We start from the raw sequence: 57,671 nt of genomic DNA, 5'->3' as shown, positions 1-57,671 counted from the left end.
CCCACGCCGCCCGACGGAGGAGGAACGGCGCGATGGCCTCACCCGCACTTCATACACGGGCGATGACGTTTTCCTGGCGATTTCACGCCCAGCGGAAAGTCCACCGAACCGGCCGCTGAAGCGCGTCGACATCGTGGCGCTCTGCACCAACCGCGATCTGCCGATCCTTGACGACAACCCTACCTTGACGCTGGAAGCCGGCGATCCGGTCGAAACGATCCGGCTTCTCGGCGCATTGCGCCCGCCTCGCCCAGCCATCCCCGCAGCGCTGCCGGCGGGCGCGGCGGGTGAATCGCGAGCCGACAATCTCGCCTGGCGGCTTGTAGCGCAGCTAGCGCTCAACTTTCTAAGCCTTGCAAAGGAAGGTCGCGGCGTCGAGCCGCTGCATGCGCTGCTTGAGCTTTACGCCGACAGGGGAGACCCGAGCCTCGCCCGCAATGTGCACTCGATCGTACGCATCGACTCCCGGTCGGTCATCGAGCGGCTGCAGATCGATGGGCCGATGTGCTTCGGACGAGGCACGGAGGTGACATTGCATGTCGATCAATCGGTCCTGGCGGGGCAAAGCACCTTGCTGCTTTCGGCCCTGCTGGCACGGCTCTTTGCCCGTCATGCCGGGATAAACGGCTTTGTGCGAACCCGCACATGGCTGCTGCAGAAGCAGGAGGATGTGCCATGGCCGATGACGCCCGGCAATCGCTACCTGATCTAGACAAGCCTGGCCGGTCCGAAGAGCTGTCGGATGCGTTCGACTTCTTCGAGCTGTTGCGGCGACTCGAACGGAGAGGCGGGCTGTTCGGCTATTCCGGCCCGCCGGAGCGCGAACCCTCGCGGCTCGGGCAGCATGTCCGTCTCAGCTTTTCCGCCAAGGACTTGGCAGAATTCCGCGAAGCGACTGACAAAGCGCCCGCCCGGGTTACGGTCGCAAACATTGGTCTGATGGGACCTGAAGGTCCGATGCCCCTGCATTTGACGCGCTGGGTGCTAGATCGCCTGTCGCAACGCTGGTTCACAGGCGCCGATGCGCAGCAGACCAGCGACACAACCTTCATGGACTTCGTCAACATTCTTCAGAACCGGATGATCGCGCTGTATTACAGGGCTTGGGCGGATGCGCATCCGGCGGTTCAGGTCGAGCGCGCGGCAGGCGGGCGCGTTCGCGCCATGCTCGAAGCCATGGCGGGGATAGGGCTTCCCGGCACCCACAATCCCGAACTGGACGCCGTGAAGCTGCGCCAGGCAGCTTCGCTTGCCAATCAGGTCGACGGCCCCGAGCGGCTGACGCTGTTCCTGGCGGAGGCGTTCAAGGTGCCGGTCCAGATCAGGGAGTTCATCGCTGCCTGGATGACCATACCAGCCGCGCTCCAGACACGCCTAGGCAAAGCCTACGTAGCGCTCGGCCGGGGAGCAACGATCGGTCCGCGTGTCTTCAACCGTCAAAGCAGGATCGAGCTCCGTGTCGGCCCACTGGGCTACGAGGAGTTCAAGGCGTTCCTGCCGGGCGGTCAGCGCCTCAAATTGTTCAAGCAGGCCGTTAGCGACATGGTCGGCGAATCGCTCGACGTCGATCTGCGCATCGTGCTGGCGCGCGATGCCGTTCCGCCGCCGCGTATTGGAACCGTCCAACTCGCCCGGACCGCGTGGCTTGCGCGGCCCGCTGAAAGGGGCGATGCTGACGACATGCGGCTGCGGACATTAGTCGGCTGGCGGCAGGAAGGGGCGGAGGTCGCGGCATGAGTCTGCTGCTGACGCTGGAGCAAGGGCCACGCACCCAGGCGGTACGGCAGACCCGGCTTGACGAGGGGGAACTGGTGATCGGCCGCAGCGCGGACGCCGGCTGGCAGATCGACGATCCCGACATGTTCGTTTCGCGCGCCCATTGCAGGATCACTGGTGGGCGCGACGGATATTTCGTCACTGATACGTCAAGCAGCGGATTGTTCATAGACGACTCGGACAGCCCGCTCGGTGCCGGCAAGTCGACGCGTCTTCGCAATGGCATGCGGCTGAGACTGGGCGATTACGTCGTATATGTCGATCTGCAGACGCCGAGTGCCCAAGCCACAGCAGCAGCAGCCGCAGGGCCAGTTCCGGAGCGCTCCCCGCCGGCGTCTCGGGCGCCGGTCAGCATCGGCCGTGACGATTTCTTTTCAGCCACCGTGGAAGAAGAGCCGCAGCGGCCACGTCCAGCCGGGCTGCCGAACCCGTTCGAGCAGCCGATCCCGGGTGCGTTCGAACGGGCCAATTCCAGACAGCGCAGCTCGCCTGCTTTCGATGACCCGTTCAGCCTCGATCCGATCGCAACACCCGTATCCAAAGGCACCGCAGGACCAGCCCGCGCGCCCAACCAGACAGACCCATCCGGCCTCGACTCGGGATCGTTCCCCAACGGCTCAACGGAGCCCCCGACGGCAAAGCTGCCGGAATTCAATGACGACTTCGGTTTTGGGCCAGCCGCGGCCCCCAGCCCGGGACGCGATGCGGGCTCGACCGGTCAGCGCGAGCGCGACGCCCAACCACTGCAAGCGGCCAATCCCTGGGACGTGCCCGTGCGAGCGGCAGATGCCCCTCCCCCAATGCGAGCAGGCCCAGCCGCCAGCCCCGCCCGCCAGCCGCCTGCGAGGCAGCACGCCGAAATGGCGCTTCGCACCGCATTCCTGCGCGGCATGGGCATCGCGGAAGCCGATTTTCCCGGACGCGATGCCGTCGCCGAGATGGAGAAGTTCGGCCGCGAATATCGGCTTATGATGGAAGGATTGATGCAGCTGCTACGCAAGCGTGCCGAAGAAAAGGGAAATGCTCGCGTTGCGCAGACAATGGTCGGAGCCTCCGAGGTCAATCCACTCAAGTTTCTGCCGACGGTCGACGACGCTATCGTGACGCTTATCGCCGAACGCAGCCCCGGATTTCTGGCCGGCGAAGCGGCTATCGCGGATGCGGTTCGCGACCTCGCACAACATCACGTACGCGCCTGGCGCGGCGTGCAGGCCGCCTTGCGGCGGATGGTCGACCGTTTTGAGCCGGCAGCCATCGAAGAAGAGCTGAAATCGAGTTCCGCGATCGGCACGCTGTTGTCGGGCGGGCGCGGCGCCAAGCTGTGGGAGCTTTATCAGAAACGCCATCGTGAAATCGCCGAGAGCGCGGAAAAGAGCTTTCTCGGCGAAATCGGCGACGATTTTCGGGATGCATATGAGGAGGAGTAACACATGATCGATCGACGCGAATTTATCGTTGCCTTGGGTGCGACCGGGCTGCTTACGGCCTGTCAAAGCGCCGGGCCGCCAAAACCGTCGGTCATCACGGTCAAGCTGACAGGGGCGGCCGGTATGAACCCTGGACCAGGCGGCGGCGACCGGCCAGTGACGGTGCTGGTCATGCGGCTGCGCAGCACCGGTAAGTTCAATTCCGCCGACTACTTTGCCTTGCAGGGGGATGCCGGCTCGGCACTGGCAGGTGATCTCATCGGATCCGACCAGATTGCCGTCGCGCCTGGAAAAACCGCGACCAAGACCATTACGGTTGAACCGGATGCGACGGCCCTGGGCTTCGTTGCACTTATCCGTGAGCCTGGCGGGCGAAACTGGCGGACGACCAAATCGGTTTCGCCCGGATCAAACTTTACGATCAATGTCACACTCGGCAGCGGCGGCATTTCCGCCTGACGGCCAAGGCAAGGGGAGCTCGATGCAGAGAGTAGCCGGATGAGCGATGCAAACAGGGTGCTGTGGTCCGAGGGCCTTTTTCTGCGGACCCAGCATTTCCAGCAGCAGGACCGTTTCTTCGAGGCGACTGTGCGCGACGCGTTGCAGGCCGGCCAGCTGCACACGTTCGGCTTTCAGCAATTGACCCTGGATAAGGCATTGCTCGATGCCGGCCAGATCTCGATCCTGTCTGCACGAGGCATTTTCCCTGACGGAACCCCCTTCTCCATTCCGGATCTGATGGACGCGCCGCGTCCGCTGCCGGTCACCCCGGATACAGGCGCCGGCCCAGTGCTGGTCGCCCTGCCGCTCGAGCCGGCCGGCGGCGTTGGCTTCGATCCCGCGCATGCGCCACCCAGCGGCGCGCGCTATCATGGACGGATCGTTTCGGTGCGCGATGCCGTCCAGGGCGGTTCAGACCCCGAAGAAATCGAAATCGCCCGACCGCAATCGCTGTTGCTTGCACCCGGCAAATCGGTCGGCGGCTATACCGCCCTGCCGATAGCCGACATCAAGGGGGTTCGCGCCGATGGCGGCGTTTCGCTGGACGAGACATTCCTGCCACCGGCCCTGGTTACTGGTGCAGTGGCCTGGTACCGGCAATTGCTTCTGGAAGTCGTCACAGGCCTTGACCAGATCGCCGAGGCGCATGGCAAGATGGTCATGGGCGGGCCAGGGCGCAGCGTCGAAGACCTGTTGATGCTCAACCTCGCCAACGCGGCGCGTCCGCGCCTGGCCCATATGCTGGCGCAGGATGTTTTCCATCCGGCCGAACTCTATCTGGAACTGGCCGGGCTTGCCGGTTCGATGGCGACCTACGGCTCGAGCGCGCGGCGACTGGGCGAGCTGCCGGCTTACGATCACATGGCGCCCGGCCCACCGTTTTCGGCGCTGGCGGATGCATTGCGCTCACTGATCCTGAGCCTGCGTTACATCGAGCCGAAATCGCGCGCGCTGCCCGTCATGCGCCATTCGACCAATGTTTGGAAAATCCGCATCGACAATCCGAAGCTGCTGGTAGCCAGCCGGATCGTCATCCGGGTCGGTTCGGAACTGTCGGAGGACGCGCTACGCAAGATATTCGTCAACCAGGCGACCGTGGGCTCGGCGGATGAGTTCGAGGGCCTGTGGAAGTCCCGCCTGCCCGGCATCCCGCTGAAACCGCTTCATTCGCAACCGCGCGAGATTCCTTACGACGGCGATCGGCTGTGCCTTGAGCTCGACCAGAAAAGCGAGCACTGGGCATCGCTGCTCGGTGCCCCAGGCTTCGTCATTGGCGTTTCGGGTGTACTGCCGAGCGAACCGCAGGTGGACTGCTATTCGGTGAACAGGTGAAACCATGAGCCGGGATGATCCTTTCGGACTGTCGGAGGATCGCGAACGCACTCGCATCAGGCTGACCGGCACGCCGATGCCGCGGCCGATGGCGGCATCCTTGCCGGGCGGGCCGGTAAAACGCTCGCGCACCCACCCGAACGGCCTTGTCAACGCCTTCGCGCCCCTGCTCGAGTTTGCGCCGGAGCTTGAGAGCGCGCTGCCACCGGAGAATCCGGAAGTGTTACGCACCCGGCTGCTCGAAGAACTGGTTCGGGCACGCGACACGGCAATGGCGGGGGGGTCGTCGATGGAACGGGCCGATCAGGCAGCCTGGGTTGTGGCGGCTTTGCTCGACGATCTGGCACTGAACACGCCCTGGGGCGGGGCCAGCGCGTGGCCCCGTCAGCCGCTTGTGGTCATGTTGCGGGGCGATGTCGACGCCGGCACGCAGTTCTTTACACGGCTCGACGAACTGGAACGTCATCCGAACCGAGATCGCGAATTGCTCGAACTCCAGTATGACTGCCTGGCACTCGGTTTTCGCGGCAAGTATCGCGTGCCCGGCCGGTCGGGCGATCGCTCGCTCAATGCCGTTCGTGTGGCCGCGGCACGTTTCCTGCGCGATTCCGACGCCGAGAATGCCCCGCTGTCACCAAACTGGAAGGGCGTCATCGCATCCGACGAGCCGCAGCGCTTCATCGTTCCGATCTGGGTAATGGCCCTGGCCGTGGCGGTCATCGCTACCGCGACCTATGTCGGGCTCTCGATGGGCCTAAGCAGCCAGGCGGTGGAGCTTTCAGCACTGGTCCGAGCCCTGCCGCCGCCGACCCGTGGCGACATCAGGCGCATATCGCCAACAGTCGATGCCCCGCCGCCGGAGACTGTGGATTTTGCACTGCTGCCCGAATTTGAGGCCGAGGCGCCGGGCAATCTCAGATCGGCTCTCAGCGGCACGGAGAGCGTTTCGCTGGCCAAGCTGGTCATCCAGGCATCCAACCCCGAACTGTTCCAGTCGTCGCGGCCAACACTGACGGAAGGATTCGAGCCGCTGATCGGCTCGATCGCCAAGGTGATCCTCGCCAATCGTGACCTGATCGGCAACATCACTGTGGTCGGACATACGGACGGGGTTCCTCTGCAAAGAACCAATCCGCTGTCGACCAACCAGCGACTGTCTGAGGCTCGCGCCCAGACCATTGCCGACATGCTGGTACAAAACGGAGTGCCGCAGGAACGCGTCCATTCCGAGGGCCGGGCAGCCACGGATCCAGTGGCCGACGACGGCACGCGCGAGGGCCGGGCCCTGAACCGGCGCGTTGAGGTGCTGGTCGAAAAGAGGCTGTGAGATGTTCATCCTGCGCTTCCTCTGGGCGGTCCTGACATCGCGCTGGCTGTGGACACTGATTGGCATCACGCTGCTTTCGTTGGTGATCTGGGTATTCGGGCCGATCGTCAGGGTCGGACCCTACGACCCTTTCGCCTCGGACAATGTGCGCATCGTCATCATCGCGCTGCTGGTCATCTTCTGGCTGATCTGGTTGATCGTTGCCCAGCGTCGGGCGATCCGTGCCAACCGGATGTTCGTCGCCGAAATCGCCGCGCCGGCGGTGGAGAAGCCACTCAGCCCCGGCGAAGAGAATGTCGCTGCCGTCGGTGCCAAGTTCGCCGAGGTCATGGCCGAGTTGAAGCGCCGCAAACTGGGCGGTCGCAAGTTCCTGCGCGAGATGCCGTGGTACGTTATCGTCGGGCCGCCGGCCACCGGCAAGACCACAGCCTTGCGGCAGTCGGGGTTGAACTTTCCGATCGACCTGACCGACGACCTGCAAGGGGTCGGCGGCACGCGCAATTGCGACTGGTTCTTTTCGGAGAGCGCGGTTCTGATCGACACTGCAGGCCGCTATGTCCAACAGGAGAGCCAACCCGACGTCGACGCGGTGGAGTGGCTGGGCTTCCTCGACCTTTTGAAGAAGCACCGGGGCCGTCGCGCGCTCAACGGTGTGATCGTCGCGCTTTCGATCGATGTGCTTTCGGAGGGCGACGACGCCATCAAGGCGCATGGCCGCAAGATCCGCCGTCGGCTGGCCGAGCTCAACGATCGCCTCGAGATCCGCCTTCCGGTCTATCTGATGCTGACCAAAGCCGACCTGATCAAGGGATTTGAGGCTTTCTTCGGCGGTTTGTCGACGGCTGCGCGCGAGCAGGTCTGGGGGACCACGTTTGCACTCGACGCGCATGTCGATGCAAGGACCATCGAGCGGGAAATCGCGACGTTAGCAACCGAGCTCGAGCGGCGGCTGGTGCCCCGGCTGGAGGATGAGGACAAGCTTGCCGCCCGCGCCGAAATCTTCAGGTTTCCCGCCCAACTCGCCAGCCTGTCCGAGCCGATCCAGGTACTGGTCGAGGCGATGTTCGGGGAAAGCCGGTATGAGGAGGCCCCCTGGCTGCGTGGCCTTTATCTGACATCGGCGACCCAGGAAGGGGCGCCGATCGACCGGTTGACCGCAGCGCTATCTGCCTCCTTCGGCCTTCCGCCGCGCCGGGCGTTGGCCGCGCTGCGTGTCGAAAAACGCAGCTTCTTCCTAAAGAATCTGCTTACCGAAGTCATCTTCAAGGAAGCCGGCCTCGGCACCTTCGATCCGCTGGCGCAACGCCGCCGCGCCTGGGTCTGGCGTGGCGCGGCTGCCGCATGTGCCGCAGCCGCCCTGCTGGTCAGCGGGCTGTTCACCTGGTCCTATTACGACAACCGCAACGCGATCACGGCCCAGGCAAGCCAGTTCGAGGCGCTGCAAACGCCATTGACCTCGGCCGCGGCAAACCCGGCATCGGTAGAACAGCCTGCGATCGATATCGCCCTCGGTGCAATGGAAGAGGTCGCAAATGCCCGCACCCCGCCTCCTGGCGCAGCACAGGATTTGCTGGGGCCATCAGCCTCGGCGGAACTGGTGCGGGCACAGACCGACACTTACGACCATGCTTTGCGTAACGTTCTCGAGCCGCACATGGTGGCGCTGCTCGAGGCGACGATGTGGCGGCAGATCCGCGATCCGGACTTCATGCTTGGCGCGCTGAAGACCTATCGCATGATGACCGGCCTCTCCCAGATGGATCCGGATTTCGCCCAGAACTGGTGGGTAAATAGTCTGCCCGAATTCGCGGCAGCGGCCCCCTTCCCGACAGCTGACGCGGAAGAGCACCAGCTTGCCGCGATCCGTCGCATGGCGGTTGACGCCAGTTATATCACCCCGGACCAGGCACTGGTTGCAGAGGCACTGAAAACCGTCTGCACGATTTCCTTGCCGGCGCGTGCCTACAAGCAGTTGCTGGCCGACCCGGCGGTGGCTGCGCTCAAGGAATGGATCCCTGCAAACTTCGCCGGCCCAAACGGCGCCAAGGTCTTTGCGCGGCGTTCGGACAAGACGCTGCGGGTCGGCATTTCGGGAGCGTTCACCTATGCCGGCTTCCATGACGCCATTCTCGACCGGGTCGAGGATGTCGCCGCCCAGGCAGCACTCGACCGGGCGGTGTTCGCCGGCGGTTGCTCGGAGAATTCCGAAACCTCGGTGTCGGCGCTGTCAGAGGATATTCTGAAACTTTATTACGACGACTATATCGCGCAATGGGACAGCTTCCTGCGCGACATGAGGCTTGCGCCACTGACCGACCTAAACGTCGCCAGTGAAAACCTCAAGGATCTTTCAAGCGCCGACTCCGCGCTGAAGCGCCTGGTCACCGCGGTGGTCCAGGAGACCGAGCTTACGCGATCCGATGAAGCGCCGGCAAACGACAAGGCGGCGGCAGGTGGCTCGAAACTGCTTGGCAAGCTGGGCAAGCTTGGCAAGATCGTAAAAACCGGAGCAAAGCTTTTGCCGCGTGCGGGCTCCGCCGACGAAGTGGATCTTACCGGCAGTCTGGTGGCCGAGCATTTCAAGCCGCTCAAGGGTGCCATCGCCGAGGTCGAGGGCCAGCCGCCGGCGCTCGACGCCGCCATTGTCGCGCTCACCGCACTGTCCAACGTGCTGCAGACGGTAACGGCCAATCCCGATCCTCAGGACGCCATCAAGAAGCAGGGCGGCCTCGCAGAACTGACTGGAGCGGTTGCCAGGCAGTCGCAGATCCTGCCCGACCCGATCGACGATTGGTTGGGCGGCATTGCCGGCGATACCAGCGGTCTGACGCAGAAGGCGGTCACCTCGGAGCTCAACGCCATCTGGCGAGCCGACATCCTGCCGTTCTGCCAGGCAGCACTCAACAACCGCTATCCTTTCAGCCCTGACAGCGCCGTAGACGTCAATGTTCGCGACTTCGCCCGCCTGTTCGGACCGGCAGGGCTGATCGACAACTTCATAAACGACCACCTGATCAGCTATGTCGACACGTCGGCGCAGCCATGGAAATGGCGCGCCGATTTCGGCCTCGATCCTTCGGCACTGGCCGCGTTCGAACAGGCAAGACGGATCCGCGATGATCTCTTTCCCGGCGGTACAGGCCCGCTGATGAGCTTCACGCTCGAACCGAAGGACCTGTCGCCCAATGTTGCGCGCGTGACGCTCAACCTCGATGGCCAGAACCTCGTCTACTATAACAATGCAACGAGGCCGCAGCCGATGACATGGCCCGGCAAGGATGGCACAGGGGTCATCTCGCTTGCCTTCCAGCCGATCGATGGCTCGCCCGAAATCTTGCTCAACGAGACCGGCAGCTGGGCATGGCTGAGAATGTTGCGTAGCGGTCGCTTCACCGGCACGTCGCTGTCGGACGTCTACAGCCTGCGCCTGGGCACCAAAGGCATGTACGCCGATTTCCAACTCAAGGCTGCCAGCGTCGAAAATCCCTACAACCTGCAGATGTTCAAGAAATTTTCATGTCCGCCGCAGATCTGATCCTGCCCGGCTTTTACGGCAAAATGCCGGCAACTGGCGATTTTGTCGCGCGGCGGCTGCCGGGAGATTTTGTTCGCGCCTGGGACCGCTGGCTGGCGCAGCATGTCGTCCCGCTCATTGGCTGGGAACCCTGGCCGCACAGCACGCCGCTGCGGTTCCTGACCGGTGCGGGCTTTGTCGGCGCGTCGGCAGGCATCATCTTGCAGAGCGCCGACAGGGTCGGCAGGCAGTTCCCGTTGAGCGTCGTCGTGCAGCTTTCGGAGGCTCCCGTCGAGCTTGCCTATGCCAATGCGTGGTTTGGCGAGATCGAAAAGGTGGCGATCGCCGCCCAAGGCGGCGAGCTGACGCCGGACGAACTAGACGCCGCGCTGGCCGGACTGCCCGTGCCGCCTGTCGAGCCGGGCGACGAGCTCATCAGCGATATGGTGATGTGGACAGCCGGTTCGGACATTTTCGACATTGATCCACTGTCACCGCAAGCGACTCTGGAGCAAATCTTTGCCGCTAATTGGGAGACCAGGTGATGCAGATCTGGAACCAGATGGGCTACCCGCACCAGTTCACGGCAGCAACGGATGTTGGAGGGCACGATTGGCTCGTCGTCGTGGTGAAGGGGACCTTCGATTTTCCGGAGACACCTGGCGGAGACGTGCGCAAATCGGCGGAACAAGTTCCTCTGGTTTTCGCCGACACCCAAACTGGCAAACCGGGTTATTCCGCCACACTCTGGGAAACCGATTTTGCGTTCCGCAAACCTCGCTGCGACGTGATTGCCAATGGCTGTGCCTACGCGCCTGGCGGCCGGCCGGCCGAGCGTGTGCCTGTCGGCATCAAGATCGGCAACTGGTCGAAACTCTTCGAGGTGCTGGGCAATCGCGAATGGCGCGCGATTGGTCCGGTCTTCACCGCGACCTCACCGCAGCCGTTCCTGAAACTGCCGATCAGCTATGACAATGCCTGGGGCGGCGTCGACAAGCTCGACCCCGATGACAAATTGCCGGGGGTCTATTCCACCAACCCGGTCGGCACCGGCTGGTCACGCACAAAGAACCAGCGCTTCATTCCGGGTTTGCGGCTACCCAACACACAAAAAGTCGGCGAGGAAATCCGTTCGCCTTTCGGCGACTACACGCCCATGAGCTTTGGACCGATGGGGCGCGGCTGGCCCGGGCGCATCGAGTATGGCGGCACCTACGACGACAACTGGACCAAGAACATCTTTCCGTTCCTGCCGCCGGACTTCGACGAGCGCTACTTCCAGATGGCGCCACCAGACCAGCAAATAGACCGCCCGCGCGGCGGCGAAGAGGTGCAACTGGTGAACCTGACGCCGGAGGGGCGCATGAGTTTCCGCTTGCCGAACACGGCACTGCCCATGGCGCTGTTCAAGGACGGAGCTAAGGTGGTCGACACGCTGGTTCTGGCCGACACAATCCTGTTTGATCCGGAGCGCCGGAAGTTCTCGCTGGTCTGGCGTCTGTCCCAGCGGCTGCAGCGCACGATCCTTGATTTTTCCGAATGCTGGATAGGGTTGCCTACGCCCGGCATGTTGTTGGCTCGAGCGACCGGCAAACGCTACATCCGCAAGTTCGATACTCCGTTGCACGAAGACGACGGCGCGGAGGCGGCATGAGTGCCAGCCTCGATATCGTTTCAATAGGCATGGTGACGGCCGTTGGCCTCGACGGGCCGTCAAGTTGTGCCGCGATGCGGGCGCGGTTGAATGGTTTTCAGGAGACGCATTTTCACCAGTCGCCAGAGGCTCGTTTGACCGGCGCGCCGGTGCCGCTTCCGCGCAACTGGATTGGCGAGAAACGTATGGCTCATCTTGCTGCCGGTGCGATCTCCGAGGCCTTCGAAGCAGTGCCACAGGCACGTGGCCAAACCGCGCTCATTCTTTGCCTGCCGGAAGAAGACCGGCCCGGCCGACCGGTGCGCGACAATTCGGCCTTGTTGCGGCGGATCGGCGACATCATCCAACTCGCCCCCAACGACCACTCCCGTATCGTGGCGCATGGACGTCCGTCTGGACACGCCGCCTTCGACCATGCCCGGCGGCTGCTGGCTTCCGGTGAGGTGTCCTATGTGATGATCGCCGGCGTGGACAGCTACCTGACCGCGCCGACGATCTCCCATTATCTCATGGGAGGCCGCCTGCTGACGGCCGACAATTCCGACGGTTTTATCCCAGGAGAGGCAGCCGGGGCCGTGTTGTGCACACGCTCGGACGGCGGGGCCTTTCAGCTTTTCGGACTTGGCCTCGCGCGCGAAGCGGCATCGATCTACAACAAGGAGGATCTGCCCCTGCGCGCGTACGGCATGACATCAGCCTATGACGCGGCCTTTCGTGAAACGGGCATCGAGATGAGCCGGCTCGGCTATCGCATCTCCGATCTCGTCGGCGAGCAATACTGGTTCAAGCAGGCCGCGCTCGTGACGCTACGCCTACTGCGTGGCCGGCACGAATTTCAGGATCTTTGGTCACCAGCTGAATCTCTTGGCAACATTGGAGCTGCCGTTGTGCCGTTGATGGTTGGTATGGCCTGGACCGCCGCTCGAAAAGGCTACGCTGCCGGCAATCCAGTCCTCATTGAAGCTTCTTCGGACGCTGGAGCTTGCGGCGCCGCCCTGTTCGGCTCGAGGAACGCAGCATGACTGTCTTCGCCAACGGGCTGGAGATTGCCTGCAAAGCACAGGCAAACCAGGTCATAGCGGCGTTCCCCTATGTCTGTTTCACGCCGCCACAGACACCAGCGACACCACCGGGCGTGCCGGTGCCCTACCCGACCTTCGGCTCCGATAGCGACACCGATAACGGCACCAGCACCGTCAAGATCGGCGGCAAGACGGTTACCCAGAAGAACAAGTCCTACTACACCAAATGCACCGGCAACGAAGCGGGTTGCGCGCCGAAGAAGAACGTCATTACGTCTGTGAACACGGGCAAGGAGTACGCCCACGCCTGGTCCGGCAACGTGTTCATGGATGGCGAGCCGATCAGCCGTTTCTCCGACATTTCGTCGAACGACCACGCGTCGCCCATTGCCGGTGGCCCTCCCTTGCCCAAGGTCGGCATCCTCGACGAATCCGATCCCAGATGCGCGTTCCTCGGCATCAAGCCATACAACAAGCTGAAATGCGATCCGGGCGAGCAGAAGGAACACACGGTCGAGGTTCAGTTCTTTACAGCGGGCGGCGTGCGCGACCTCGTGCTGAAATGCTGCGAGAAATACGACGACAGGGAGGCACCATGCATCTGCATGAAGGCGAAATGGGTCGCTGGCGAAGGCGCAACAGCGCGTTCGGCAGGCGTTGAGGGACGTTCCGTTCTAGGCAGGACGACCAACACGCCCCACTACTACAAATCGGCTGAGGCAAGAAACTGGATCGCCAACAACCCGGAGGGAAAGCTGGGCGACTTCGTGAACACTTGCGTTGCCGCAACCGTCGACAACCTAGACATCCCGCCAGCGCAGGTCGCACTCGCGACAGAATGCCTTGAAGTCGCAAATATGAACTATTTGAAGAAGAGCATGAACAAGAGTGAGCAAGACGTAAAGGACAAGCAGGTGTGCCACACGACTTGCACGCGCGCCTACGCGGAAGAAGAGCGAGTGGCTGGAGCAAAGAAAAAGCTCAAAAAACTAACCGTATCTGCACGACAGGTTGAGAAGGCGATGAAGCAACGCCCGACGGTCGGGTGCAAGCGACGCGCCGGCACTTGAAGGGGTTCAAAGATGAGAATGGACCGTGAACTGCTGGACATTTTTGCACAGGATAGCGACACGGCATACCAATGCATACAGGTCGCGCCGATGCGCGACGGCCGCGCCGCAATCCTCTTCCTGGTCAGTGATCCCGACTTTGTGAATACCGTGTCGGTCGTCTTCGTTGTCGATGATTTTAACCCGGCTACCGCCAAGCGAATACTTCTGTCGGATGCGTGGCTGATGTCTCTTTCCGCGACGCCGTCGGACGAACTCCTTGCTCTCGAGGCAACCACCCGGGTTTGGCGTTTTGCAGGCGCGAACTGGTCGAGCGAAAAGATCTCGGAGATCAGCCTCCGGCGTATCTGGGCGAAGGACCCGGATGGGCCCATTGCCGTCGGAAGCAAAGGGATGGCTCTCAGGTTCCAAGGGGCTGCGTGGCGTCCCATACCACCCATTGTCCCGACACAATATTTCGACGTTCACGGCTCACCTCAGCACGGCCGGTTCGCCTGCGGCAACCAGGGCAGCCTTCACCGGTTGGCGGATTCGGGCTGGCTAGCGGTGGAACTTCATCGCCACGACCAGTTCCGCGGCATCGACGTCGCTCCCGATGGCACGATCCGGCTTGCCGGAGACGGCGGCGCCTGCCTCCGAGTGGCCAACGAGGAAGCGACGGAGCTTCAGGCGCCCGAACATGCCTTTTTTGCCGTGCGTAGTTTCAAGGGCCGCGCCTATTGGGGCGACGAGGTGGGCGTAAGCGTGGAAGCGGGGGACGCGCTACAGCCCTTCGAGGATACCGGCATCGGCTCGGACCTGCGCAGCGATGGCGACTATCTCTATGTCGCCGGCATCGACGCTGCCTGGCGCTTCGATGGCAAAACGTGGAAGAAGCTGACGCTTGTCTATGACAATGGATTCCGACTGGAGTGACGGCCTGAACGTCGTGTTCGTCTACTTCTGGCCGCCATTGCTCGACAGATACGCCCTCACCTTGGGCAGGTCGAGTTCCGCGATCCTCGATGGTGCGCCCTTGATTAGCATGCGCAAAACAAACAACTCGCCCGCTTCGGGATACTCGGCATAGAGCGTTTCAGCAATCTCCTGCCCGACCTCTCCTGCGATACGCAGACCGTCTAGATGCGAGTCAAGCCGTTCCACAAGACGCGCCAGCCGCTCCTCGTCCATGTCAGGATTCTCGTCCGGATACAGCAGATGATGGTCGTAGACCGTCCATAGAAACGCTGCCATTTCGGCATGCTGGCGAACGATCTCGCGCAAGACGATCTTTGGCATCAGTTCAGATTCACTGACCCGCCACGGACCCTGTTCGTGGCGCTGGCATGGCTCGTCACATAGGTGCCGCGGATGGTGATGTGGCCATCCTTTTCCATGATAATCGTCGCCTTGCCACAGCGAAGCTCGATCCGCTCGTCGCCGACTATGGTCACCAGCTCACCATCGCGAATGACCTGCGGCGTCGGAGATTTGCGGGCAGGTTCGACGATTCGACCCACGATCAAGGGCCGCGCCGGGTCACCCTCTTGGAAGAGCAATGCGACTTCCGCCCCGATCATCGCCGAGGTGAGTTCAGTCAGGCTGCGTGCGGGAACTGCCGCATCACCTGGATTGCCGGGAAACACGACCAATGGCGAATCAGAATTGAAGCCGAGAAACAGGCCGATCACCACACCTTCTATGCGTTCTTGAACCTCGGTCATGCCGGAATCCCTAGTTCTGATTTATCTTGCTGCCCTTCATGGTGATGTCGCTAGACGCCTTCACATTGATCGTGCCGGACCCCTTTATCATGATGTCCTTGCCTTCTATGGTGATGGTGCCGTCCTTCTTCATCGTAATGGACGATGAACCGCATTTCAGGGCGATAGCGTCGCCTGCTTCGATCAGGAATGTCTTGGCGACGGTGATTTTGCCGTCCTCGCCGATCTGTACCATGCTGGCCTTGGCTATCTCCAACTGGAAGGCGCCACCGACCTTGGTGCCGTCGTCCTTGGCAATTTCCGTGCGCCTCCCCGCGCCAATCTGGCTATTCTGATCTTTGGCGATACTAAACTTCTGGGTGCCGCCGATCGTCACGTCCTGATTTGACGCGATGTTCCAGCTGTCGTCGGCACCTATCTGATGGCTCTGAGCGGCACCTACGGTGACAGAGCGTTTTGACCCGATCGTGTTGGTCTGCGCGGACCCTACCGTGCGAGTCTCGGTCGCGCCGACGCTGTCCACGCGCGCTGCCCCCACGGTGATCGCCTGGGCTATGGCCACGGTCTGCGCGTGATTGGCGCCGATGGTCTCGGTCGAGTTTGAGCCGATGCTGATGGTCTCGTTGGACCCTACCTTCAACGAGCGGTTTGACCCCACCGTTTCCGTATCGTTGGAGCCGATATTCGTCGTCTGGTCGACGCCGATCTTGACCGTCTTGTTGTTGCCGACGTCCTCATCAAGGTTGTGGCCGACGGAGTGCTTGGCGTCGTGGTCGATGCGGTCGGACTGGTCGTGCTGCACCAGCTTGGTGCGGTCATTCTTGATCAGAAGGTTATGGTCCTTCTGAGCCTGGAAATTGACCAGCTCGGAGCCGGCCTTGTCCTCGAACATCAGCTCGTTGTAGCCACCGCCGCCTTTCGAGGAGTCCGACTTCCAGCCCGATTGCGTAGCGCTGCCCGGCAGTCCGTAGGGCGGCATTTGGGAGGCATTGTAGACGCGGCCGGTGATGATCGGCAGATCCGGGTCGCCTTCGATGAAATCGACGATCACCTCCTGACCGATACGCGGTATTTGGATGAACCCCCAGCCGCTGCCGGCCCATGTCTGCGAGACCCGCACGAAGCAGGAGCTGTTCTGGTCCTTCTTGCCCAGACGGTCCCAGTGAAACTGGACCTTCACCCGTGCATATTTGTCGGTGAATATTTCCTCGCCGGAAGGTCCGACCACGGTCGCCGTCTGCGGCCCGCGCATGATCGGTCGTGTCGTGACCCGCGGCGGACGATAGGGCAAAGCCGTAGGTGCCACACCAAGGATCACCTTGAAGTTCTCGCTGTCGACATCCGCATGGGCTCTGTAGCCCGGGTCGAACAGCCTGTATTCAGCGCTGACCACCAGATACTCCTGGTTCTGGTCCTCGCGCGGAAAGCCATCCAGCTTGAACGTGCAGCCGGAATAGAGGCCGCGCAGGGTTCCGACCGCGGCGATGCGCTGGTGCACCGCCTGGATTTCCTCGCGCCGGATCGCCGCCAGGCTATCGCCGCGGCCCACTTCCAGATGGGCGCCGGGCTGACGGTAATTCTCGCCCGCAGCCAGCTTGTGACTGAACGGCTGGGCCGATTTGGCCATCAGGTCGGCACCCGGTTTCTTGAAATCATAGTCGGTATGGACATAGGCGCCCGGCCGCACCGAGCTGCCCGGGATCCATTCGGTGATGTATTCGACATCGCGCCGGGAGCCCTGCCCCTCGAAGTGGTAAGGCACTTTTTCATAGCCCGGCGCCGGCTTCAGCTTGCTCATCGCATCGGCGAGCACAAGCGTGTGCTTGCCCTCGCCATGCTCGAAGAAATACAAAATGCCCTCGTGCTCGAGCAGCCGCTGCACGAAGTCCAGATCGGTCTCATCATATTGCACGCAATATTCGCGCGGCGGATAGGAACCTTGCAGGCGTTTCTCGAATTTTGCCGTGCTGTATATCGAGAAAACCTCCTCGACGATTTCGATGACGCTCATGTTCTGGAAAATGCGGCAGTCGGTCGTATTGCCGAGAAACCAGAGCCATGGTCTGACGACCGTTTCGTAGTAGGCCAGCTGGTCCTCGATCCGGGTAAGTCTAAACTCGGACACCAGGCCGCTGAACCAACGTTTTGGATCGGATTCACCTTCGATCGAGACGGCCCCACCCAGCATCTTCAGCGGATCGATGTCGTGGTCGGTACTTACGAACCCAACCGTGTAGCCAAAACAACGGCTTATCTCATCGCGCCCGACAAGGTGCGTGAAGGTCAACAGCTCGGCGCCAATCGGCGTCTCCACAACCGTGGCACGTTCATTTGGCATTGGTCGTGCCCCTCCTGGACCGGGCCGCCAGTGGATTCAAGGTCCTGCTATACTGTCCTGCTATACTAACGACGACAGGTTCAGGAACTGAAAGCTCACAACAATTCTCTTTGCTGGTCCGTGTTGAGCGTACCACATGTTGTTGCGCGGGCCAAAGAGGCATGCCAGCAGAGCTGGGCGAATCAGCAAGATCCAGAGTTCGCCCGCTGCCTTGCGCCAATGTGATGCGAAATTGGATTAGCCACGTTAAAAACATGGAGTATCGTGCCGACAAGGCCGCCAGCGATCACACAGGCGATTGTGCATGTTAATCAGTCTGCAGATCAGCAATGTCGATGCCCTGCCCGCTGGCGTATCCCCCGGCTACAGATCGCGTGATCGCACCTTCAAAATCGGTCGCGAAAATTGCGACTGGATCTTACCCGACCCGGACAAGTTCATTTCCGGCCGGCATTGCCAGATTCGATACGAGGCAGGCGCGTTTTGGCTGCATGACATCTCGCGCAATGGCACTTTCATCAACGGGTCGAGCCAACGCATCACCGGTCCGCACCGGCTGGCGCACGGCGACAGGCTCCTGGTCGGCCGCTACGTCATCTTTGTATCGATTGACGAGCGCGCCTCGCCGACCCATCCGCAAGGCGACGAAGGTTCGACACAACGACACATGCCCGTCGCGGCCGATCGCCTGCTTGACTCTGGAGGCGCGCCTTTCTTGAATTCGGCACAGCCATGGCCCGAGCAACAAGCACCGTCGCTGCCCGCCTCGGTCCTTTCGACGAGAGACGAGGTGCTGCGGGAAATCGCGATTGGAGCGGGTATTTCCCCGGAACTGCTGCAGTCGCGGGACCCGCATGAAGTCGCGGCCGAAATTGGCTCGGTCCTGCGGGTGGTGGTCGAGCAACTGGCCATGCTGCTGAAGGCACGTGCGGCCGCCAAAACGCTGGCCAAGAGCACGCACCGGACAATGATAAGCTCCGCCGACAACAACCCGCTTAAGTTCGTGCCGGGAATCGACGACATCCTCGAAATCATGTTCGCACGGCGTAGGGCCGGCTATCTCGATGCCAGGCACAGCGTTGAAGACGCATTCCGCGATCTCAAGGCGCACGAATTTGCCACCTATGCCGCCATGCAAGCTGCGCTGTCGCGACTGCTTGACGACCTTTCGCCGGAAGCGATCGGCAAAAAGCTCCCGCCGACATCTTTTTCCTCGAAGAAGGCCCAAGCATGGGACGCTTTTGTCGGGACGTGGAGGAGCATGGAGGAAGCACACGAAAACGGCATGCTGGATATATTCTTGGCCTATTTTAGCGAGGCGTATGCAAAAGCTGAGCAAAAATAGACCGGCGCAACAGACTGTGGCGCTTTAGCTGACAAAGAAAAACGCATCGGCGCGCCGCATCATGTTCCAATCGAGAACATCTGCGATTACGATCACATACGACAAGTTCGCCAAGCGGGTAAGCCTGATTGACCTGGGGTCTGCGGCAGATGTCATATTGCGGCGCCATAGTTTCTTGTAGCTCCGGACCGCGACCGTGCCGGTATGATACTTGCCTGCGCTATCCGGCCAGGAAAGATCTGGCGCCTCTCGCACGCGAACGCGGGCACCGCATGGCAGCGGCACATCGGCGATGAGCTCGAAGGACGATCCTTTCGGCCCGGTGGGCAAGACCGTCATCCCCCTACGGCGCGGGCAGAATGCAAAACCAGCCGCAAACGAACCGATTGCGAAGACTGCCGGACCCTCGGACGTCAAGGAATCGACAGTTTTCGAACCTGACATAGGTCGGCATATGCCGCCGGACTGGACATCCGGAACCATTCTTTATCAGGGAGCATCGTCAGGTGCAGCGGCCAAAGCCGGGGCAGCCGAGTCAAGGCCGATCATTCAGCAGGAGGTGCTGCTCGAAGCCGCAGACACGGTCAAATATTCGACGGCAAATCCGATCCTCGCTGCGTCAGCACCATTGCTCGTCCTGTTCGGGCATCTCAGGCTCGTGCCGGTTGAAAGACAGGCGGCGCCATTGGCCGAGCATATCGCCGAAGCGATCGAGAGGTTCGACCGGACGCTGGAGAAGTCGGGCGTGGCCGAAGAGGATGCGCGGATCGCGAAGTTCGCCCTTTGCGAAACCGCCGACGATCTTGTTGGCAACCTGCCCTGGACCGGCAAGGACACCTGGGCACAGCACAGTATGTTGTCGCGGTTCTTTCACGTTGAAGCCACGGGCGCCGGCTTTTTCGAAGCTCTGAACAAGGTGCTGGCCAATCCGGAGCCACACTTAGACCTGCTGGAGCTGATGCACGTCTGCCTGTCCGTGGGATTTGAGGGCCAGTATCGGGATCTGGCGCGCGACGATACCAGTCTGGAACGTGTGCGGCGCGACGTCTACGAGACGCTTCGCTACTTCAGGGCCCGCGCCGGAGAGGACATCTCCCCCCGCTGGCAAAGCATGGCGGCGACGATGGTGCCGTCTTCGACCCGCCTGCCGCTCTGGGGTGTTGGCGCCGCGGCATCAGCCCTGCTGACGGCCGCGTTCTTCACGTTGCGGGCGTTCGTGACCGATGAAGGCGATGCTGCAGCCAGACAGTTGCTGGCGCTCAATCCCTCGACGCCTGTGACGATCGAGCGCGCCAGTGTGGTACCCCCACTTGCCGAACCGGTGACAGTTGCCTCGCCTGCCGCAACCGAGCAGATCGACCGCATCCGCTCGGCACTATCCACGCAAGTCGAGCGCGGCGGGATGACCATCGGCACAAAAGGCGACTTCATCGTAGTGGAGATCAACAATCAATTGTTGTTTCAGCCTGGCAAGACCGAAATGAAGCCTGAGTCTCAGTCACTGGCCGCACAGATTGCCGCAGCCCTTGAGCACGAGCCGGGGCCAATCAGGATCGTTGGCCACACGGACAATGCGAAACCACGGAAATCGAGCGCGTTCAAATCCAACTTTGACCTTTCGGTCGCCCGGGCGAAGGCTGTTGAAACAATGATCGCCGCGAAACTTAGCGATCCCTCGCGAGTGACCGCCGATGGCAAGGGCGCAGATGAGCCAATTGCCGACAATGCGACGTCCGAGGGCCGCGCCAAGAACCGCCGTGTCGACGTGATGATCCCCAAGGAGGAAACGCTGTGAAGACCGCCGGTGGGAAGCGCCAATGATGCGTTGGCTGCCGCGGATATTCAGCACGGCCGCGTTGGCCGGTTTTGCGGCAGCGATCTGGTTTGCTGGACCTTTGATCCGCTTCGCCGATATCCGGCCGCTGGGACCGGTCTGGTTGCGCGCGACAATCATCGGCACGATCGTAGCGACCGCGGCCCTCGGTTACGGAGTGCGCGTCTGGAAGGTGAGAAAGGCGCAAAAAGCGCTCGAGACCGTCGTTGCCCGCAACGACGGGAGCAATGACGACTCACCGGTGCTCGAGGCGCGCATGAGTGAGGCCATCGCAGCACTCAAGCGCTCGAGCCGCAAGCGCAATTTCCTCTACGAGGTTCCCTGGTACATCGTCATTGGCCCGCCGGGCGCCGGCAAGACGACCGCACTGGTCAATTCGGGTCTGAACTTTCCGCTTGCCGGTTCAGGAGACGCCCAGCCGGTGGCCGGGGTTGGCGGCACCCGCTCCTGCGAGTGGTGGTTTACCGAAGAGGCCGTGCTGATTGACACGGCGGGACGCTACACCACCCAGGATTCTAATGCAGGAAGAGACAGCAAGAGCTGGCTTGCGTTTTTAGCGCTGCTCAAGAAATACCGCACCAGACAACCGATCAACGGGGTTATCCTGGCCATCAGCCTTGCCGATCTTATCAGCTTCGATGACCAGCAGCTCGACGCCCATGTCGTTGAAATACGCGGTCGCCTGAGGGAGATCCACGAGACGCTGAAAATCCAGTTTCCGGTGTACCTGCTTTTTACCAAGGCCGATCTTGTTGCCGGCTTCATGGATTATTTCGGCAGTTTCGAGGAGCCGCGCAGGCGCAAGGTCTGGGGCGCGACATTCCAGACCACAGACCGCAACAAGAACATGGCCGGTGAGACTCCGGCCGAATTCGATGCACTGGCGAACCGCTTGGCGGACGAGATGCCTGACCGCCTGCAGGAAGAGCCTGATCCGGCCTTGCGCATATCGATGTTTGGCTTTCCGGCCCAGTTTTACGCGCTCAAGGGCCGAATTGCCGGTTTCGTGACCAGCCTGTTCGATCCGGTCCGCAGCCAGGTGAACGTCAGCTTGCGTGGGCTCTACTTCTCGTCGGGGACCCAAGAGGGAACGCCGATCGATCAGGTGTTGGGCGCAATCGGTCGCAGTTTCGGCAACAATTCCCGCCCCCATCTGTCCGGGACCGGCAAGAGCTTCTTTTTGCACGACCTCCTGACCGATGTCATTTTCGCCGAATCCGGATGGGTTTCCTATGACCGGGCCACTGAAAGGCGGGCAGCGGCCCTCAGATATGGCGGCTTTGGCATCATAGCCTTGATCACTGCAGCGGCCCTTGGCGCGCTCGGGATGAGCTTCATGGCCAACCGCTCGCTGATCGCCTCCACGACGCAGGCGATGAGCCAATATCGCGAGACAGCGGACGCCCTGCTCAAAAGCACGACGGTCACCGATGTCGACCTTGAAAACGCCATCGGGCCGCTCGACCAGTTGCGCAACATGCCGGCCGGTTTCGAAACCAGTGACTTACCCGCACCGATCGACGAAACGGTCGGCCTTAGCCAGCGGGAAAGGCTTCTTTCGGCATCGACAACGGCCTACCGGCAAGCACTGGAACGAATGTTGCGCTCGCGTCTGCTTATTCAGGCTGAGCGGAAAGTTCAGGCGACGATGGCTGAACCCGCCGCGCTTTACGAACCGCTCAAGATCTACCTGATGCTTGGCGGCAAGGCACCCAAGGTCGATGACGCGTTGATCATCTCCTGGATGAAGCAGGATTGGGAACAGAACCGGTATCCCGGCGAGAGCAACCGGTCAGGACGCGCGCAGCTCGAAAAGCACTTACGCGCCATGCTTGCGCTGGACGATGCCTATGATCCGGTTTTCGAACTCAACCAGCCGCTTGTGGAAGCCGCCCAGCGTTCGCTCGGGCGTATGAGCCTTGCCGATCGTGCGTCCGCATTGATCAAGTCGGCGGTGTACGCGGCTGCGCTGGACGATTTTTCTGTTTCGCAAAAAGGCGGCCCGGAAGCGCAGCTTGTGTTCGAGCGCGTCGATGGCGGCGATTTGTCGAAGCTCCGTGTTCCCGGTCTCTACACCCATGCCGGATTCAACAACTTTTATCTCGGACAGCTTTCGCGCATTGCGCAGACACTCGTCGAGGACCAGTGGGTACTGGGCGGTGGCGGCGAGCAAGGCGGCATCGATCAGGAGTTGCTCAAGCTCGGCCCCGAACTTCTCGATCGCTACGGCAAGGAGTTCGCAGCCGCGTGGAACAGCGTTCTCGATGCTTTGAAATTCAAAGCCATGCTGAACGACAAGCCGCACTATGTCGCGCTTTCCGCCGTTGCCTCACCAAGCTCGCCGATCGAACAGCTTTTTACCGCGATTGCCGACGAAACAGCCCTAGCGCGCGACCCTGTCTCCGGCGAAGACTCGGGCACTCGGATGCAAGCCGGCACCGTTATGCGCCAGTCCCAAGACGCCGCAGACATGGCCAAGGGCCTGGCTCGCATCGGCATTCAAATTAGCTCCTCAAAATCGCAAAGCCGTGCCGGTACGGGGTCTGCAAAATTTCAAAGCCAAAACCCCGGGGCAAGTATCGAAGCGCAGTTCAGGTCCTTCCAAGCTCTGGTAAGCGGTCCTTTTGGACACCGACCGATCGATGCGCTGACCCAGAATTTTCGCGACATCCATCAGAGCCTGCAACTGGCAACCGAGGTCGCTTCGCAGACGGAACGTGTCAACGCCAACCTGCAGCTGCAGGTAGCCACCCTTCGCGCCAATGCATCGCGCCTGCCCAAGCAACTCGGCAGAATGGTCAACGCAACTGCAGACGAATTTGAGGGCAACGCGGCTGAAATTTCGTTGACGAATTTGAACGAGATGCTCGACCAGGCCGTCACGCAGCCGTGCGAGGAGGCGGTCAACAGCCGCTACCCCTTCGCCCGCGATGGTACCCAGGATATTGCGATGGCGGACTTCGCCAAGTTGTTCTCTCCGGGCGGCCTGATGGACCGGTTCTTCGCACAAAACCTTGCTTCCTTGATCGACATGAGCGGCAAGGACTGGAGCTGGAAACAGAATGCGCGCTTTGGGCGCGACCTGTCGAAGTCGACACTGAAAAACTTTCAGCTGGCTGCGGAAATCCGCAACGCCTTTTTCCCCTCAGGCGGATCAATGCCCTCGGTCAACCTGACCTTTACCCCCTTCTCGCTGAATGGCGATGCAGACGCTGCGGTGCTCGACGTCGACGGCCAGATCGTCCAGAGCAACCAGGCGGGTAACACGCCAAGCACGATGTCCTGGCCGAGCGGCGCGGCCTCGGCGTCCGCCAGTCTGAGACTGATGCCGGAAATGCCGGGCCGCAAATCCGTTATCAGCTTCGAAGGGCCGTGGTCGCTGAAGCGGTTGTTGGACAAGGCGACGATCACCAGCAAGGACGGCACTGTTGAGGCGCGCTTCGTAGTCGGCGGACGCGACGTGGCCTATACGATCCAGACCGGTTCCGGTCCCAGCCCTTTCTTCCTACCGGCACTTTCCGCATTCAGCTGTCCGAAGGCGTTTTGAGGTGGATTGAGCCTCGCCGAGGGCAAGTAAGATCGCCAAATCTAGTCGATCAGAGGTTTGTCTTGCATCAACGAGCGGCATCAGCGGACGCTTGGTTGGTTCGCATATCCAAACCGTCGCCTTGTCAAACGATGCCTTCCCGATCCGGGGCAAGCAACCGCCGCGGCCGGAGCCGACGAGCAGCGTTCGTCCAAGGAACAGTATTGAGAACGGGCGTGTCGCTGCCGGCGCTGGCTGATGTCCTGTTTGGCGGGCAGCGAAACGGATCTCCCATAAATCTCGAGCACTGCTGCAACTTCGTCGAACATCCGGACGTCACGGGTGACGATCGATATTTGGCTAATACCGACCCTCCTGTTTCAACGGCGGCGTCGGCAATGCGCGCTGGGTCGGCACGCCGCTCACTCGGATCCTGAAAGAAGCCGGGGTACTCGGCAGTGGCATCCAGGTGGCCTTCTGGGGCACCGATGATGGCGAGATTACACGACATCATTCCGCACATTCCGGAGTACCTGACCGGCTGCCTGGTTGTTTGTGAGATGAGCTGGAACACCTAGGCACCGGCATGTTGTGAGACAGACGAGGAGATCGCAGCATGCGCAGTTGACCAGGCAAGGGAGCGCTGTCGCGCCCTCAAATCATCACTTGAGCTCTTTCTAGTGGTGACCTCCCCATAAGGGTCACGCGCTCAACGCTAGATTTCGATATTTTAATATTCGAGCCTGTGGCAAAGTGGCGCCAGCGAGCGCCTGAGAGTGCGCTGTAGAGGATGCTTCGAGAAGCGCTGGTGGCAAGTTGAGCGATGTCGCCCTTTCCTTTGAGAGTTTCGGCGTGAGCCACAATGGCTGTGTCCGCGAGCACAATGAAGACAACTATTTGGTCGAGCCGCGAACCGGCCTGTGGGTGGTGGCCGACGGAATGGGTGGGCATGAAGCAGGAGAGGTTGCTTCAGCCAGCATCGTCGACCATCTGGCCACGATCGGCATTGCCAGTTCCGCCCCGGACCTTCGTGCGCGCTTCGAGGATAGGCTGAGCCGCGCCAACGCCGAGATCCGCAGGATCTCCGAATCCCGCGGCATAACCATCGGCTCCACCGTTGCCGCCTTGTTGGCGATGGATGGGCGATTTGCATGCCTGTGGGCGGGCGACAGCCGGGTCTATCTGATCCGCAACGGCTCGATCTCGCAGATCTCGAAGGACCACACCGAAGTTCAGGAACTTCTCGACCGCGGCATGATCAGCGCAGCCGAGGCGCTCACCTGGCCGCGTCGCAATGTCATCACGCATGCGGTAGGCGTCAGCGACGAAATCGTCATCGATTTCCAGCAAGGGGAAATCATGCCGGGAGACATCTTTGTGTTGTGCACCGATGGGCTGACCGCGCATTTGACCGACGCCGAAATCGGCGCCGCGGTCGTGTCTGCGACACCTCAGGCGGCCTGTGAGGCTCTGCTGAGAACGGTGCTGGAGCGAGGCGGCACAGACAATGTTACGATTGTGCTGGTAAAATTCGCAAACAGAAGCAATGGACACCCCCCCTACCCTGATCTGTCCAGAGCGGAGGGTTGAGCTGATGAGCGCCGACGACAAGACGCGAATATCGCCGCAGCTGGCCAACACCGCCGTCGGCACGCAGCTCAGCGGCATCTACGAACTTGACGAGCGGATCGCATTCGGCGGCATGGGCGAAGTCTACCGCGGCCACAACATCCAGACTGGCGACCATGTCGCGATCAAGATCGTCCTGCCCGAATTTGCCCGCGACCCGACGATCTTGTCCTTGTTCCGCAAGGAAGCGTCGATCCTCAATCACCTCTCGCATGATGCGGTCGTGAGATATCACGTCTTCACGATCGATCCAGGGATCGGTCGTCCCTACCTTGCGATGGAATTCGTCGACGGCGAGTCGCTACACGACATCATGCGACGTGGCCCAATGCCGACTGAGGAGGTGCGCAGGCTCTGCCATCGGCTCACGTCGGGTCTCAGCGCCGTGCATCAGGCGGGAGCAATTCACCGCGACCTCTCCCCGGACAACATCATCTTGCCAGGAGGTCGGGTCGATCGGGCCAAGATCATCGATTTCGGAATCGCGCGATCGGCGACCGTCGGCGGTGAGACCCTGATCGGCGGAAAATTCGCGGGAAAGTACAACTACGTTTCCCCCGAACAGCTTGGGCTATACAGCGGCGATGTCAGCGAGCAGTCGGACATCTACAGCCTGGGGCTGGTGCTGGTTGCCGCCCTGCGCGGCAAGCCGATCGACATGAGCGGGTCCCAATTCGAGATCATCGAAAAGCGTCGGACCGTGCCCGACCTGTCCGACATCGACGACGGCTTTCGTGACATTGTTGAAGCCATGCTGCAGCCGGATCCGCGAGACCGCCCGGTGAGCATGGCGGAAATCGCCAGGATGACGCGCGACGAGGACGAAGGGACAACGCCGCCGACGTTCGTCCCAAACCGCGGCAGGCCGGGTTTGCCACGAGCGGGGCAAACCCTTGCGCCCGATCCGAAGGCCTCGTCCCCGCCATCCAATGTCTTGGGCCATGACGCGCCTTTGGCAGGCTCGGGCGGGCAGCGCTTTGTCCAGCATGTCCGGCCAGCGCTGTTGTCCGAACCGCGGGCCTCACCGGTCGCCGCGCCGCCACGTGCGCTCGTTGGCGCTGTTCGCGGAAAATCTACAAAGCGCCGAGCCATCGCCATCTCTGCCTTCGCGACATTGGCTCTCGCCTCACTTGCCGGCCTTTATTTCAGCGGCTTTACGACACCCACCGCGCCAACCGCCGGCAAACCCTCGCTTTCCGCGCCAGAGCCACCACAACCTGCACCACAAGCAACAAGGCCTGTCCCCGAAGCATCAATTCCTGAGGCAGAGGCGTCAAAGCCGCTGGCGACGGACCAGGATACGGACTCCCCTGAGCCGCCACAGGCGGTTCCAGCCCCAAAGCCGCAAACAGAGGCTACATTAGCACCAGCTGAAAGTCAGGCGGAGGCCCCCGCGGCTCGAACGCCGCCGCCGGCAGCGTCGCCAAAGATGCTCCCGCAAATACAGGAAACGTCGAATCTGTCGGCAAGTGGGGCGCAACCGCCGGCCGAAAACGCAGCGCCGTCAATTCAGCCCGATACGCCCTCGCCGCCTGCCAAGCTTGCTCCAGCCCTCCCGCCGGTCGAAAAGGCTCCCACGCCGCCCGCGGCGCAGCCAGACGCCGCGGCGAGCCAAAAGCCTGAACAGCAGGCAAGCCAGGCGGAGGCGAAACCGGCCGCCCCAGCTCCCAAGCCGGCTGCAGGCCAGGCGGATGCGACGAGCGCAAAGGAGCAGCAGGCCGACCTGCCGCCGCCCAAACACCAGGCGAGCCGGCCGGCGAAGGCCATACCAGCAGCGCCCGTTCCAGAGCCGGCTGAACGCCAGGCGGATGCGACGAGGGCAAAGGAGCAGCAGGCCGACCTGCCGGCGGCCAGAGAACCAGACCAGGCCATGGTTGCCCTGAACCTGCCTAAGCCGGAAGTTGCCCCTGTGATCGACGATATAGCGCAGCGTGTTTCGTGGGTTCGCGACTTCAGCGGTGGCGACTGTTTCTACGCCGCCGTGACCTCCATAACCGATAACACCGCTGCCATCGAAGGATTTGGAACCGCGGTCCAGCCATTCGAGCAGATGCTGGCTGATTTCCAGGCAAAGTTCCACGTTGAGCCCGACATCAACGTGCGCCTCATTGAGCCGAGCCAGTGCGAAGTCACCAACTTCCTGCGTTTTCTGGGGCAGGCTGCTGGCGAAAAGCCGCAGCTCGTTCTCGATCGAACATCGGTGCCGAACGGCACACCGATCAGCGGTACGTTGGTGACGCGTGGCGGGCTCATTTCCAGCGTGCTGCTGATCGACCACAAAGGCATGATGTTCAACCTCGATGACCGCATGGTCGTACAATCGGACAAGGCTACCTTCAGCATCCCGATCGGTCTCGGCGCCGCCGACAGGGCTGCAGGCAAGGCCGTGCCGCAGATCATCATGGTGATCACCGGCCCCCAGGATATCCAGGCGGCTGCGTTCTCCACGCCAATGCCAGCCTCGCAGCTGTTGCCCAAAATTCTCGAGGAAATCGAGGCCAACGGATCCAAGTTCTCGGCCAGCGCCAAGTATTTCCGGCTCGGCGGGTAGCATGGGCGTCCGATGGAACTCCGTAGCTCGCGTTTGCCCCGCTCGTCTTCCGACCTGCCCTTAAAGCAGCGTGGTCGGCTTCTAACCTTGCTTGCCTCGAGGGGCCGGATGAGGCTCGCGGTCGTTTCGGCCGCCGCGTTGCTGGGCGTGCTCTCATGCAACGAAGCGCGCGCCGAATTCACGGTGTGCAATCAGACGCTCGACGTCGTCAACCTCGCCGTCGGCCAGGAGGTCGACAATGCCGATCAGACCGATGGGTGGTGGACCATCGGCGCAAATCAGTGCGTGAACGTCATCCGCGAGGAACTGACGAACCGCTACATCTACCTCTACGCCACTGACGTTTTCGGCCACGCCATCCTGACGGGATCGACCGAAATGTGCATTGAGCGGCGACGTTTCTCGATACGCGGCATCGACGAATGCTGGCAGCTTGGCCATATTGCTGCGCGATTCGTTGAAGTCGATACGCTTGAACAGGTGCGGTGGACGTTTTTCCTGACCGGAAGCAGTCCGTGACGCACGCTATCGACACCAGCTTCAAGGAGAAAAAGCAAGCACGCGCTGCCCTCCGCCGGCGCACCTTTTGGCGCAGGCTTCTTGCCGGCTTCGCCACAGTTTTCCTGTGTTCGATTGCCGCCGGCTTCTACCTCACCGCGGACTATTGGTCGTTTGGCGACGAAGACGAGGATCTGCATGCGGTCGAAGGAGCCGACGATGTGCCGGCCGATGCCTCTGTTTATGTGCCTGCCATTATCGGCCTGGCGGGGGATCCGATGTGGATCACGCTCGCCCCCGATTCCGACGCCGCAACGAAAGGCCGCGTTGTTCCGCGTCCGGCCGAACTCGACCAGGCCGGGGTTTCGCCACAGATCGAGATCTTGTCCGACGTCATGCTTAGCGCCAGCGAGAAATTCATGACGACCATACCGTCGACGCAGGAGGATTTTGCATTCTTCCAGGCGCAACGAAAGACGGCCCCCGCAGCCTCCAGCGATCTGCAGAACGATCTTGAGCCATCTCCTGCCGCGGATGAACCCGCCCCTGCCGCCGATCAACTGGCCGAAGCCGATGACCCGGGGGCCGGCTGGGGTGAAACAATCGAAGCAGGCGATGCAGCTCTTCCCGCGTTCCACAAGACCCAGATCGAAAACAACACCAGCGTCGCAACTGTCACGAACGAATTTCAGCGGTTCGAGGCTACGGAAGACACGTTCGTGAAGATCCTCAACGATCGCAGTCTGGATAGCGTTGCGCTCGATGCACATTTCTCCGCCGACGACGCCAAGCAGGCAGGCGAGGCGCTGAAGGCGCTCTTCGGCCGGGACGGCCTGGAACCGGGCTATGTCGTGGCCATGCGTGGATACCGACCCAACCGCGAGACGACAACGATGTCCCTCATGCAGGTGTCGATCTACGCCAAGAACGTCTTTGTCGGTACGCTGACGCGCAATGCCGCGGGCGTGTTCGTTTCGGGCGTTGATCCTTGGGTACGGGAAGATCTTTTCAACTACTCGGGCGCGCCGGCGGAAGGCGCCCACAAACGGCAGTATCGTCTGCTCGACGCGATCTACTCGACAGCGGCACGCAACAGCGTTCCGACCGGCGTGATCGGCGAAGCCATCATGTATCTGTCGAGAGGACAGGATCTGGACGCCTTCGCAAGCGAGGACCAGCGTCTTGTGCTGATCTATTCGCAGACGCCGCGCGGCAAGGACGAAGGCGCTGGGCGGGTGCTGTATGTGGGTGTCCAGGGCACGACAAAAACTCTCGACTGTTTCGTTTTCCAGCAGAGCGATGGCCAGTTTGCATGCGTGACAGGCGACGATCAGGTCCGCTCGCTGACGGTCACCAACGGCATGGTCACACCGGTCAACGGGGTGTTGACCTCGACCTTCGGGCCCCGCAAGCACCCAATTCTGGGCACCGTTCGCATCCACAAGGGCGTCGATTGGGCGGCGCCGGTCGGCACGCCGATCGCAGCCGCCTTCGATGGCGAAATCAGCTTCCAGGGCGATGGGGGCGGCTATGGCAATCTGGTCAAGATTTCGCACGGAAACGGGCGCGAGACGCGCTATGCGCATATGCAGAAATTCGCAATCGTGGGCGGCGTCGGCACCAAGGTCAAGGCAGGTGACATCATCGGCTACATCGGCACCACCGGACTGTCGACCGGACCGCACCTGCATTTCGAACTCTACCAGAATGGCGCGGCGATCGACCCGCTGGGCACAGTTACTGCGGTCGCTTCGGACTTTTCCGCCGTGGAAACGCTCACCGACCGCATCGTCCATGTCGAAAGTGGCGGCAGTGCCCGTGCCAAGAACCCGAATTCTTCAGCGACCGGTGCCGGCCAATTCATCACCAAGACCTGGATCCGTATGATGAATACATACCGCCCTGAACTTGCACGCACGCTCTCGACCGCCGACCTGCTTGCCCTGCGTTACGACGCCACGATCTCGCGCGAGATGGTTCGCAATCTGGCGCGAGAGGGCGAAGCCTATCTTCGGGCGCGCGGCCACCAGATCACAGCCGGCCGGCTCTATCTGTGCCATTTCCTCGGCATGGAGGGCGCGCATCAGGTGCTGTCGGCGTCGGGTTCGGCGCAACTGAGCGCCGTGCTCGGATCAGCCGTCATCCAGGCCAATCCCTTTCTCACCGGCAAGACCGCCAGCTATGTCGTGGACTGGGCCGAAAGGAAGATGGGTCGAAAGCTCAGCCCAGCCACGACCGCGGCGAGCCAGCAGACGACGACCACGACTGAGGTCCGGCAGACATCGCCCGAGTTCGCAAAGTACAAACAGGTCATCACGGCGATGCTGAGCACCGTTCAGAATGCGCTTTGAGCCAGGGCATGGCGTCGCAAGTCGCAGCCGCTTCGCAGGCGCAGACGGATTGGTCCGCGGGGTCAGCGATTTCCCGACCAAGGCTCTGTAATTCGGCGCCAGTGTGGTGATGGGCGGCGTGCTGAAGGACTGACGGCAGCATTCAAACGGCTGCCTGCTCGCGGCAAAGCAGTTGTGGCTCGAAACTGCCGCACAGTTTTCCGGCAGCATGGGCCAGAGTTTCGCTACTCGGTCTTTATGCGCATTTCCACCCGGCGATTGACAGCATCGTACGGGTTGGGGCTGCGCGGATGCGCTTCGCCCAGGCCGATCGGGTTGATGCGGGCAGCCTCAATGCCGCTTGATGTCAGGAAGGACGTCACAGATTGCGCCCGTCGCTGTGAGAGCCGCTCATTGTAGTGTGCCGGTCCGGAAGCGTCGGTATAGCCTTCGACGACGAAGTGGAAACTGCTCAGCCGATTGTCCTTCAGGGCCTTGGCAAACTCCGCGAGCTCGGCGCGCGCGGTTGCGTCGAGTTCGGCCGAATCGAGCCCGAAATTGATCAGCATGTCGAGACTGGGTTTCTCGGCGAGTCCGTCTTTTGCTTTGGTCCTGCTCTTGCACTGCTCCTCGGTGCCGACACAAATTCCACGCGACTTGCCGAGATCGGCCGCGCCGGCAAAAAACTTGACGATGTCTTCTGATTTCTGGACAGGGTCGGCGCAAACATGGGTCGAGAAAACCACGACCGCCAACACCAAAGGTGAACTGGCCCACCGCATAGCGGTTACTCCTGTTGAGCATCCGATATTACCAACCGTGAACATACCAAATTCCGAAGCAATTGTCTGCGGGAAATACCGAGCCGCGGCTGTGTCGCCGGTCATCACCCCGCCGCAAGTTGAGACTTGACCCGCGCCGCGCTGCGGGCTTGAGTGCCGACAGGCTCTCGATGAAAGCGTGGCGTCATGGGCAACGGGCTCCGATTCAAAACGGCACGAGATCTTTTCATGGCTTGTCCCGCCGCTGCCCGAGACATGCAAACCCTGCCAACCGACCAGCGTTCGATCGATTTTTGCCGCGATCTCCTCGCCGGGCGCGTTCCCGAAGAGGCAATCACCTTTTGTGCCTACCTGCTGCCGGATCGGGCTGCGGTCTGGTGGGCTCATGAATGCCTTGGGCATTTGAGCGAGTTGCTGGATGAAACCGATCAAAAACTGCTCGCACTCGTCAGCAACTGGGTCAGCGAACCGAGCAGCGCCCACCATCGTGCGGCGCTGGGCCAGGCAGCGGCAGTGCCACCTACAACCCCGGGCGCCTGGATTGCCTTGGCTGCGCGATGGCGTGACAATGGCCTAGGTACTGGCGGATCCGTCGGCCGCACAAACTTGCCACCGGCCTTACAGCCGCTTCCTGCCGCCCATGCCGTCAATGCCGGAGTTCTGGCAGGGCTCGCGCGTGTTGCACTGGCGGACCGTTTTGCCGTTCTATCTGCCTTTGTCGAAATGGGCTTACAGATGGCCGAGATCGAGGCGCTGCGCCAATCAGCGGACGCATACTAGCCTCGCATCTTTTCTGTCTGGGCTGTAGGCGAGAGGGAACAACTGCTTGGCGCGAATGTCCAAAGGGGTCGGATAGGCTGGAACTGCACAGGGCCGAGAGTGGAACTCAGAGATGACGGTTGATCAGATTCTCATCCGCGGGTTGGCTACCGTCTTCCGTCTCTTCGTCTCGGTGCTTTCCTCGGTCTAGAGGGCGGGCATCGGGTGGATTGTGCGGGCCACCAGCCTCAGCCCTCGAAGATGAGGTCTCGCAATATGCTGCTGCCCCTGGTCGCCGCGATCTTGGTGTGGCGTTGCCACAACGGGCCACATTGAAATCAATTCGATGTACGCAGGCTCGCCGAAGGCTCGTCAGCCAGTTCCTGCTCTCGCTGGGTCAAGCGCGGCTAGCAATACGGCAAAGTGCTCCGGCATTTCTTGATCGACTTCCAACCTAGCCGCTTGCGCAACACCTGACGATTGCCTTCTGAACTGATCAATCGTCGGAAGGCTGTCCGTGCTCTTCGTGATGGCGGCATCAGCTAGAGCGGAGTTGGTCACGTCAGCCCCCGTCCTGATCGAATGAGCGCAGAGCCCTCTCCTTCTTGCCATCTGCCATTAATGACGCAAAGGCGCACCACGAGGTCCCACTGACGGCCCACGTTTGGTCCACTTCATCAGTGGTTGCTGCTGCCTATGCGTTGCAGAGGTGGTACGCTAGACGGCTTACTTCCGCCCCGACGAGGACCGAAGAAACCCAATCATGCGGTCACTCTTTGTCGGCTCGATCAATTTCATCAGCAAAGACTTGTGCTCACCCGGAAGCCCCTGTTCTACCGGAAGATTTAGCGCCTTGCGAAGGTAGTCGCGGACGGCTTCTGACGTGATCCACCGTCGTATGAGGTCGGCGATAACCTTCTGCTTCCTCTCGTCGGCCTGAGCCATGGCCGGCCCTACATGCGAATAGGTCCGAACCTCCGGGCGAACCGATTTGTTCCTTAGCTATTCTTTGGTGTCGAGCAGGACGGCCCTTCCATCATGTGTCGCCAGATCGATCAGAATTTCACACAGTTCGAGGTCCGTCTCGTCTGCGTGTGGGCACAGGGCCCGGAGGGCCGCTACGGCCGTTCTAAGGGACACCACGTTGCCGTCCGACGCGGCCTTAACGGCTCTGGCAATAGCTTCAGGCGTAATGCCTCCCGGCGCTGTATCCATGGTACCCGACCCCTCGGTGCCCTAGGGTCATCTTGCCGGGAACTTAGGAGAGGTCAACAAACGATTTCGTGTGGAATGGGAGGTCGGAAATATGTGGCAGAAATGCTCGCGCGGTGACCAGCTTGTACCCTCACCATCACTGGCGAAGACGGACGCCGCCCCGCTCACCTTAACGTTGACCGTAAAGGTTCTTCGGGGCGCCTTCTCAAATTCTCCTTTCCTGTAGATTTGGAAACGAATGGACGGTGTTAAGGCTTTGACGTGCCGGGTGGCGCAGTGTCTATGTCAATAGTCACCTCGCCCGCCACGTCAGCCCTGGCCGCCTCCAGCCCTGCAATCACGACGTGGTCTAACCAAGCCTTTGCTTGCTCGCTGAAGTCCGCCATGGGGGCATCTCGTTTTGTCACCTCCAACCTAGACGACAGGCTCCTCCTGCTGGCGGCGAGCTTCCTTCCCGCGCTCAAGGGCTTCTTTAAACTTTGCCATCCCTGTTGCTCCGATTTGTCATCAGGCCACCCCCAGATCGGCTATGGCGCCCTTTCACTAGAACGCGCGTAGTCGGGTACGTTGCGTTGGTGGAGCCTTTGAGTTCGCTGCTATTCTCATCTGGCTCGCTCAGAAGTCTTACAACGGAATGGCAATTCTTGCCGGCGCGGCGCCGTAACCGGCATCGTTAAGGGCGTTTGACTTGCCGACCGTCGAGCGTAGCGCGCCGTTCAACATCTGCCGCATATAAGCCTCCTTAGAAGGCTTCGTGCAGAAAGGAATCTTGTTCATCTCCATCATCATGGTGCACGCCGACACGCTGTTGTGGAGCTCATCCGTGGCACTCGAGCGCGCCATTTCCTGATTTCCGCACACGACGAATGTCTAGATGGGGATTGGTCCTCGCCTATTTGACCAGGAATTTTCGAACCGAAGGTCCAGATCTTACTTGCAGCCGCCTTGCGCCCACTTCGCCAGCGCCACCTTGAAGCGCGTCCCGAGCGGATGTTGCAGGCGCAGCACGGAGACATCGTTGGCGGCGAAATTCTTCGCCTGTTCGCACAGCCGAACCTCATCCCACTCATGGCAGCCATTGCAGTGCTTGCGCTGCCAAACCGCTTTGTCGAGCGCTTCCACGGGAGTGAAGAGCGGCTTGCCCGTGATCAGCTCGGCGATACTCTTGCCGTCGATCTTTGGATCTCCAAAATCGACAGGTCGGTCGAAAAAGATCGGATCGTCCGAAGCCAGTCTCGGGATTTTCTGCCGCAGGACATTAAGTGCAAGCTGTGCCTCATCCTCGCCTGACGAATTTGCGGTGGCGTTTCGCCCATCCGAGCTGTCTTCCGCTTGTTGCGGAGCGGTCGCTTCGCCGACGATCAGCGGCGCGTTGAGATCGACCCTGTGCAAAACGACCTCGGTGGTCAGCGAAACATTGATCCACGGGCGCTGCTTGCCGGCGGTTGCTTTGAAGACATCGGCGGTGACCATGTTCATCGCGTCGGTGATGGAGACGTTCGAAGCCCCAATATGGGCAAGCAACGCGGACGTGAACGGCGAATGTTCGCTCGATCCGTCATAGGCGACCTGATTGGGACTCGTGGAAAACGCGACCAGCGTGCCCGCGCCACCATTCTCGATCGGGATTTCGGCAAGCCCGCTTCTCGCTCCCTTGACGCCGGCGGCCTTTGCCAGCACTTCGGCCAGAGGATTGTCTCGACAGGCGTCGAGGAAAATCAGTCTTATGCTGGTCTCGCGCGACATTTGCCGCAAAACGAACTCGACAGGCACCGCCTCGAAATCAAGCGAGGTCTCGTCTTCCAATGCAGCATCGACCGGAAGCAGGTAGTTGCTGCCTGAGACCTGCAAACCGTGGCCGGCGTAAAAGAAAAGGGCAATGTCGGCGCCGCGCACCTGCTTTGCGAACTGCGCAATCGTGGTCTGGGTCTGCAATTTGGTCAGATCGAAACCGGAGACGACTTCAAAGTCCAACTTGGCAAGGCGGTCGGCAACAGCCTGCGCGTCGCGGACTGGGTTGGTCAGCGCCGGCGCATGCTGGTACTGGGAGTTGCCAAGGACCAGAGCAACACGGCGTTCGGCATCGGCTGCCGTCAATGTCAATAGCAGCGAGAGTGTCACCAGCCCAATCGCGCGCAGGGCACTGCCAAAACAGGCAATCAGATCGAAGCCCCACCGGAACAAGAGGTCCTTCCTCAGTTGACGAGCTTGGTGGCGGAAAACTCGATCCGCCGGTTGAGCGCCTTGTTCTTCGGCGTATCGTTGGCCGCAACGGGCCGCTCCTCGCCATAACCGGTTGCCGTAATCTGCGTTCGTGCAATACCCGCGGCAACGATGGCATCGGCAACGGCCTGGGCCCTGCGCTCCGACAGCAGCTTGTTGGTGGCAGGCGAACCATCGGAATCGGTGTGGCCGGAAACCTCTACCTTCAGGCCGGGGCACTTGCCCACCACGCCAACCACCTCCGCCAGCAGCGGACGGCTTTGGTTGTCGAGCCGCGCGCTCGCCGACCGAAAGTAGATGGCCCCGGTGCGGGAGAGCACCGCGAACCGGTTGAGGCACTCCTCGTCGCTGAAGTTCGCTTTCGCGGCATCGGTGGGGACGGGTCCGACGTCGGCGGTACTTGCCGCGACTGTCTGCACGGCAGCGGGCTTGCTGCCGTCGGCGTTGAACACGAAATCGAATGATACCGAAGCGGTCGGAACAATGTTGGTCACATTGGCGGCCTGCTGCAGTTTGTCGACATTCGGCAGCAGTCCGAAGTCCTCGACATGCACGGCAACAGGTGTCTCCGAAGCGACGGAGACCATGCTGTCGCTGATCATGGTCACGACGATATTGGCCTCGAGATCCTTGTCGACCCCGTGCAGGTTGAGGCGGAACGGCAGCACTGCCTTCACCCTCCGCTTGGTCCCAAGGTCGGCCAATGCGGCAGGGTCCACTTTTGCGGTCAGTTCGGCGGACGGATACTTGAATGTCTCAAAGAAAAGGAACCGCATGCGGACATTGCGAAGGTCGACACCCGTGTCGACGGAGTTGAGGTCAAAGGTGATCTTGGCCTCACCCGTCGAAGAAAGAGTGCCGGCTATGTTCCTGATCTTGTTGGTTTCGACGATCGTGTTCTTCTTGACCGACTGGTAGGTGAGCACGGAGGCCGTCGGGTCGAGTGTCCAATTCGTCTGTGCATTCGCGCTTTCCAGCCCAGGCAACAACAGCACCGATATCGCGACGATCAAGCCAAGGGTGTTTAGGGCGAACCAGCTTCTCGAGCCCGTTTTCCAGTCTCCGACGACTTCGAACATGAACCCCCCCACAGGACAACAGCCTTCCGTGTCGCAATCACGACCATGCCGTGCCAAGGAGAGCATAGAGCAATTGTCGAGGCTTGGCGAGCATCGGCCAATCGACCGCATGGGTGTAAATTCCGCTCAGGTCCCGGGCTGCTGAAGTCCGGCAAAATGGCGTTGCGCGAACACAGGCTACGCAGCAGTCTTGTTGGCGGACAATGGAGCTGATTGGAGAATATTCGCTGCGCCACCTGCCGCTGTCTTGAAGCCGGTCACGCTGGACCAGCCCAAGCGAGGGAAACGCCCCGCTTACTCCATCCTGCTTCTCCCGCGGAATGCAGCTGCCCGCTCTTCGACGGAATTTCGACCATGTGAAGCAGGCCGTGAAGGGCGCCTAGCCTATTTGCAGGCACCTGCTCAAAGCCGCGACATGAAGCCAGCCGCCAGCCTGCTATGTTCGACAGCAATCGTTCAGCTTGCTGCCGCCGACCGTTTGAAAACGATGGTCACCTTCGTCCCTTTGTTGGCGCTGGACTCGACAGCTAGCTGCGCCTTGGCGTTCTCGGTCAGCGATCGCGCGATCAGCGCTCCAAGCTTGCCTGGCTTGGGCCACATCTCGCCTTCCGGCAGGCCGATTCCGTCGTCCGCCACTATAACCCGGCAGCCGTCGCCATCGACGATGCTGTGCAGCATTATCGTGCCGCCGTCGCGCCCCCGGAAGGCATGTTTTAGTGAATTGGTCAGCAATTCGTTCACGACCAGTCCCGCCGGCATCGCGACGTTTATTGACACCGGATATGTATCCACCTTCAAATCCAGCCGGATTCCCTCGACTGCATGCGAGCTCATCACCGCGGACGCGATCTGGCTGAGATACACACCAAGGTCGACCTCTTCCTTCGGCTCGTCGGCCGTTAGCGTCTGGTAGAGGATCGCCAAAGCGTCGACGCGACCGGCGAGGCGCTCAAACCGTCTCCGGTCGGCCTCGGTAGCGTTGCGGCTTTCCAGCCGGATCAGTGCGGTGATCATCTGCAGGTTGTTCTTCACCCTGTGCTGCAGTTCGCGAAGCAGTGTGTCTTTCTCGCTGACCCGCTCCTCGGCCGAGCGCTGATCTCCCGCCTCGCCGTGAGCCGATACGTCGACCAGGGCCACCAGTCGGAAGCAAACCTTGCCGTTATCGTCCTCTATCTCGTTGGAATAAACGTCGACGATCGCGGCTTTGTCCTCGCCGCGCTCCAGCCTGAAGCTGCCGACCAAATCGGTTCCCTTGACCACTGCCTCGGCTAGCGGCCTGTCCTTTTGCTGATGGAGGCCCGTGCCTAAAAGGGCCGCCCAGTTTTCTTGGGTGAGCCTGGCGACTGTCAGGCCTGACAGTTTCTCGAATTCCGGATTGGCGTAAACCACGCGCTCTTCACCGGCAAGGTCCGAAACGGCTATGGCGATCGGCACCTGGTCGAGGAATTTCTTGAACTGTTCGCTTTCGAGTGCTGTTGCAAGTTCAGGTGTATCAAGCAACTGCTCGACCGCCTCCGCCTTCTCTGAATTCGATGTCATTTGCGCGCCTGTTCTGTGCGGATGATATACACAATGCGGCGCGCCTGCCATCGCCAAAACTGGAGCTGCATCTCACGTTTCGCATCACGCATCTGACAACCAGCCCTGCATCGCGTAACGGCCGCACGTCTAACATTGCGATCGGCCGAAGGAGAGCGGACCGGCTGCAATCCAGGTGCCTGGAACGTTGAGGCGGCCCGGTCAAGTGGTTCGCTGCGGCAGATGAAATAGAGGGGGCATTTAGGAAGCAATGACTTCGTTGCCGGCCTCGGCCATACACTGTCGGCCGCATGACCGCATGCGGGGCTGAAAGAGCAACGCATCGCTCCAGCGGGAGTTCGGGCCGATAGTTGCCAAGCTGCGGCAGCCCATCGATCGTGCATGTTGAGACACTATCGCCGATGCCCAAATGTCGACCGGAAGGGCTCGCTTATGGGCTGTGCTGGAATAAGCATGAAGTATGCGCCTGCGCGCCGCTTCGTTGATGTCTCGGCCTTCGAGGAAGTCGTCAATCTGATCGTATGTGAGACCATATGCATCTTCTTCAGGCCGAAGGAGGACGAGGGTCTCCAGGTCGGCGGTCGGGATCTTGTCAACAAGATCAGACGGAGCGCCCACATGCGCTGCCAAGGCGCGAACTCTGCGCTTGTTCAACCCGGAAAGAGGAAGCATGTCTGCGGCACCGTCGCCGAACTTAGTGATGAAGCCCATCAAGGCCGCCAGGCTCGTGCAATCCTCCTTCAGTCTGACCTGATCAACCTCCCCAGCCACCTCCCCCGCTTCCACCGCCGCTTCCGCCACCGCCACCAGAAGGAATGACAGGCGCGGGAACAGGCTCGTCATCAACCGGTATAATCACCTTCTTCGCGGTTTTTTGTTTGCGTACGGGCTTGACGACCTTCGGCGGAGGAACCCGCCGAAAGATCTTCGGCTGGGGCGTTTCGACCAGCGGCGTCGGCTCAACTTTCGGAACCAGGGAAGTGCAGCCCATGAGACCCGCCACGACACCTGATAACATCATTCCAAGTATTGCTTGTTTCAATACTCCGCCCGCCATTGTCTCCTCCTTGGTCAAAACAAGTCCCGACGCGGATTGGCTTCTTCCCATACTCGTCTGGCCGCGTTAACCAGTTGAGTGTCTTGTGAACCGGAGCCGGGAAGCTTCGATTTCAGTTCCTGTCGCAGCTGCCTCAACGCCGCTGTTTTTGGCTTCGGTCCGAACTTTGCCAGCGTCCTCAGCGCGTCGGGCAGTTCCTTGCGCACGTCTAGTGCGGCCGCAAGTGCAAGGAACCGCGCGGCAAGGGCCTGATCGGCCTTGTCGCCTTTTTGCATTTCGAGGGCCGCGCGATCGTAAGCTGCGAACGGATCACCCCGCGCGATCCCAATTTCAAACAATCTTTGCGCTTCTGCGAGGCTCTGTTCCACACCGACACCGTCCCGATACATGCGTGCGAGGCTGCCAGGCGCATAGGGCTGGCCGAGATCGATTGCCTGCTGAAACAGCGTTAGCGCCGTTTTGGGATCCCTCTCCACGCCCTGCCCGGACAAGTAATTGCGCCCGAGCAGGTTCATCGAATACATGTCCTGCCGCTGAACACCAGCTTGCAGGAAGGCAACAGCGCGGGCTGGGTCAGCGGTTACGCCGTTGCGGCCCTCGGTGAAGATCGCGGCCAGATCGTTCATTGCATAGGTGTGCCCCATCGCTGCCGCCTTGAGCAGCAGGTCCAAACCCTTGCCGGTGTCGGGCTTGACGCCATAGCCATTGAACAAGGCGCGACCCCACGACGTCATTCCGTAGGGATCGCCTTTTTCGGCGGCGGCCGCGTAGAGGGCATTGGCCTGGGTGCGGTCCAGGGCCACGCCGGTTCCGGTCGCATACATGTAGCCGAGTTCGAACACGGCGCGTACATGTCCCTTCCTGGCCGCCTCCTCGACGGCTGCCTTGGCTTCTTCGACCTTGCCTACGGCAAGCAGCGCCCGCCCCAGTTCATAGCGGAAGCGCGGGACTTCCGGATAAGCCTTTACCGCGTCCTCGCAAACCTCCACCGCGCTAGCGCCAATTTCATTCGGCAGGAGGCCGGTGGTGACCCCTTGCAGATCGAGAGGTTCGCCGGCAGCCGTGTCGCACGGATCGATCGTCGGCGACAGTTTCATCGTCGCGGGCTTTGATGAGCTGCTGTCCGCTCGGATTTCGAAGCCGACCTCGACCTTCGCTTCCGCCCCGATCTGCGGTTCATAGCGCAGCCCATCGATCTCTCCGGCCATCAGGCTCGACTCGGGCGACAGGGTTCGATCGGCCAGCGAGAGCGTTCCCGTTGCCGGATAACTCGATACTTTTAGGCTGACGGCGGGATCATCGGTCGGGAAATCCAGATTCAGCGCAACTGGACCCACGCCCACGGGAACATCGATGTCGCGGTTTTCGATCGCCTCGGCCGCACCGGCGATATGAATGCCACGCTCCAGCACCTGCTGCTTCTGCTCGGCCTCGAGGGAAGCCATGATCTGTTCGCCTTGCGCGCCTTCGCCGCTCTTGACCCGAAACACGACGATGCCTTGGGTCTGGCCGCCCCAGTTGTCATGTGTCGCATAGGCCAGCATGTCGACTTCTTCCTGCGGGGCGACTCCCTTGGGTACATCCATCTGCAGACGCGGCAGATCCGTGCCCTGGATCGGCACGCCCAACTTGACAGGCTTGCCGTCCAGCATCAAACGCCCCAGGGCGGGTGGTCTTTCGATGCTCAGTGTAATCGTGCCACCATCGACATCGACCGGTTCAGGCAAGCCCAAGTCGACGGGTCCGACTCCTGACAGTACGACCTTCTCCAGCACGGGCGGCAGCGATGGTCGATTGCTGCGGCGCATCAGGACGACTTCGTCGATCAGCGATGAGTTCTCCCAGGGAACCTGGAGGCCGTTTGTGGCCTCGACCACATCGCGGCGCACCGCCGCCATCACGGTGCGGATCTCCTGGTTCGGGGCCAGCGCGCGACGGGAAAAGGCCGCCGAAAACGGGCTGAGTTCGCCGGAGCCGTCATAAGCCGCCGCCCCGGGTTCGGTGGCAAAGGCAATCAAGGTGTTCAGCGAGCTTCTCACCTGTGCGAGGCCCGTATTGCCGGCAGTGATGAGCTGGTCTCTCAGCCAGTAATCCTTGCGTGGGAACGGATTGTTGCGGCAGGCATCGAGTATGATCACCTGAATCTTTGATTTCGAGCGTAACTGTTCCAGCACATCGTTGAGCTTGATGGCCTGGACTTCAATGTCCGCCGCCTGCTTCAAGGAGGCATCGACCGGGATCAGAAAATTTTCGCCGCCGATCTGGAAACCGTGGCCGGAGTAATAGACGACGGCCAGTTCTGCGCCGTCTGCAGCGGCAAGATAGTTGCGGAACTGCTCCTCGAATTGCAGCTTCGTCAGATCGCTTGCGACGAAGACCTCGAACCCTGCGAGTCGAAACGTTTTGGACACGTCCTCGGCATCCTTGGCCGGGTTCTTGAGCGGGGGGAATTGTCGGTACTCCGAGTTGCCGATGACAAAGGCGACCCTTCGGTCGGCGCAAGCGTCAAAGGTCGTGAAGCTCGCGAAGAGGAAGGCTGCGATGATTCCGCAAAGTCGGAGCATGGCAATTCCCTTGAACGCTATTGCCTCGCCCACAAGAACACGGCATGTGCTAGCAAGGTCCGTCAGAGAGCATGCAATCTGCCGAAACAAAGAGAGAAAGGCCGTCGCGACAGCGGGCATATTCCTCACTTGATCGATTGCTAAATTACATCAGTGACTGAGTGTCTGCAACGTCTGTCACACCTCAGGCGTGCTCTTCCGATCCACAGGTTCCTTAGCTGCGGCAGGCGGGCCCAAATCACGCCAGGCTGTGGTTTCGCGTGCCAGCAAGGATACGCGTGGAATAATGGCTTCTCTAGAAAACACCGCCAATCCCAATTCCGCCACTGATATCGGGAGGAGCAGCTGCGGGAGGCGAGGATTGCGGCTGCGGGTTTCTGGCATTATTTCGGCTGGGAGCACCCTTTTTCCGCATGGGGGCGACATCTGAGGCCACACTTGCTCGCCTGGGCCTCTGCAGTACGGTCACAGGCTCTTTGCAGACGCGGCCGGAGTGCAAAAAGAGCTCCCCCAGAAGTTCAACGGTCGGCTCGGTGGCCGACGTTATTCGCTTGGTGTTCTTGTAATACGTGCTGAGAGCATGGAGCGAGCCCTTGCCCCAATCTCCGTCGACGGTCATGCGATAACAACCTAGGCGGCGCAATTCTGTCTGGACACTGCGTACGAGCTCGGCTTTTTTTTCAGGCTTCGTTGCACCTGTCTGCGTGCCAACGATCAATGTTTCAAGACCGGAGATCACACTTTTCCGGGCTCCTTCGAGGCTGGCAATCTCCGTACCGACGGCATCGGCTGAAGCGCCGGATGGCGCCGAAGCGTCCAGCGATCGTAAAGTCTGTCCCACGATAATCACCGCAGTCTGCAAGTCGTTGGAAGCAAGTTCGACCTGCAGTCTTTGCTTCGCGACGGGATCCGACAGGATGCGTGACAAGCTGGCGCTCAACTGAGCCGGGTCGAGCACTTGCTGCTCGGTGAAGTAAAACTGCTCGCGAAGGTTGGACTGGTCCCACGGGACCTGACGACCGACAGTGAGTGCTTCAGTCTCGTTGCGCACGCGGATCATCATGTCGGAAATGCTGAGCCCTGGGATCTCGACATTCTTCAACAGGGCTGTAGTGAACGGGCTGTTGTCGCCCGAGCCGTCCGCCGTGATGTTACCTGGCTGGGTTGCAAAGGCAACAAACGTGTTTTCGCCCACTTCGACCTGCGCAAGCCCGTCCATTACGCTTGGGCCTTTGCCCATCGGGTTGTTTCGGCACGCGTCGAGGAAAATGAAGGTCTGCCGTTCCCGACTTGAGAATCGTGCGATCAGGTCGTTGAGCTTGATTGCCGTCGCAGTAAGTTCCCCGATGGTTTTAGGATCGGGCGTGTCGACCGGTAGCAGGTAATTCTCGCCCTGAAGCTGCACGCCATGGCCGGCGTAGAAGATCAGTACCGCGCTGGCGGCCACAACCTTGTCATCGGCCTGGCGAAAGAGCTCGCCGAAACCGGCAAGGGAGAGATCCACTCCCGTCAGCACATCAAAATTCAGCCTTCTCAGGCTTTCGGAAAGCCTTGTGGCGTCGCTTACTGCATTGGGCAAGTGCGGGAGACGAGCACTTTGGTAGTCGGAGTTGCCGACGACAATGGCGAGCCGCTTGCTTGACTGTGGCGTTGGTTCATCTTCGACCGCCGCTTGAGCGCGTACCGATCCAACCAGTGCCACCAGCAGAACCATCATGATGCGTAGGAAGGGACTGTAGGTCATGTAACGGGCTCGTTTCAGCATGCGACAATCTCAGAGTCGTCGAAGTGTCGAACCGGCTCACGCTAGTCTGCGCGTGAAACTTATGTCTCGGAGTGCAACGGCGTTTTTTACACCAGAAATCACCTCAAAGAAAGCGCAAGGGTGGTGCTAGCTCGCTTTCATGACGCAGTGTTCATCCGAGAGAGTAGCGCTGGCGCGCGCGCGATCGACAGATCCGGTCGGCAAGCTCGCCGCAGTTTCTCGCAAGCAGAAATCGAGCAATGTACGAAATCCATATCCTGAGCGGCGAGAACCTGCTACACTCTTGCCAGCGCCGGTGCAATATGTTGCACCCACGCTGCCACAGCCAGATATTGCATTGAGAATCTTCTGCGTATCGCATCCCTTATTACATTAGCTTTGTAGTTAAGAGGGGAAAGGACAATGAAGGAAAGCTTCGCTCGGCGCTTGTGCGCAGCGGGCATGTTGTCGTTTGGCGCTGCATTGATTTTACTGCCTTCGAAGGCAAACGCCTGCATTGTCGACAGTGAGGGCACCTTTCTGGACACGAACTGCTATCTTGGAGGTGCGACCAACAGCGTAATTGTCGACACATCTCTGGGGGCGCTTGGTGATGTAGTTCACAGCGTAGTCGAGGCGGAGGTCGGCCTCGCGAACGGGATTCCGCTCGCTCAGTCGACGCCGTTCGGTGTTTTCGCTTCCGGTCAGTTGGCACGTACGGAACATGACGGCTTCTCGATTTCGAATAGCTTGGGCGTCGTTGATGGACCGAGCTTCAGCGTAGATGAATTCTCCGCTGCCATCAGCGTCGACTTCAATGCCGCAAAGCATTTTGGATTCGGCAGCGAGCATGGACTGAACCTCGGCCTGTTCGCCGGGTATGCCTCGGCCAAAGTCGATTCCGATGCATTCGGGTTCATGGGAGAGGGTGAAGCAACCAACAGAAGTGCGATGTTCGGCGGCTACGGACTCATTCGACGCGGCACGAGTTATGCGCTCGTGGCAGCATCTACGTTTCTTGGGAACACCGACATCAAAAGGGCCGGACGCGCTTTCGGCAGCTACGACACACAGGGCTATGCGCTGACAGGCTCAATTGGTCGCATCTTCAACCTGACCGATCGGGTGCGATTCGACATCCGCGGCGGATTGTTGGGCGTCATCTTTACCGGCGACGAATACACAGACAGCTTTGACACTGTCTATGGAAAGAGCCGGTTGTCGTTTGGCGCAGTCAAATTCGAACCTGGAGTTTACGCTGATTTTCTGCTCGGCAATGGCATGGTGATCAGCCCCTATGCGCGATTGGATATCCAGGAGCGCTTCGGCTATTCCAACACGGCAAGCGCCGACGGTAGAAAGAGTGACTTTGACGACGCAGACTTTTCGGCTGCGCTGTCGTCCGGCTTCAACCTGAAAGTGTCTCAATCGACAATGCTCAGCAGTGAAATCCGCGGCAAGTGGTCTCAAGACAGTTCAACCGTCAGCGGCAAGCTGGGTGTGAAGATCGCCTTTTGAATGCGGTGTGGGGGATCCCGGTAATTGGGCTGGCCAGCAAAAGAGCTTTTGGCGAGCCGACCAACCGGAGGACAGCACGCAGCCGCCGGTATGACCTAGACCGACGTCTGAGCGCATCGGTGCTCAAGCATTGTTGTTGCCCCAGCCCCTCCTTGATGATGTCCTAAGCCCGGTTCATCGCCCCTCAGCTTCTGCTGCGATCAGCTTGCTATCCTCGGCCTTGGGACCGGAGTGCATGACAGATTCGAGGTCGCGACCGATGCAACTGGTCCGCCACACATCGTTGGCCATCGTATCTCCCGCGTCGAGGCAAAGATCAAGAACTGGAATCTTCGCCAAAGGACGTGCGGTCCACCTAAGATCTGAGGGCCGAGCCTGAGTTTATGCAAGTTTCCTAAAATGGCCGGAACCGACGCTAGTCCTGCGGCTGGAGTCGATTTCTGGAGTCGCAGATTCATGAGTAGCGCAAAGGACCGGCTTTCCTTCATTGAGTTTCAATCACCCACCCTGGTTACCAAAGCTCCCGAAGACGGCGAATGGCTTCACGAAATAAAGTACGATGGCTACCGGACCAACTCATCGTCGAGGGGGGAAGAGCACGAGCCTTCACGCGTCGCGGCTATCGCTACAAGAGCATTGTCCAGGCCGCGGCGAACCTGCCGATAAAGTCTGCGATCATCGACGGCGAAGCCGTTGTCCTCGGCGACACGGGTCTGCCGGACTATCAAGCCTTGGAGCGGGAGTTGGGCAACCCGAACTCGCCCAGGCTTATCTTCTATGCATTCTATCTTCTGCATCTTAACGGGCGAGACCTTCGGCAGCAGCCGCTGATTGAGCGCAAGGCCGCGCTGGAGAAGCTGCTGAGCGATACAGCGCCGAGATTGACCTATGCCGTGCATCTCAAGGTAAGCGGCAGCGACATGTTCGCTCACGCCTGCAGGATGGGCCTGGAGGGGATCGTGTCCAAGCGAGCGGATGCGCCCTATGGCTCCGGCGTCCAGACGAGTTGGGTGAAAGTCAAATGTATCAAGAGCGACACTTTCCCGATTGTGGCTTTCGTCGAGAAGCTCGGCGCCGGTCTGCGCGTATCGCATCGCTCTACATTGGCAGGCGACAGGACGAGGCTGTGTCCGTGCTGCCAGGATCGATCTTCGCCAACCGCGATCTCGCCTCGGCCACGCGTCGTTGCGCAGTCCGGATCCTGCTGCACAACGCGAGATTGATGCCGACACCGCAGCCTTCATCCATCATTTCATTTGCACGTTCGAGGGAGCGTTCCGCCCGGTTAAGCCGCTGTCGGGCTCTCGCCAGTTCCATATCCAAAAGTTCCATTATTCCGAATCCATTGCGGTCCCTTCGATTTGTAAACCGCTTATTGTCGCCGTTGGTTCCGGCTGTTCGCGAGCGTGCAGCTCAGACGTCGATGTGGCGGGCACAGTTCTGGAGCGAGAGTGGTGGCGCCGGTGGCCTAGACGCGACGAACGAAACGCCGGCCCAGTTCAACCTGCCCCATGTATTTCAAAGCTGCGGGGATCGTTCTTCACCAAGCGGTCTGCGGCCTCGACCGCAGTTCGCAGCCTGCTGCACAGCGCGAGATTCTCGGCTAGCATTTCTTCAGTGCGTTGAAGCGCGAGCTCGGTCCGGTGGATGCGCTGCCTGGTATTGGCAACTTCCGATGTCAAAATATCGGCCGCTCTCCCATGGCCCTGGGGTTCCATAGTGTCCATAGATCTCTAATACATTGGGGCCGATATCGTTCCCCTGATGTCGTGCGAAGCCGGGTGTCGCAGCGTTCTGGATTGCGACTGGGGAAAAATGAAGGCCTCGAGCGTTCATCGATTGACCGGTGGAAACGGCACCTGCGACCGCGGAAGATGGGAACGCGTTCCCGACGCCGAGGCGGCCTCGCCGATCAGTTCGCGTCCTTCTGACGGCCCCGCCGTTTACTTTCAGTTTGCAGCTGGGGCTCAACTCATCCCACGCGATGGCAGGCGACTATCCGATCTCGTGAATTGTAACGCCGGGAACAACAGCCTTCGCGATCTCGCAAAGGTGCTGGTGATGCGTCAGATAAATCACCTGGCCAGCGCTTGCCATCTCACCAAACAACCTGAAAACCTCCTCGGACCGGAAATGGTCGAAGGTCTCCATGATGTCGTCGGCAATGAATGGCACCGAGGGTCGAAACTGGGCGAACTCGTAGTATCCGGCAAGCCGCAGCGCCAGGTAGAGCTGAAAACGCGCACCCTTTGATAGCGCGTCGGCGACTTTGGACTGCCCGTCGCGCTGCAATGCGATGAGGACTTCCCCGCCCTTCACAGGTTGGGTCGCAAGCCCCGAATACTGACCGCGCGTGATGAGTGCGAATGCGTCAGATGCCCGCTTCATCATCGCGGAGCGATGGCGTTCGCGGTACACGCGCAGAGCGTTCCCGGCAGCCATGATGCCCAGTTTCAGCTCGATGTAGCGGACTGCCTTTTCTTCGATTTCCAGCAGGACGGTGCGGCGCTCGGCATCTATCCGCGCAACCGCGCTGTCGCCGCCAATCGCGTCCAGCTTGTCGGTCGCCCGGGTCTGGCGAATAAGCTGCTGTTGTATCGCTTCATCGAGATCCCGAAGCCGTTGCTCACTTTCAGCCTTCTCGACCAGGAGACTATCGATCTCGACAGAATCCAGCATCGAACGCGCCTGGTCGAACCCTTCCACCGCGAGCTCTACCGACAGCTGCTCCTCAAGCTCGGCAACGGCAGCGCGCAGGCGATCCCTTTCCCGTAGCAACTCGTCGCGTTCCACGACTTCCGACAGCGTGGTGACGCCAAAGGCGGTCAGGACCTCACTTTTGCGTCGCTCATGCGCCGTTGTCTCGAGATTGAGACTGTCACGAGCGTCCTGCAGGCGCTGCAGGTCATTGATGAGGTTTGCCTTCATCTCTCTGGCGCGATCGGCGCGCTCCAAGCGCTCAGCAAGCCGGATCGCCAACTGCTCCGGTTCGTCGTCGTTCGCCGGCTCACCCGCTTCAGCTGCGGCAGCGGCGACCTCGACAATGAAATTGTCTCGGTCTGCCTCCATCTTCTCGATGCGGAGCTGCATGGCATCCCGCTCCTGAATGCTTTTCGACAGCTCAGCCAATTGATCGAGCACGTTGCCGATGCCGGGCGCTGAAATGCCGCTTTCAAGCCAGGTGCCGGCAAGCGCTTCGGTAATGCCGGCCAACCATTCCTCCTCGCGCCTTTCTGCCACGTCCAAAGCCCGTCGTCTGGCGGCCAGATCCTCCTCTTTCGCGCTCACGGTCTTAAGCGCCTCGGCACGCTCCGCATCGACCTTGAGCTGCCTGTCGAGGAACAGTTCTGCCACGGCCATGACAGTCTCCAGGCTGTCGCCGGGTTCCGAGTCTAGGCCGACCCTCGCCAACGCCCCGATCAACTCCTGCTGGATCTGCTCTCCCTCGTCGAGCGCGCGGCGGGCCTTCTTGCGTGCCAACTCGACCTCCTCCCAGGCCGCGAGCGCATCAATGCGGGCAGAGGTATGATCCTCGATCGTTTCGATCAGACGCTCGGGCGAGAATTCCAGGCACTCTGCCAGTAGCTCGCTGGCCACCTCGCGAAGTTCGGAGAGTACAGCCTGATCGTCCAGGTCGATCTGTGCAAGCTGGTCGCGGATACGTGTGATGGCGGCTGTTGTTTCGGTGAGGCTGCGGAGCGTTGTCCGGATCTCGGCGAGCTCTCGCGCGTTGGCCAGCCGAACCGCTGCAACACTGTCGTCACGCGCCAATAGCGCCTCGAAATCGTCAGCAGTTTGGCCAGTAAGTTCGCCCCGATGCCTGGCCCACGCCTTGTCTCGGGCGCGGCGAATGGCGGAGGCCGCCGCATCATCGGGTACATCGACCGAGGCACGAAGCGCATCCAGGCGAGCCGACAGCAGGTCGTGACTCTCCTGGTGTTCGGCGAGACGTTCGCAAAGGACAGCCCTGCCCTTTCCCAACCCAGCTGCCCGCACCTTCCATGCACCAACTTGCGTGACACTCGGGACGAGCACCCTGGCCAGTGCCCCGGCGTCTCCGGACCAGGGATGCAGTCGAGCGATTGCCGCCTCCCATCGAACCGTGCTCGCGTCCTCCGCCTCGCGGGCCATCCTGAGGTCTTTTAGGTGCCCGCTGGCTCGCGCTTTCGACAAGGCCGAGGCCAGCCTTGCCCTGGCAGGTTCGGGCACCCCCCTCTCTTGCCCAACCCGCTCGCGTGCCGCCTGAAGTGCATCGAGCGCCGCCGCGCATTCGTTGCGGGCAACGCGTACGCCGGTGGTGATTCCCGATCGCTCTTCGAGCATGGCGCGAACAGCGCCGACTGTGGCAGCAGGCAAAAGCAGCGCAGCCGGATCTGCCTCGGACGATCTTCCAAGGGCGGCAAGGCAATTCGCCACGGCGCTGTCGAGTATCTGCAGCTCGGTCCTGCGGCTTGGCAGGTCCAGGCCTGCGGAGACATGGCGCACTTTGCGATCCGCGAGCGCCCGAACCCGCTCGGACATTGCCAGGATCGCCTCGTCCACATCGACCGACCCGATTTTCATTGTCACGCGCTCGGCGTCGTCGATGTTCCCTGACAGCCGCGTTCTCAGGCTGGCGTCGTCATCGATCAATCCGGTGACGGTGCCTGTCCAGGTCCGCAATGGTGAAGCGATGTCAGGCAGCTCGGCAAGCTGGGCCGCCTTGCGTCGAATGTCGGCGAGGATCGGCATAGCGCGAAGGTACCTGGCAATGGTGTCAAGCCGAGCCGACAGCAATGATCGTTCAGCAATACTGCGGTCGTATTTTTCCGCCGCGTCAAGACGTTCGGCCTCAAGGCTCTCAAAAGTCGAGGCCAAGGTGTCGATCGCGTCCCTGCGCGACTTGAGTTCCGCAAGGCGCTTCTTGAACAGCGCAAGTTCGGTTCCGTGAGCCTGCTTGCGATAGAGCCGTCCGCTTCGGTCTCTAGCGCGCTCAACATGTCGCTCGCATGCCCAAGCCCGGCGCTGGCCGTGAACAGGAGCTTGCCCAGGTCGCCACGCGACTCCAGGATTGATTTTCCGCCTGCTTCCAGCGTCTCGTCGTCCAGCGAGAACATGGTCTCGTATGCGTCCCGCGACAGACCTGCGAGATGGGCTGCTATCGCCACCTCGCTCACCGGTTGCTCCATTGCGTTCAGCAGCGAGTTGGTGCGCTGCTTCGTGCGCGTGAATGTGTGCTCAGTGCCGGCGAGTTCGAGCACCCCGCCTATACGCATCGCGCTGTACTCGTGCAGGAAATTGTAGCGGCTGCGTTCCTCGATACCGAACAGCAGGTCCAGATAACCGGAAAGTGCGGTCGACTTGCCGGCCTCGTTCAGCCCGAACACAATGTGGAAGTCGGGACCGGACTCCGGCCTTGGGCCGAATTCGATCGTCCCGTCGGTGAACTTTCCATAACGAATAAGATCAAGGCGCCGGAGCCTCATTGCGCTCCACCTGCTTTGAGGCGGGCCGTGACCAGGTCGGCACCGCTGGCAAGCACCTTGTCGATGAACAGTTCCAGCCCAGCTTCGTCCCGTCCGGCGAAGTCGCGCCCGTCCGGCGGCAGATCGGCAATCATCTTTTGGACAAGCGCCCTCGCCTCGGCGCGGAAGGCCTCAGCCTTGACATTGGCACGCATGGATTGCGCGAGTTCGAAAATCGGATCGGCGACGTCATCGGCTGTTTCCGCGCTCTGTGGAGCGAGATCAAGCTCAAGTTTTTCGACCCATGTGTCGCCCGTCTGCTGCGCCGCCTGCTCGGCTTCGGCCAGCAGCAGGTCCCTGTCGCGGATCAGCGCCCATGACAACGGCGACGCCCCGGCCAGTCCGAGACGGACCACAACGTGGCGGGATCTGACGGAACCCCGGATACCTTCGAGCGCGGAACGGACACGGCCGACGACCTCAGACCATTCGACCGTCCCGGTCAGATCGACGCTCGCCCGCTCGAACTGCGCGATACTGGTCAGTTTTTCCTCGATCTCGACGGACCGGTCATCTCGTATCGTGACCAGAGTGGCGGATTTCTCTCCGGCCTCGTTGATGTCCCTGCCCTGCGGCATTCCCGTCATCACAACGGTGCTTGCTCCAGGATGGACTTGGCGCACGTGGATGTGCCCAAGCGCCCAATAGTCAAAACCATGGCCGTGCAGGTCAGCGATGCTGCAAGGGGCATAGACATCGTGACCGGGCGATCCAGCGAGGCTGGTGTGCATGATGCCCACATTGACCGCCCCTTCCCGGGCCGCCGGATATTTGGGCAGCAGGCTTTCCGGGGCCTTTGGGTTCGCGAAGCTCAATCCATGGAATGCGACGTCAAGCCCGCCGGCCGTTTGCAGCACCGACTGGGGGCGGCCGCCGAAGATCGTGACCGTGTCAGGAAAAACGAGCTGTTTCGATATGCGCGATAAGGCGTCGTGGTTTCCGCGAATCTTGAAAACCCTGATGCCGGCCTGGTGGAGGCGTGTCATTTGCGACGCCAGGAAACGGGCGGTCTTCATCGACGTCTGGTCGCCATCATAAAGATCGCCGGCAATGACGAGCGCATCGGCACGTTCCGCAAGGCAGAGGTCTATTATCGAGACAAATGCCTGGCGACTGGCGTCCCCCACAAGTTCGGCAAGATCAGGGTTTCGCAGCGCCAGCGAACGTAGCGGCGAGTCGAGGTGAATGTCGGCCGTGTGTACGAATCGAAATGCCATTCGGGTCTCCGCCCGGAGCATAGAGGGGTTCGGCCGCGGCTCGGTGAAAAAATTCCAGGATGCGCGTTGTCGGTTGTCCAAATGGTGCGCAATCGCTTACGCTTATGCTTCCGTTCAACTCCATCTGCGTCGCCGCTATCAGCGCCGTGCCGATCAGTAGTCGTCTGATCGTTTGTGATCGGCATTCGTCGGTTCTTTGGAGATAGCGCGCCGCAAGGTGTCGTTGATCCGATCCTGCCAGCCCGGTCCATCTTCCTGGAAGTGGTCCAGCACCGCCCTATCGATCCTGATCGAAACAAGCTCTCTGACATTTGGAGCAGCCGACGGTTCGCGAACCGGCGCCGCCGGCTTTTTGATCGGCTTGAAGGCGGCTTCAGCGGCTGACATCGGATTTGTGGGTCGGCGTGGAGGATTTGCCATTTGATGATCCTGACTGGTCATAATGCTTGTCGAGCGGCTCAGTGCGAATGCGCATCGTAATTGAGCCTGGCCAAGTATGAAGGCAGCTTAAACCTCCAAAAGGGGAGGAAAAATCCGACGCGATGTCCATGTGGGGCCAACTCAGGCAATTCAATGACATTGCTGTAGGATACAACAAGCCAAAGTGCTCCACGGGGCAACACCACCTCGCCAACCATCCTACGCTGGAGGACGCAAACGCGAAAAACGCGGGGGACTTCCCGCCTTCCGTTGCCTGACAACTTGGTTCACACGATCGTTTCTGAGGCGTTGCAGCAATCTGCTGCCCAGGTCTCTCCATCACACCAAGCTTCGCGCGCTTTTTTTACACGGCGGTCAGTACATGCGTGACTTGCCGCGCTCCTGCGGCTTTCGCCACGGCGCGCCAGAGAAATCAACCTGCTTTGCGGAGATTGCCAGCAGAAGACTTGCCGGTACGTCGGTCCTGCTCGATGTCGTAGTTGATCTTTTGGCCCTCAACGAGGTTCGACAAACCAGCGCGCTCGACGGCGGAGATGTGAACAAAAACGTCCTGACCGCCATCGTCGGGTTGGATAAACCCAAACCCTTTAGTGCTGTTGAACCACTTCACGGTTCCAGTTGCCATGTGCATATACTCCTTGTGACTTCCAGCCTGTTTGATCCGACGAAGAGGCCAGACCGGTTCATAAATAGACGCAGCAAAAGCGACAAATCGCAAGGCCCGGATGGATCGACCAGAATACCGGCTTCTCTCGGATGGCCCACTCGTCTCACAAGTCGACAGGAATTTTCCTTTCCGGCGTGAAGCCCCTCCAGCCATCCTTGCTGTCCTGAGTTATCACGGTCCGCTCGTTTCCCTCCGGCCCTTAGCCTGCCGACTTGCGTTTCGAGTTCTTGGTCGACCGTGCTGAGCGGGCGTAGCCTATCCGGCTCATAATGTGTCACCTCAATGTCTAGACTCGAGGCTTGGTCACAAATAGTCGGTGCCAACTCCGACGTTACGCTGCCCAAAAAGCCATTCCTCCCGAGCACGACCCCTGCAAAGCCCGACCTTACAGGAACATTTCGCCTGTGGCGGAGTTGGGCGCATTGCCCGCCATAAGGTGCCAACAGGTGACGCCGGCGGGCTTTTGGGAGGAAGCCATGATACGTGCCATCCCTTCACTCCACCTTTCCCGTCGCCGCGCATTGCAATTTGGGCTGGGAGCCAGCCTCGCCGCCACGACGGGCCTGGCGCCGGTTTCTCGCGCCTACGCCAAGGAGGAAGTGCAGGACGAGGACATTTTCCGCTTTGCGCTCAACCTGGAATACATGGAGGCCGAATACTACCTTCGCGGCACCACCGGAAAAGGCATCGACGCCGCCGATGCCGGTTCGAAACCCGGCGATGTCGTCGGCGGAAAGAAAGTGTCCTTCGAGACACCCGCCATCGGCGAATTCATGCAGGAGGTTGCTGAAAACGAACTCGCGCATGTCCGGTTCTACCGCAAGACGCTTGCAAAGAACGCAGTCGACAGGCCGGCCATCGATTTCGATGCTGGGTTCAAAGCGGTTGTGGAGGCAGCGGGCCTCGGGCCGGACTTCGACCCCTTTGGCAACGAAACGAACTTTGTTCTCGGCGGCATGCTGTTCGAGGATGTCGGCGTCACCGCCTATGCCGGTGCTGCGACGCTTCTGAAGAACAAGGACTTCCTCGCCGCCGCGGCGGGCATATTGGCGGTCGAGGCCTACCACATGGGAATGGCGCGCTCCACTCTATACCGGAAGGGAGAGAAAGCCTGGAAGGCCGCCAACGCCGTCTCCGATGCACGAGACAAGATCGACGGGCCGGAAGACAAGGACCAGGGCATCCAGGTGAATGGCAAGGCCAATTTCGTTCCCTCGACTCCCGACGCGATCGCGTTCACCAGGACGCCGAAAGAAGTGCTGCGGATCGTCTATCTCACCGACAAGGACGGCGTCAGCAAGGGTGGCTTCTATCCGGAAGGGATGAACGGGACGCTGAAGAGCACCTGACCCGCTCGCGACAGGCGATCGGATCGCCGGAAGAGACGCAGCGGACCTGCGGTCGGCACTGCTGGTACGGCTGCGCGACGATCACGATTCAAATCCGCTGCAGGAGTCCCCACCCAAGATTGATTGAATTCCGAACCGCGATCATTGCGGCGTTCACAAGAACGTCAGGAAAGTGCGCTCGGTTCGTTCCGATGGACGGAACGAACCGACCGCTTTGCCGAGAAGCAGGCTCTGCAGTTGGTGCGGCGAGAACCGCCAATTTCCCGCATTGTTCCGTACGGCCGACCGCCAAGCTGTAAAATGGTGGCGATATGGAAGACACGCGACGCTCTGCCCGACGATCACATCCTCCGGCTGGCGAGCAGCCTTGTGAGCCAATCCGGATCCATTTCCGGCACGGAGGACAAAAGCCGTTCGGTATAGGGGGCATGCGGCGGCGTGAGAACTTCGCTCTTTAATCCCTGCTCAACGACTTTCCCCTGGTGCATGACCACAATCTCGTCGGCGATCGCTCGCACGGTGGCAATGTCATGGGTGATGAAAATGTAGCTCATGCCGAGCTCGCGCTGAAGCCGCATTAAGAGCTTCAGGATTTCCTCCTGCACAATCTGGTCGAGCGCGGACGTGATTTCGTCGCAGATGATGAGTTCCGGATCGGCAGCCAACGCTCGGGCGATGCAAACGCGCTGCTTCTGACCCCCCGACAGTTCGGCCGGCAGACGGTCCAGGTAAGTTTCGTTCATCTCAACCATGTGCATGAGTTCGCCGATCCGCCGATCGCGCTGCGCACCCTTGAGGCCAAGGTAGAAGTCAAGCGGCCGAGCTATGACTTCTTCGACTGTCTGGCGTGGGTTTAGGGCGTTGTCGGGCATTTGATAAATCATCTGTATGCGGCGCAGAATCTCTTTTGGGCGCGTCTTAAGGGTCTTAGAAAGGGCCTGGCCGGCAAAGGAAATCGACCCCGAAAGCGGCGGCAACAGGCCGGTAACGACGCGAGCGAGCGTCGATTTTCCGGAACCGGACTCGCCGACCACAGCCACTGTTCTTCCACGTGGAACTTTGATGGAGACATCCTGGAGCACCTTGACCGTCCGGGCGTAAGCCGCGGTGACGTTGTCTATCGTAAGCAGATATTCATCGGCCGGAACTTCGGGCTTAGCGAGCTTGCGCACGGCCCAGAGCGTTTTGGTATATTCCTGGCTGGGCGAGGCGAGCATCTGGCGTGTTTCAGCCTCCTCCACGGTAAGTCCATGACGCAAAACCATGATGCGGTCAGCCATTTGCGCCACCACCGCCAGATCATGCGTCACATAGATTGCAGCCGTGTTGAATTCCTCCACGATGTTGCGAATGGAGGCGAGAACTTCGACCTGCGTCGTCACATCGAGCGCCGTCGTTGGCTCGTCGAAGACGATGAGGTCCGGACGACAAGCCATCGCCATCGCGGTCATTGCCCGTTGCAATTGTCCGCCGGAAACCTGATGAGGATAGCGGAAGCCGATGGTCTCCGGATCTGGAAGCTGAAGACGCCGATAAAGATCGACCGCACTCCGGTTCGCTTTCTCTCGGCTGGCAATCCCATGCGCCACTACAGTTTCAACAGTCTGGTCGAGGAGTCGGTGGGCCGGATTGAAAGAGGCCGCTGCGCTTTGCGCGACATAGGCGATACGGGAGCCTCTGAGGCGGCGGCGGCCTGTCTCGCTGAGTGCCAGAAGATTGATTCCGTCGAACAGGATCGAGCCCTGTGTAATACGGCAGCCCGGCTTGGCGTAACCCATCGCGGCGAGGCCAATGGTGGATTTGCCGGCGCCTGACTCGCCGATCAGGCCAAGAACCTCCCCCCGCTTCAGCGCCAGATCGACCCCGCGGACAATGGGATGCCACCGCTCGTCCGAGAAACCCTCGACATGTAGGTTGCGGATCTGCAGCAGATCCTTGCCTTTTTCGCGCGAGCCCGGACCGCTACCTTTCATCGCGCAACCCGCTGGTTGCGTGCAGGAACCAGTCGACGACGAAATTCACGGAGACTGTAAGGAGGGCAATCGCGCCGGCCGGCAGCAGCGGCGTGACATCACCGTAGGTGATCAGGGTCGCATTCTCGCGCACCATCGACCCCCAATCAGCGGTCGGCGGCTGAATACCGACGCCCAGGAAGGACAGTGCCGCGATCGTGAGGAATACGAAGCAAAATCGCAAACCGAACTCCGCGACCAGCGGCGGCATGACATTGGGAAGGATTTCCTTGGCGATGATCCATTTCGGGCCTTCGCCGCGCAATCGCGCCACCTCGACATATTCCATCACTGCCACGTTAAGCCCGACGGCGCGTGCGAGCCGAAAGACGCGGGTGGAATCGAGCAGCGCAATGATGATTATCAGGCTGGTGATCGACGAGCCGAAGATCGAGAGCAGCACCAGGGCGAAGATCAGGCTTGGGATCGACATCAACACGTCCACCGCACGCGACAGTACCTGGTCGAGCCATCCCCTATACAATGCGGCAAGAAGGCCGAGCGAGACGCCGACCGCGAAGGACAGCAATGTGGTCGCGACGGCGATACCGATGGTGTTGCGCGCACCGTAAATCAGGCGCGTGAGCATGTCCCGGCCGAGCTGGTCGGTTCCCAATTTGAACT

General features: G+C 60.7%; 41 protein-coding genes and 2 pseudogenes (2 of these 43 running past the window's edge). 25 read left to right on the top strand and 18 right to left on the bottom strand.

Features of this window, described 5'->3' with window-relative positions:
* The 12 genes in view from tssF to NKH37_RS26280 are tightly spaced (at most 39 nt apart) and all read left to right on the top strand, a layout consistent with a single transcriptional unit that may run on beyond the window.
* Nucleotides 1-712, top strand: partial view of a type VI secretion system baseplate subunit TssF gene (tssF, locus tag NKH37_RS26335; protein WP_023720340.1) — the end only. The gene continues 1,163 nt to the left of window position 1, outside the view; the window shows 712 of its 1,875 coding nt (coding positions 1,164-1,875); its start codon lies off the left edge, out of view; its stop codon occupies nucleotides 710-712.
* Nucleotides 676-1,737: a type VI secretion system baseplate subunit TssG gene (tssG, locus tag NKH37_RS26330; RefSeq protein ID WP_353041781.1), complete on the top strand. Its 1,062-nt coding sequence runs from the start codon at nucleotides 676-678 to the stop codon at nucleotides 1,735-1,737. Before tssF ends, tssG begins: the two co-directional genes overlap by 37 nt.
* Nucleotides 1,734-3,203 (top strand): type VI secretion system-associated FHA domain protein TagH, encoded by a 1,470-nt coding sequence (gene tagH, locus NKH37_RS26325; protein ID WP_352641608.1) that lies wholly within the window; start codon nucleotides 1,734-1,736, stop codon nucleotides 3,201-3,203. Before tssG ends, tagH (NKH37_RS26325) begins: the two co-directional genes overlap by 4 nt.
* Before the next feature lie 3 nt (nucleotides 3,204-3,206).
* Nucleotides 3,207-3,662 carry a type VI secretion system lipoprotein TssJ gene (gene tssJ / locus NKH37_RS26320; RefSeq protein ID WP_023720337.1) on the top strand — a complete coding sequence of 152 codons (456 nt, stop codon included), beginning with the start codon at nucleotides 3,207-3,209 and terminating at the stop codon, nucleotides 3,660-3,662.
* Between the two features lie 39 nt (nucleotides 3,663-3,701).
* Nucleotides 3,702-5,036, top strand: coding sequence for a type VI secretion system baseplate subunit TssK (gene tssK / locus NKH37_RS26315; protein ID WP_353041779.1), 1,335 nt, complete (start codon nucleotides 3,702-3,704; stop codon nucleotides 5,034-5,036).
* A 4-nt stretch (nucleotides 5,037-5,040) separates the two neighbouring features.
* Nucleotides 5,041-6,363, top strand: a complete 1,323-nt coding sequence (gene icmH / locus NKH37_RS26310; protein WP_023720335.1) for a type IVB secretion system protein IcmH/DotU — start codon at nucleotides 5,041-5,043, stop codon at nucleotides 6,361-6,363.
* Between the two features lies 1 nt (nucleotide 6,364).
* On the top strand, nucleotides 6,365-9,898 hold the full coding sequence (gene tssM / locus NKH37_RS26305) for a type VI secretion system membrane subunit TssM (RefSeq protein ID WP_353041777.1): 3,534 nt from the start codon (nucleotides 6,365-6,367) through the stop codon (nucleotides 9,896-9,898).
* Nucleotides 9,880-10,422 carry a type VI secretion system-associated protein TagF gene (gene tagF, locus NKH37_RS26300; protein WP_352641602.1) on the top strand — a complete coding sequence of 181 codons (543 nt, stop codon included), beginning with the start codon at nucleotides 9,880-9,882 and terminating at the stop codon, nucleotides 10,420-10,422. Before tssM (NKH37_RS26305) ends, tagF begins: the two co-directional genes overlap by 19 nt.
* On the top strand, nucleotides 10,422-11,531 hold the full coding sequence (locus tag NKH37_RS26295; RefSeq protein ID WP_023720332.1) for a DUF2169 family type VI secretion system accessory protein: 1,110 nt from the start codon (nucleotides 10,422-10,424) through the stop codon (nucleotides 11,529-11,531). The genes tagF and NKH37_RS26295 overlap by 1 nt, the downstream gene beginning before the upstream one ends.
* Nucleotides 11,528-12,553, top strand: a complete 1,026-nt coding sequence (locus NKH37_RS26290; protein ID WP_353041775.1) for a beta-ketoacyl synthase N-terminal-like domain-containing protein — start codon at nucleotides 11,528-11,530, stop codon at nucleotides 12,551-12,553. Before NKH37_RS26295 ends, NKH37_RS26290 begins: the two co-directional genes overlap by 4 nt.
* Nucleotides 12,550-13,623: a PAAR-like domain-containing protein gene (locus NKH37_RS26285; RefSeq protein WP_352641598.1), complete on the top strand. Its 1,074-nt coding sequence runs from the start codon at nucleotides 12,550-12,552 to the stop codon at nucleotides 13,621-13,623. The genes NKH37_RS26290 and NKH37_RS26285 overlap by 4 nt, the downstream gene beginning before the upstream one ends.
* A gap of 18 nt (nucleotides 13,624-13,641) precedes the next feature.
* Nucleotides 13,642-14,538: a hypothetical protein gene (locus NKH37_RS26280; protein ID WP_353041773.1), complete on the top strand. Its 897-nt coding sequence runs from the start codon at nucleotides 13,642-13,644 to the stop codon at nucleotides 14,536-14,538.
* A 21-nt stretch (nucleotides 14,539-14,559) separates the two neighbouring features.
* Here NKH37_RS26280 and NKH37_RS26275 read toward each other — a convergent pair whose 3' ends face one another.
* From NKH37_RS26275 to NKH37_RS26265, 3 genes are read right to left on the bottom strand one after another with little or no spacing between them, the layout of a single operon-like run.
* Complete coding sequence (locus NKH37_RS26275; protein WP_352641593.1) at nucleotides 14,560-14,901, bottom strand: hypothetical protein; 342 nt, start codon at nucleotides 14,899-14,901, stop codon at nucleotides 14,560-14,562.
* Entirely contained in the window at nucleotides 14,901-15,326 is a 426-nt protein-coding gene (locus NKH37_RS26270) for a DUF6484 domain-containing protein (protein ID WP_023720327.1), read from the bottom strand. Before NKH37_RS26270 ends, NKH37_RS26275 begins: the two co-directional genes overlap by 1 nt.
* Nucleotides 15,327-15,336: 10 nt before the next feature.
* On the bottom strand, nucleotides 15,337-17,664 hold the full coding sequence (locus NKH37_RS26265; RefSeq protein ID WP_352641590.1) for a type VI secretion system Vgr family protein: 2,328 nt from the start codon (nucleotides 17,662-17,664) through the stop codon (nucleotides 15,337-15,339).
* 304 nt (nucleotides 17,665-17,968) lie between these two features.
* Between NKH37_RS26265 and tagH (NKH37_RS26260) the strand changes: the two genes are divergently transcribed.
* Entirely contained in the window at nucleotides 17,969-19,009 is a 1,041-nt protein-coding gene (gene tagH / locus NKH37_RS26260; protein ID WP_352641588.1) for a type VI secretion system-associated FHA domain protein TagH, read from the top strand.
* Nucleotides 19,010-19,033: 24 nt separating this feature from the next.
* On the opposite strand, the gene NKH37_RS26255 is transcribed toward tagH (NKH37_RS26260), so the two are convergent.
* On the bottom strand, nucleotides 19,034-19,339 hold the full coding sequence (locus tag NKH37_RS26255) for a hypothetical protein (protein ID WP_198030519.1): 306 nt from the start codon (nucleotides 19,337-19,339) through the stop codon (nucleotides 19,034-19,036).
* Between NKH37_RS26255 and tssL the strand changes: the two genes are divergently transcribed.
* The 7 genes and pseudogenes from tssL to NKH37_RS26220 all read left to right on the top strand — a co-directional run bounded on the left by tssL (nucleotide 19,332) and on the right by NKH37_RS26220 (nucleotide 31,398).
* A complete protein-coding gene (tssL, locus tag NKH37_RS26250) occupies nucleotides 19,332-20,804 on the top strand; it encodes a type VI secretion system protein TssL, long form (RefSeq protein ID WP_352641586.1) in 1,473 nt (490 codons plus the stop codon). The two genes, NKH37_RS26255 and tssL, sit on opposite strands and share 8 nt — an antisense overlap.
* 22 nt (nucleotides 20,805-20,826) lie before the next feature.
* Nucleotides 20,827-24,390 (top strand): type VI secretion system membrane subunit TssM, encoded by a 3,564-nt coding sequence (gene tssM / locus NKH37_RS26245; protein ID WP_353041770.1) that lies wholly within the window; start codon nucleotides 20,827-20,829, stop codon nucleotides 24,388-24,390.
* 373 nt (nucleotides 24,391-24,763) lie between these two features.
* Nucleotides 24,764-24,928, top strand: a pseudogene (locus tag NKH37_RS26240) (hypothetical protein); the annotation flags it as partial.
* Nucleotides 24,929-25,185: 257 nt separating this feature from the next.
* The gene (locus NKH37_RS26235; RefSeq protein WP_023720321.1) at nucleotides 25,186-25,959 is read left to right on the top strand and encodes a PP2C family protein-serine/threonine phosphatase; all 774 of its coding nucleotides are present in this window, start codon (nucleotides 25,186-25,188) and stop codon (nucleotides 25,957-25,959) included.
* Nucleotides 25,916-28,549 (top strand): serine/threonine-protein kinase, encoded by a 2,634-nt coding sequence (locus NKH37_RS26230; RefSeq protein WP_502906003.1) that lies wholly within the window; start codon nucleotides 25,916-25,918, stop codon nucleotides 28,547-28,549. The genes NKH37_RS26235 and NKH37_RS26230 overlap by 44 nt, the downstream gene beginning before the upstream one ends.
* A gap of 108 nt (nucleotides 28,550-28,657) precedes the next feature.
* Complete coding sequence (locus tag NKH37_RS26225) at nucleotides 28,658-29,068, top strand: DUF1036 domain-containing protein (RefSeq protein WP_023720319.1); 411 nt, start codon at nucleotides 28,658-28,660, stop codon at nucleotides 29,066-29,068.
* The gene (locus NKH37_RS26220; RefSeq protein ID WP_353041766.1) at nucleotides 29,065-31,398 is read left to right on the top strand and encodes a M23 family metallopeptidase; all 2,334 of its coding nucleotides are present in this window, start codon (nucleotides 29,065-29,067) and stop codon (nucleotides 31,396-31,398) included. Before NKH37_RS26225 ends, NKH37_RS26220 begins: the two co-directional genes overlap by 4 nt.
* 224 nt (nucleotides 31,399-31,622) lie before the next feature.
* Here the strand turns inward: NKH37_RS26220 and NKH37_RS26215 are convergent, their stop codons facing one another.
* Nucleotides 31,623-32,264: an OmpA family protein gene (locus NKH37_RS26215; RefSeq protein ID WP_353041764.1), complete on the bottom strand. Its 642-nt coding sequence runs from the start codon at nucleotides 32,262-32,264 to the stop codon at nucleotides 31,623-31,625.
* Nucleotides 32,265-32,345: 81 nt separating this feature from the next.
* On the opposite strand from NKH37_RS26215, the gene NKH37_RS26210 reads away from it, so the two are divergent.
* Nucleotides 32,346-32,939 carry a DUF6931 family protein gene (locus NKH37_RS26210; RefSeq protein ID WP_353041762.1) on the top strand — a complete coding sequence of 198 codons (594 nt, stop codon included), beginning with the start codon at nucleotides 32,346-32,348 and terminating at the stop codon, nucleotides 32,937-32,939.
* Nucleotides 32,940-35,063: 2,124 nt separating this feature from the next.
* Here the strand turns inward: NKH37_RS26210 and NKH37_RS26205 are convergent.
* The 6 genes and pseudogenes from NKH37_RS26205 to NKH37_RS26180 all read right to left on the bottom strand — a co-directional run bounded on the left by NKH37_RS26205 (nucleotide 35,064) and on the right by NKH37_RS26180 (nucleotide 44,339).
* Nucleotides 35,064-36,317 (bottom strand): caspase family protein, encoded by a 1,254-nt coding sequence (locus tag NKH37_RS26205; protein ID WP_353041760.1) that lies wholly within the window; start codon nucleotides 36,315-36,317, stop codon nucleotides 35,064-35,066.
* Nucleotides 36,318-36,328: 11 nt separating this feature from the next.
* Nucleotides 36,329-37,435 (bottom strand): OmpA family protein, encoded by a 1,107-nt coding sequence (locus NKH37_RS26200; protein ID WP_023720309.1) that lies wholly within the window; start codon nucleotides 37,433-37,435, stop codon nucleotides 36,329-36,331.
* Between the two features lie 456 nt (nucleotides 37,436-37,891).
* Nucleotides 37,892-38,974 (bottom strand): sensor histidine kinase, encoded by a 1,083-nt coding sequence (locus tag NKH37_RS26195; RefSeq protein WP_352684974.1) that lies wholly within the window; start codon nucleotides 38,972-38,974, stop codon nucleotides 37,892-37,894.
* 408 nt (nucleotides 38,975-39,382) lie between these two features.
* Nucleotides 39,383-39,691: pseudogene (gene nadE, locus NKH37_RS26190) on the bottom strand (NAD(+) synthase); the annotation flags it as partial.
* A 354-nt stretch (nucleotides 39,692-40,045) separates the two neighbouring features.
* Nucleotides 40,046-42,595, bottom strand: coding sequence for a caspase family protein (locus NKH37_RS26185; protein ID WP_353041757.1), 2,550 nt, complete (start codon nucleotides 42,593-42,595; stop codon nucleotides 40,046-40,048).
* A 295-nt stretch (nucleotides 42,596-42,890) separates the two neighbouring features.
* Nucleotides 42,891-44,339: a caspase family protein gene (locus tag NKH37_RS26180; RefSeq protein ID WP_353041755.1), complete on the bottom strand. Its 1,449-nt coding sequence runs from the start codon at nucleotides 44,337-44,339 to the stop codon at nucleotides 42,891-42,893.
* A gap of 423 nt (nucleotides 44,340-44,762) precedes the next feature.
* Here NKH37_RS26180 and NKH37_RS26175 point away from each other — a divergent pair, with 423 nt between their 5' ends.
* Nucleotides 44,763-45,857: an autotransporter domain-containing protein gene (locus NKH37_RS26175; protein ID WP_353041752.1), complete on the top strand. Its 1,095-nt coding sequence runs from the start codon at nucleotides 44,763-44,765 to the stop codon at nucleotides 45,855-45,857.
* A gap of 536 nt (nucleotides 45,858-46,393) precedes the next feature.
* The gene (locus NKH37_RS26170) at nucleotides 46,394-47,080 is read left to right on the top strand and encodes an ATP-dependent DNA ligase (RefSeq protein WP_353041750.1); all 687 of its coding nucleotides are present in this window, start codon (nucleotides 46,394-46,396) and stop codon (nucleotides 47,078-47,080) included.
* A 772-nt stretch (nucleotides 47,081-47,852) separates the two neighbouring features.
* Here NKH37_RS26170 and NKH37_RS26165 read toward each other — a convergent pair.
* Nucleotides 47,853-49,988 (bottom strand): ATP-binding protein, encoded by a 2,136-nt coding sequence (locus NKH37_RS26165; RefSeq protein WP_353041748.1) that lies wholly within the window; start codon nucleotides 49,986-49,988, stop codon nucleotides 47,853-47,855.
* A gap of 87 nt (nucleotides 49,989-50,075) precedes the next feature.
* On the opposite strand from NKH37_RS26165, the gene NKH37_RS26160 reads away from it, so the two are divergent.
* The gene (locus tag NKH37_RS26160; protein WP_353041746.1) at nucleotides 50,076-50,453 is read left to right on the top strand and encodes a hypothetical protein; all 378 of its coding nucleotides are present in this window, start codon (nucleotides 50,076-50,078) and stop codon (nucleotides 50,451-50,453) included.
* Nucleotides 50,454-50,485: 32 nt separating this feature from the next.
* Here NKH37_RS26160 and NKH37_RS26155 read toward each other — a convergent pair whose 3' ends face one another.
* The 4 genes from NKH37_RS26155 to NKH37_RS26140 all read right to left on the bottom strand — a co-directional run bounded on the left by NKH37_RS26155 (nucleotide 50,486) and on the right by NKH37_RS26140 (nucleotide 53,644).
* Entirely contained in the window at nucleotides 50,486-51,322 is an 837-nt protein-coding gene (locus tag NKH37_RS26155) for an ATP-binding protein (RefSeq protein ID WP_353041744.1), read from the bottom strand.
* Complete coding sequence (locus NKH37_RS26150) at nucleotides 51,319-52,578, bottom strand: metallophosphoesterase family protein (RefSeq protein ID WP_353041815.1); 1,260 nt, start codon at nucleotides 52,576-52,578, stop codon at nucleotides 51,319-51,321. Before NKH37_RS26150 ends, NKH37_RS26155 begins: the two co-directional genes overlap by 4 nt.
* Nucleotides 52,579-52,731: 153 nt before the next feature.
* Nucleotides 52,732-52,998, bottom strand: a complete 267-nt coding sequence (locus NKH37_RS26145) for a BrnA antitoxin family protein (RefSeq protein ID WP_353041813.1) — start codon at nucleotides 52,996-52,998, stop codon at nucleotides 52,732-52,734.
* Nucleotides 52,999-53,431: 433 nt separating this feature from the next.
* On the bottom strand, nucleotides 53,432-53,644 hold the full coding sequence (locus NKH37_RS26140) for a cold-shock protein (protein WP_031194806.1): 213 nt from the start codon (nucleotides 53,642-53,644) through the stop codon (nucleotides 53,432-53,434).
* Nucleotides 53,645-54,162: 518 nt separating this feature from the next.
* On the opposite strand from NKH37_RS26140, the gene NKH37_RS26135 reads away from it, so the two are divergent.
* Complete coding sequence (locus tag NKH37_RS26135) at nucleotides 54,163-55,035, top strand: ferritin-like domain-containing protein (RefSeq protein ID WP_353041742.1); 873 nt, start codon at nucleotides 54,163-54,165, stop codon at nucleotides 55,033-55,035.
* Nucleotides 55,036-55,376: 341 nt separating this feature from the next.
* Here the strand turns inward: NKH37_RS26135 and NKH37_RS26130 are convergent, their stop codons facing one another.
* Together NKH37_RS26130 and NKH37_RS26125 are read right to left on the bottom strand one after the other, a co-directional pair.
* Complete coding sequence (locus NKH37_RS26130) at nucleotides 55,377-57,008, bottom strand: ABC transporter ATP-binding protein (RefSeq protein ID WP_353041740.1); 1,632 nt, start codon at nucleotides 57,006-57,008, stop codon at nucleotides 55,377-55,379.
* Nucleotides 56,998-57,671: the 3' portion of an ABC transporter permease gene (locus NKH37_RS26125; protein ID WP_502906005.1), read on the bottom strand. It continues 193 nt past the right edge of the window; only the last 674 of its 867 coding nucleotides appear in the window; its start codon lies beyond the right edge, outside the window; it ends in the stop codon at nucleotides 56,998-57,000. Before NKH37_RS26125 ends, NKH37_RS26130 begins: the two co-directional genes overlap by 11 nt.

Source organism: Mesorhizobium sp. M1217 (assembly GCF_040318275.1).
Lineage (GTDB): Bacteria > Pseudomonadota > Alphaproteobacteria > Rhizobiales > Rhizobiaceae > Mesorhizobium.
This window is presented reverse-complemented; position numbering and strand designations above follow the sequence as displayed.

Coding starts and splice junctions, on each gene's coding strand:
- tssG (WP_353041781.1), top strand. CDS start 676: ATGGCCGATGACGCCCGGCAATCGCTACCTGATCTAGACAAGCCTGGC.
- tagH (WP_352641608.1), top strand. CDS start 1,734: ATGAGTCTGCTGCTGACGCTGGAGCAAGGGCCACGCACCCAGGCGGTA.
- tssJ (WP_023720337.1), top strand. CDS start 3,207: ATGATCGATCGACGCGAATTTATCGTTGCCTTGGGTGCGACCGGGCTG.
- tssK (WP_353041779.1), top strand. CDS start 3,702: ATGAGCGATGCAAACAGGGTGCTGTGGTCCGAGGGCCTTTTTCTGCGG.
- icmH (WP_023720335.1), top strand. CDS start 5,041: ATGAGCCGGGATGATCCTTTCGGACTGTCGGAGGATCGCGAACGCACT.
- tssM (WP_353041777.1), top strand. CDS start 6,365: ATGTTCATCCTGCGCTTCCTCTGGGCGGTCCTGACATCGCGCTGGCTG.
- tagF (WP_352641602.1), top strand. CDS start 9,880: ATGTCCGCCGCAGATCTGATCCTGCCCGGCTTTTACGGCAAAATGCCG.
- NKH37_RS26295 (WP_023720332.1), top strand. CDS start 10,422: ATGCAGATCTGGAACCAGATGGGCTACCCGCACCAGTTCACGGCAGCA.
- NKH37_RS26290 (WP_353041775.1), top strand. CDS start 11,528: ATGAGTGCCAGCCTCGATATCGTTTCAATAGGCATGGTGACGGCCGTT.
- NKH37_RS26285 (WP_352641598.1), top strand. CDS start 12,550: ATGACTGTCTTCGCCAACGGGCTGGAGATTGCCTGCAAAGCACAGGCA.
- NKH37_RS26280 (WP_353041773.1), top strand. CDS start 13,642: ATGGACCGTGAACTGCTGGACATTTTTGCACAGGATAGCGACACGGCA.
- NKH37_RS26275 (WP_352641593.1), bottom strand. CDS start 14,901: ATGCCAAAGATCGTCTTGCGCGAGATCGTTCGCCAGCATGCCGAAATG.
- NKH37_RS26270 (WP_023720327.1), bottom strand. CDS start 15,326: ATGACCGAGGTTCAAGAACGCATAGAAGGTGTGGTGATCGGCCTGTTT.
- NKH37_RS26265 (WP_352641590.1), bottom strand. CDS start 17,664: ATGCCAAATGAACGTGCCACGGTTGTGGAGACGCCGATTGGCGCCGAG.
- tagH (WP_352641588.1), top strand. CDS start 17,969: ATGTTAATCAGTCTGCAGATCAGCAATGTCGATGCCCTGCCCGCTGGC.
- tssM (WP_353041770.1), top strand. CDS start 20,827: ATGATGCGTTGGCTGCCGCGGATATTCAGCACGGCCGCGTTGGCCGGT.
- NKH37_RS26230 (WP_502906003.1), top strand. CDS start 25,916: ATGGACACCCCCCCTACCCTGATCTGTCCAGAGCGGAGGGTTGAGCTG.
- NKH37_RS26225 (WP_023720319.1), top strand. CDS start 28,658: ATGAGGCTCGCGGTCGTTTCGGCCGCCGCGTTGCTGGGCGTGCTCTCA.
- NKH37_RS26215 (WP_353041764.1), bottom strand. CDS start 32,264: ATGACCGGCGACACAGCCGCGGCTCGGTATTTCCCGCAGACAATTGCT.
- NKH37_RS26210 (WP_353041762.1), top strand. CDS start 32,346: ATGGGCAACGGGCTCCGATTCAAAACGGCACGAGATCTTTTCATGGCT.
- NKH37_RS26200 (WP_023720309.1), bottom strand. CDS start 37,435: ATGTTCGAAGTCGTCGGAGACTGGAAAACGGGCTCGAGAAGCTGGTTC.
- NKH37_RS26195 (WP_352684974.1), bottom strand. CDS start 38,974: ATGACATCGAATTCAGAGAAGGCGGAGGCGGTCGAGCAGTTGCTTGAT.
- NKH37_RS26185 (WP_353041757.1), bottom strand. CDS start 42,595: ATGCTCCGACTTTGCGGAATCATCGCAGCCTTCCTCTTCGCGAGCTTC.
- NKH37_RS26180 (WP_353041755.1), bottom strand. CDS start 44,339: ATGACCTACAGTCCCTTCCTACGCATCATGATGGTTCTGCTGGTGGCA.
- NKH37_RS26175 (WP_353041752.1), top strand. CDS start 44,763: ATGAAGGAAAGCTTCGCTCGGCGCTTGTGCGCAGCGGGCATGTTGTCG.
- NKH37_RS26170 (WP_353041750.1), top strand. CDS start 46,394: ATGGCTTCACGAAATAAAGTACGATGGCTACCGGACCAACTCATCGTC.
- NKH37_RS26165 (WP_353041748.1), bottom strand. CDS start 49,988: ATGGCCCGCGAGGCGGAGGACGCGAGCACGGTTCGATGGGAGGCGGCA.
- NKH37_RS26155 (WP_353041744.1), bottom strand. CDS start 51,322: ATGAGGCTCCGGCGCCTTGATCTTATTCGTTATGGAAAGTTCACCGAC.
- NKH37_RS26150 (WP_353041815.1), bottom strand. CDS start 52,578: ATGGCATTTCGATTCGTACACACGGCCGACATTCACCTCGACTCGCCG.
- NKH37_RS26145 (WP_353041813.1), bottom strand. CDS start 52,998: ATGGCAAATCCTCCACGCCGACCCACAAATCCGATGTCAGCCGCTGAA.
- NKH37_RS26140 (WP_031194806.1), bottom strand. CDS start 53,644: ATGGCAACTGGAACCGTGAAGTGGTTCAACAGCACTAAAGGGTTTGGG.
- NKH37_RS26135 (WP_353041742.1), top strand. CDS start 54,163: ATGATACGTGCCATCCCTTCACTCCACCTTTCCCGTCGCCGCGCATTG.
- NKH37_RS26130 (WP_353041740.1), bottom strand. CDS start 57,008: ATGAAAGGTAGCGGTCCGGGCTCGCGCGAAAAAGGCAAGGATCTGCTG.